This window comes from Sphingomonas phyllosphaerae 5.2 (genome assembly GCF_000419605.1).
GTDB lineage: Bacteria > Pseudomonadota > Alphaproteobacteria > Sphingomonadales > Sphingomonadaceae > Sphingomonas > Sphingomonas phyllosphaerae_B.
Map to the genome: position 1 here is coordinate 657501 of NZ_ATTI01000001.1, position 56578 is coordinate 714078.

The 56578-nt window shown below is 66.4% G+C and carries 48 protein-coding genes, 2 tRNA genes, 2 rRNA genes and 1 pseudogene (2 of these 53 only partly in view); 33 read left to right on the forward strand and 20 right to left on the reverse strand.

The genetic code is table 11. The features are described from left to right. The 3 genes from SPHPHY_RS0103165 to SPHPHY_RS0103175 all read left to right on the forward strand — a co-directional run. Positions 1-2013 (forward strand): 23S ribosomal RNA (locus tag SPHPHY_RS0103165); it begins 768 nt to the left of the window's first position. Between the two features lie 122 nt (positions 2014-2135). Then, a 5S ribosomal RNA gene (gene rrf / locus SPHPHY_RS0103170) occupies positions 2136-2250 on the forward strand. Between the two features lie 50 nt (positions 2251-2300). After that, a tRNA-Met gene (locus tag SPHPHY_RS0103175) sits at positions 2301-2377 on the forward strand. Between the two features lie 940 nt (positions 2378-3317). Here SPHPHY_RS0103175 and SPHPHY_RS0103185 read toward each other — a convergent pair. Together SPHPHY_RS0103185 and SPHPHY_RS0103190 are read right to left on the reverse strand one after the other, a co-directional pair. Further along, positions 3318-7946 carry an NAD-glutamate dehydrogenase gene (locus SPHPHY_RS0103185; protein WP_022685263.1) on the reverse strand — a complete coding sequence of 1543 codons (4629 nt, stop codon included), beginning with the start codon at positions 7944-7946 and terminating at the stop codon, positions 3318-3320. A gap of 63 nt (positions 7947-8009) precedes the next feature. After that, the gene (locus SPHPHY_RS0103190; RefSeq protein ID WP_022685264.1) at positions 8010-9233 is read right to left on the reverse strand and encodes a hypothetical protein; all 1224 of its coding nucleotides are present in this window, start codon (positions 9231-9233) and stop codon (positions 8010-8012) included. 158 nt (positions 9234-9391) lie between these two features. On the opposite strand from SPHPHY_RS0103190, the gene SPHPHY_RS0103195 reads away from it, so the two are divergent. Beyond that, positions 9392-9467: transfer RNA gene (locus SPHPHY_RS0103195), tRNA-Thr, on the forward strand. A 369-nt stretch (positions 9468-9836) separates the two neighbouring features. On the opposite strand, the gene SPHPHY_RS0103200 is transcribed toward SPHPHY_RS0103195, so the two are convergent. From SPHPHY_RS0103200 to SPHPHY_RS21160, 4 genes and pseudogenes are all read right to left on the reverse strand, one after another. Continuing rightward, complete coding sequence (locus SPHPHY_RS0103200) at positions 9837-11303, reverse strand: serine hydrolase domain-containing protein (RefSeq protein ID WP_022685265.1); 1467 nt, start codon at positions 11301-11303, stop codon at positions 9837-9839. Between the two features lie 827 nt (positions 11304-12130). Continuing rightward, positions 12131-12460, reverse strand: a pseudogene (locus SPHPHY_RS19060) (ATP-binding protein); the annotation flags it as partial. 95 nt (positions 12461-12555) lie between these two features. After that, positions 12556-14595: an Eco57I restriction-modification methylase domain-containing protein gene (locus SPHPHY_RS21705; protein ID WP_419554964.1), complete on the reverse strand. Its 2040-nt coding sequence runs from the start codon at positions 14593-14595 to the stop codon at positions 12556-12558. Positions 14596-14605: 10 nt separating this feature from the next. Next, a protein-coding gene (locus SPHPHY_RS21160; RefSeq protein WP_156024961.1) for an IS5 family transposase occupies positions 14606-15363 on the reverse strand; the annotation gives its coding sequence in 2 pieces (ribosomal slippage) (positions 14606-15030 and positions 15030-15363; 759 coding nt in all). A gap of 613 nt (positions 15364-15976) precedes the next feature. Here SPHPHY_RS21160 and SPHPHY_RS0103220 point away from each other — a divergent pair. From SPHPHY_RS0103220 to SPHPHY_RS19065, 3 genes are all read left to right on the forward strand, one after another. Beyond that, positions 15977-17359 (forward strand): methyl-accepting chemotaxis protein, encoded by a 1383-nt coding sequence (locus tag SPHPHY_RS0103220; RefSeq protein WP_022685266.1) that lies wholly within the window; start codon positions 15977-15979, stop codon positions 17357-17359. Between the two features lie 262 nt (positions 17360-17621). After that, positions 17622-17948, forward strand: coding sequence for a hypothetical protein (locus SPHPHY_RS0103225; RefSeq protein ID WP_022685267.1), 327 nt, complete (start codon positions 17622-17624; stop codon positions 17946-17948). A 462-nt stretch (positions 17949-18410) separates the two neighbouring features. Further along, complete coding sequence (locus SPHPHY_RS19065; RefSeq protein WP_231370327.1) at positions 18411-19781, forward strand: methyl-accepting chemotaxis protein; 1371 nt, start codon at positions 18411-18413, stop codon at positions 19779-19781. A 146-nt stretch (positions 19782-19927) separates the two neighbouring features. On the opposite strand, the gene SPHPHY_RS0103250 is transcribed toward SPHPHY_RS19065, so the two are convergent. Further along, positions 19928-20431: a PEPxxWA-CTERM sorting domain-containing protein gene (locus SPHPHY_RS0103250; RefSeq protein ID WP_022685270.1), complete on the reverse strand. Its 504-nt coding sequence runs from the start codon at positions 20429-20431 to the stop codon at positions 19928-19930. A 365-nt stretch (positions 20432-20796) separates the two neighbouring features. Here SPHPHY_RS0103250 and SPHPHY_RS0103255 point away from each other — a divergent pair, with 365 nt between their 5' ends. After that, positions 20797-20982 carry a hypothetical protein gene (locus SPHPHY_RS0103255; RefSeq protein WP_156024980.1) on the forward strand — a complete coding sequence of 62 codons (186 nt, stop codon included), beginning with the start codon at positions 20797-20799 and terminating at the stop codon, positions 20980-20982. A 146-nt stretch (positions 20983-21128) separates the two neighbouring features. Here the strand turns inward: SPHPHY_RS0103255 and SPHPHY_RS21710 are convergent, their stop codons facing one another. The 3 genes from SPHPHY_RS21710 to SPHPHY_RS0103270 form a co-directional block, all read right to left on the reverse strand. After that, positions 21129-21275, reverse strand: a complete 147-nt coding sequence (locus tag SPHPHY_RS21710; protein ID WP_022685272.1) for a lmo0937 family membrane protein — start codon at positions 21273-21275, stop codon at positions 21129-21131. A gap of 101 nt (positions 21276-21376) precedes the next feature. Beyond that, positions 21377-21529 carry a hypothetical protein gene (locus tag SPHPHY_RS21715; RefSeq protein WP_022685273.1) on the reverse strand — a complete coding sequence of 51 codons (153 nt, stop codon included), beginning with the start codon at positions 21527-21529 and terminating at the stop codon, positions 21377-21379. Between the two features lie 113 nt (positions 21530-21642). After that, positions 21643-21912 carry a hypothetical protein gene (locus SPHPHY_RS0103270; protein ID WP_022685274.1) on the reverse strand — a complete coding sequence of 90 codons (270 nt, stop codon included), beginning with the start codon at positions 21910-21912 and terminating at the stop codon, positions 21643-21645. A gap of 944 nt (positions 21913-22856) precedes the next feature. Between SPHPHY_RS0103270 and SPHPHY_RS22200 the strand changes: the two genes are divergently transcribed. After that, entirely contained in the window at positions 22857-23510 is a 654-nt protein-coding gene (locus tag SPHPHY_RS22200) for a hypothetical protein (RefSeq protein ID WP_022685276.1), read from the forward strand. Beyond that, entirely contained in the window at positions 23507-23821 is a 315-nt protein-coding gene (locus SPHPHY_RS0103285) for a hypothetical protein (protein ID WP_022685277.1), read from the forward strand. Before SPHPHY_RS22200 ends, SPHPHY_RS0103285 begins: the two co-directional genes overlap by 4 nt. Positions 23822-24232: 411 nt before the next feature. On the opposite strand, the gene SPHPHY_RS0103290 is transcribed toward SPHPHY_RS0103285, so the two are convergent. Together SPHPHY_RS0103290 and ppk2 are read right to left on the reverse strand one after the other, a co-directional pair. After that, positions 24233-24991 carry a ZIP family metal transporter gene (locus SPHPHY_RS0103290; RefSeq protein ID WP_028056435.1) on the reverse strand — a complete coding sequence of 253 codons (759 nt, stop codon included), beginning with the start codon at positions 24989-24991 and terminating at the stop codon, positions 24233-24235. 193 nt (positions 24992-25184) lie between these two features. Beyond that, positions 25185-25943: a polyphosphate kinase 2 gene (gene ppk2 / locus SPHPHY_RS0103295; protein WP_022685279.1), complete on the reverse strand. Its 759-nt coding sequence runs from the start codon at positions 25941-25943 to the stop codon at positions 25185-25187. Positions 25944-26124: 181 nt separating this feature from the next. Between ppk2 and SPHPHY_RS0103300 the strand changes: the two genes are divergently transcribed. Both SPHPHY_RS0103300 and SPHPHY_RS0103305 read left to right on the forward strand, forming a co-directional pair. Beyond that, the gene (locus SPHPHY_RS0103300) at positions 26125-28668 is read left to right on the forward strand and encodes a TonB-dependent receptor (RefSeq protein ID WP_022685280.1); all 2544 of its coding nucleotides are present in this window, start codon (positions 26125-26127) and stop codon (positions 28666-28668) included. After that, a complete protein-coding gene (locus tag SPHPHY_RS0103305; protein WP_051148365.1) occupies positions 28665-29750 on the forward strand; it encodes a YdcF family protein in 1086 nt (361 codons plus the stop codon). Before SPHPHY_RS0103300 ends, SPHPHY_RS0103305 begins: the two co-directional genes overlap by 4 nt. A 129-nt stretch (positions 29751-29879) precedes the next feature. Here the strand turns inward: SPHPHY_RS0103305 and SPHPHY_RS0103310 are convergent, their stop codons facing one another. Beyond that, positions 29880-31016, reverse strand: coding sequence for a cellulase family glycosylhydrolase (locus SPHPHY_RS0103310; RefSeq protein ID WP_022685282.1), 1137 nt, complete (start codon positions 31014-31016; stop codon positions 29880-29882). Between the two features lie 98 nt (positions 31017-31114). Here SPHPHY_RS0103310 and SPHPHY_RS0103315 point away from each other — a divergent pair, with 98 nt between their 5' ends. Beyond that, positions 31115-32083, forward strand: coding sequence for a family 43 glycosylhydrolase (locus tag SPHPHY_RS0103315; protein WP_022685283.1), 969 nt, complete (start codon positions 31115-31117; stop codon positions 32081-32083). Between the two features lie 2 nt (positions 32084-32085). Here the strand turns inward: SPHPHY_RS0103315 and SPHPHY_RS0103320 are convergent, their stop codons facing one another. From SPHPHY_RS0103320 to aroQ, 4 genes are all read right to left on the reverse strand, one after another. Then, complete coding sequence (locus SPHPHY_RS0103320) at positions 32086-33624, reverse strand: MFS transporter (RefSeq protein WP_231370329.1); 1539 nt, start codon at positions 33622-33624, stop codon at positions 32086-32088. 512 nt (positions 33625-34136) lie between these two features. After that, positions 34137-35486: an acetyl-CoA carboxylase biotin carboxylase subunit gene (gene accC, locus SPHPHY_RS0103330; RefSeq protein WP_022685286.1), complete on the reverse strand. Its 1350-nt coding sequence runs from the start codon at positions 35484-35486 to the stop codon at positions 34137-34139. 1 nt (position 35487) lies between these two features. Continuing rightward, positions 35488-35979 (reverse strand): acetyl-CoA carboxylase biotin carboxyl carrier protein, encoded by a 492-nt coding sequence (accB, locus tag SPHPHY_RS0103335; RefSeq protein WP_028056439.1) that lies wholly within the window; start codon positions 35977-35979, stop codon positions 35488-35490. A 37-nt stretch (positions 35980-36016) separates the two neighbouring features. Continuing rightward, the gene (gene aroQ, locus SPHPHY_RS0103340; protein ID WP_022685288.1) at positions 36017-36451 is read right to left on the reverse strand and encodes a type II 3-dehydroquinate dehydratase; all 435 of its coding nucleotides are present in this window, start codon (positions 36449-36451) and stop codon (positions 36017-36019) included. Positions 36452-36524: 73 nt separating this feature from the next. Between aroQ and thiS the strand changes: the two genes are divergently transcribed. Both thiS and SPHPHY_RS0103350 read left to right on the forward strand, forming a co-directional pair. Next, the gene (gene thiS, locus SPHPHY_RS0103345) at positions 36525-37550 is read left to right on the forward strand and encodes a sulfur carrier protein ThiS (protein WP_022685289.1); all 1026 of its coding nucleotides are present in this window, start codon (positions 36525-36527) and stop codon (positions 37548-37550) included. An 83-nt stretch (positions 37551-37633) separates the two neighbouring features. Then, positions 37634-37816, forward strand: coding sequence for a CsbD family protein (locus tag SPHPHY_RS0103350; RefSeq protein ID WP_022685290.1), 183 nt, complete (start codon positions 37634-37636; stop codon positions 37814-37816). A 301-nt stretch (positions 37817-38117) separates the two neighbouring features. On the opposite strand, the gene SPHPHY_RS0103355 is transcribed toward SPHPHY_RS0103350, so the two are convergent. Together SPHPHY_RS0103355 and SPHPHY_RS0103360 are read right to left on the reverse strand one after the other, a co-directional pair. Continuing rightward, positions 38118-38708, reverse strand: coding sequence for an exopolysaccharide biosynthesis protein (locus tag SPHPHY_RS0103355; RefSeq protein WP_022685291.1), 591 nt, complete (start codon positions 38706-38708; stop codon positions 38118-38120). Between the two features lie 25 nt (positions 38709-38733). Beyond that, entirely contained in the window at positions 38734-40380 is a 1647-nt protein-coding gene (locus SPHPHY_RS0103360) for a thiamine pyrophosphate-binding protein (RefSeq protein WP_022685292.1), read from the reverse strand. A 198-nt stretch (positions 40381-40578) separates the two neighbouring features. Between SPHPHY_RS0103360 and SPHPHY_RS0103365 the strand changes: the two genes are divergently transcribed. The 12 genes from SPHPHY_RS0103365 (at position 40579) to grxD (ending at position 48999) form a co-directional block, all read left to right on the forward strand. Continuing rightward, positions 40579-41280, forward strand: coding sequence for a peptidoglycan-binding protein (locus tag SPHPHY_RS0103365; protein ID WP_022685293.1), 702 nt, complete (start codon positions 40579-40581; stop codon positions 41278-41280). A 181-nt stretch (positions 41281-41461) separates the two neighbouring features. Then, positions 41462-42172 carry a CoA transferase subunit A gene (locus tag SPHPHY_RS0103370; RefSeq protein WP_022685294.1) on the forward strand — a complete coding sequence of 237 codons (711 nt, stop codon included), beginning with the start codon at positions 41462-41464 and terminating at the stop codon, positions 42170-42172. Continuing rightward, complete coding sequence (locus tag SPHPHY_RS0103375; protein WP_022685295.1) at positions 42169-43116, forward strand: HAD family acid phosphatase; 948 nt, start codon at positions 42169-42171, stop codon at positions 43114-43116. Before SPHPHY_RS0103370 ends, SPHPHY_RS0103375 begins: the two co-directional genes overlap by 4 nt. After that, positions 43113-43424 carry a DUF5076 domain-containing protein gene (locus tag SPHPHY_RS19070; RefSeq protein WP_022685296.1) on the forward strand — a complete coding sequence of 104 codons (312 nt, stop codon included), beginning with the start codon at positions 43113-43115 and terminating at the stop codon, positions 43422-43424. The genes SPHPHY_RS0103375 and SPHPHY_RS19070 overlap by 4 nt, the downstream gene beginning before the upstream one ends. Further along, positions 43424-44074 carry a 3-oxoacid CoA-transferase subunit B gene (locus SPHPHY_RS0103385; protein WP_022685297.1) on the forward strand — a complete coding sequence of 217 codons (651 nt, stop codon included), beginning with the start codon at positions 43424-43426 and terminating at the stop codon, positions 44072-44074. The genes SPHPHY_RS19070 and SPHPHY_RS0103385 overlap by 1 nt, the downstream gene beginning before the upstream one ends. A gap of 5 nt (positions 44075-44079) precedes the next feature. Beyond that, positions 44080-44766, forward strand: coding sequence for a glutathione S-transferase family protein (locus SPHPHY_RS0103390; protein ID WP_022685298.1), 687 nt, complete (start codon positions 44080-44082; stop codon positions 44764-44766). 67 nt (positions 44767-44833) lie between these two features. Continuing rightward, positions 44834-46264: a 3-isopropylmalate dehydratase large subunit gene (leuC, locus tag SPHPHY_RS0103395; RefSeq protein WP_022685299.1), complete on the forward strand. Its 1431-nt coding sequence runs from the start codon at positions 44834-44836 to the stop codon at positions 46262-46264. Positions 46265-46387: 123 nt separating this feature from the next. Beyond that, positions 46388-47017 carry a 3-isopropylmalate dehydratase small subunit gene (leuD, locus tag SPHPHY_RS0103405; protein ID WP_022685301.1) on the forward strand — a complete coding sequence of 210 codons (630 nt, stop codon included), beginning with the start codon at positions 46388-46390 and terminating at the stop codon, positions 47015-47017. Next, on the forward strand, positions 46980-47981 hold the full coding sequence (locus tag SPHPHY_RS0103410) for an NADPH:quinone oxidoreductase family protein (protein WP_028056441.1): 1002 nt from the start codon (positions 46980-46982) through the stop codon (positions 47979-47981). The genes leuD and SPHPHY_RS0103410 overlap by 38 nt, the downstream gene beginning before the upstream one ends. A gap of 62 nt (positions 47982-48043) precedes the next feature. After that, a complete protein-coding gene (locus SPHPHY_RS0103415) occupies positions 48044-48367 on the forward strand; it encodes a DUF1476 domain-containing protein (RefSeq protein WP_022685303.1) in 324 nt (107 codons plus the stop codon). Positions 48368-48372: 5 nt separating this feature from the next. Continuing rightward, a complete protein-coding gene (locus SPHPHY_RS0103420) occupies positions 48373-48606 on the forward strand; it encodes a BolA/IbaG family iron-sulfur metabolism protein (protein ID WP_022685304.1) in 234 nt (77 codons plus the stop codon). A 45-nt stretch (positions 48607-48651) separates the two neighbouring features. Next, complete coding sequence (grxD, locus tag SPHPHY_RS0103425) at positions 48652-48999, forward strand: Grx4 family monothiol glutaredoxin (protein ID WP_028056442.1); 348 nt, start codon at positions 48652-48654, stop codon at positions 48997-48999. A 247-nt stretch (positions 49000-49246) separates the two neighbouring features. On the opposite strand, the gene bla is transcribed toward grxD, so the two are convergent. Then, positions 49247-50143, reverse strand: a complete 897-nt coding sequence (gene bla, locus SPHPHY_RS0103430; RefSeq protein WP_022685306.1) for a class A beta-lactamase — start codon at positions 50141-50143, stop codon at positions 49247-49249. A gap of 165 nt (positions 50144-50308) precedes the next feature. Here bla and SPHPHY_RS0103440 point away from each other — a divergent pair, with 165 nt between their 5' ends. From SPHPHY_RS0103440 to SPHPHY_RS0103465, 6 genes are all read left to right on the forward strand, one after another. Next, the gene (locus SPHPHY_RS0103440) at positions 50309-50677 is read left to right on the forward strand and encodes a BlaI/MecI/CopY family transcriptional regulator (protein WP_022685308.1); all 369 of its coding nucleotides are present in this window, start codon (positions 50309-50311) and stop codon (positions 50675-50677) included. Further along, positions 50674-52380 carry a M56 family metallopeptidase gene (locus tag SPHPHY_RS0103445; protein WP_022685309.1) on the forward strand — a complete coding sequence of 569 codons (1707 nt, stop codon included), beginning with the start codon at positions 50674-50676 and terminating at the stop codon, positions 52378-52380. Before SPHPHY_RS0103440 ends, SPHPHY_RS0103445 begins: the two co-directional genes overlap by 4 nt. A 64-nt stretch (positions 52381-52444) precedes the next feature. Then, positions 52445-53305 (forward strand): MBL fold metallo-hydrolase, encoded by an 861-nt coding sequence (locus SPHPHY_RS0103450; protein ID WP_022685310.1) that lies wholly within the window; start codon positions 52445-52447, stop codon positions 53303-53305. Next, positions 53287-53997, forward strand: a complete 711-nt coding sequence (locus tag SPHPHY_RS0103455) for a DUF4230 domain-containing protein (protein WP_022685311.1) — start codon at positions 53287-53289, stop codon at positions 53995-53997. Before SPHPHY_RS0103450 ends, SPHPHY_RS0103455 begins: the two co-directional genes overlap by 19 nt. A 55-nt stretch (positions 53998-54052) precedes the next feature. Continuing rightward, complete coding sequence (nadA, locus tag SPHPHY_RS0103460; RefSeq protein WP_022685312.1) at positions 54053-55051, forward strand: quinolinate synthase NadA; 999 nt, start codon at positions 54053-54055, stop codon at positions 55049-55051. A 220-nt stretch (positions 55052-55271) separates the two neighbouring features. After that, positions 55272-56578: the 5' portion of a prolyl oligopeptidase family serine peptidase gene (locus tag SPHPHY_RS0103465; RefSeq protein ID WP_028056445.1), read on the forward strand. The gene runs 778 nt beyond the window's last position; the window shows 1307 of its 2085 coding nt (coding positions 1-1307); it begins with the start codon at positions 55272-55274; its stop codon lies beyond the right edge, outside the window.

The following is a 56578-nucleotide window of genomic DNA, read 5'->3' on the forward strand; positions in this document are numbered from 1 at the left end:
AAAAGTTACCGGATGAGTTGTGTTTAGGGGTGAAAGGCCAATCAAGCCGGGAAATAGCTGGTTCTCCGCGAAAACTATTGAGGTAGTGCCTCGAGCGAATACCGTGGGGGGTAGAGCACTGGATGGGCTAGGGGGTCGCGAGATCTACCAAACCTAACCAAACTCCGAATACCCATGAGTACTACTCGGGAGACAGACGGCGGGTGCTAAGGTCCGTCGTCAAAAGGGAAACAGCCCTGACCTACAGCTAAGGTCCCCAAGTCACGTCTAAGTGGGAAAGCATGTGGGAATCCCAAAACAACCAGGAGGTTGGCTTAGAAGCAGCCATCCTTTAAAGAAAGCGTAACAGCTCACTGGTCTAAATAAGGGTTCCTGCGGCGAAGATGTAACGGGGCTCAAGACGTGCACCGAAGCTTAGGGTGTGATCATTGATCACGCGGTAGCGGAGCGTTCCGTAAGCCTGCGAAGCGATCTGGTAATGGGTCGTGGAGGTATCGGAAGTGCGAATGCAGACATGAGTAGCGATAAAGAGGGTGAGATGCCCTCTCGCCGAAAGACCAAGGGTTCCTGCGCAAGGCTAATCCGCGCAGGGTGAGCCGGCCCCTAAGACGAGCCCGAAGGGGGTAGTCGATGGGAACCACGTTAATATTCGTGGGCCTGGTGGTGTGTGACGGATGGTGTGTGTTGTACGTCCTTAACGGATTGGACGTGCTTCGAAACTGTCCCGGGAAATAGCCCCACCGTATAGACCGTACCCGAAACCGACACAGGTGGTCAGGTAGAGTATACCAAGGCGCTTGAGAGAAGTGTCCTGAAGGAACTCGGCAAATTGCCTCCGTACCTTCGGAAGAAGGAGGCCCCATGTAGGCGCAAGCCATCATGGGGGGCACAGGCCAGGGGGTAGCGACTGTTTAGCAAAAACACAGGGCTCTGCTAAGTCGGCTTCAAGACGACGTATAGGGCCTGACGCCTGCCCGGTGCCTGAAGGTTAAGTGGAGGGGTGCAAGCTCTGAAATGAAGCCCAGGTAAACGGCGGCCGTAACTATAACGGTCCTAAGGTAGCGAAATTCCTTGTCGGGTAAGTTCCGACCTGCACGAATGGCGTAACGACTTCCCCACTGTCTCCAGGACATGCTCAGCGAAATTGAATTCTCCGTGAAGATGCGGAGTACCCGCGGTTAGACGGAAAGACCCCGTGCACCTTTACTGCAGCTTCAGAGTGGCAGTGGACAAGAACTGTGTAGCATAGGTGGGAGGCTTTGAAGCATCGGCGCCAGCCGGTGTGGAGCCAAAGGTGAAATACCACCCTGTTGTTGTCTATTGTCTAACCTCGTACCGTGAAACCGGTACAGGGACCCTCTGTGGCGGGTAGTTTGACTGGGGCGGTCGCCTCCTAAAGAGTAACGGAGGCGCGCGAAGGTGGGCTCAGGCCGGTTGGAAACCGGCTGTTAGAGTGCAATGGCATAAGCCCGCCTGACTGCGAGACTGACAAGTCGAGCAGAGACGAAAGTCGGTCATAGTGATCCGGTGGTCCCTCGTGGAAGGGCCATCGCTCAACGGATAAAAGGTACGCCGGGGATAACAGGCTGATAACCCCCAAGAGCTCATATCGACGGGGTTGTTTGGCACCTCGATGTCGGCTCATCACATCCTGGGGCTGGAGCAGGTCCCAAGGGTTTGGCTGTTCGCCAATTAAAGTGGTACGTGAGCTGGGTTCAGAACGTCGCGAGACAGTTTGGTCCCTATCTGCCGTGGGCGTCGAAATTTGAGAGGAGTTGACCCTAGTACGAGAGGACCGGGTTGAACGTACCTCTGGTGTACCTGTCGTCGTGCCAACGGCGCAGCAGGGTAGCTATGTACGGACGGGATAACCGCTGAAAGCATCTAAGCGGGAAGCCTCCCTCGAGATAAGATTTCTCAGGACGGTCGGAGACCACGACCTTGATAGATCGGATGTGGAAGCGCGGTAACGCGTGAAGCTAACCGATACTAATCGTCCTATTCGCGCTTGAGAGCACACACCCCCAACATCAACGTTGGATGTGGGTGACTTCCAGACAAATCATAATGTGCATCGATTTTGAACCTCCCTGGCCTCAACAACCAGGGAAAACCCCCGTATGCTGGCCCCATTGCCTGGTGGCCATAGCGTCGGTGTCCCACCCGATCCCATCCCGAACTCGGACGTGAAACCCGACCGCGCCAATGGTACTATCGCTCAAGCGATGGAAGAGTAGGTCGCCGCCAGGCATTGAAGCCAGCACACGCAAAGAACCCATCACAATCTCCAAAACACCCGGCGCGGGGTGGAGCAGCCCGGTAGCTCGTCAGGCTCATAACCTGAAGGTCACAGGTTCAAATCCTGTCCCCGCAACCAACGCTATAGAACTCGCCACGCCGCCCTTCGGGGCGGCATTGTCGTTTGTGGCTCAGACCAACAAGTCCGACACCTTCGCCACCACCTCCGCCTCGGGGCCGTGATCACCGTTCGGGTAGATCGTCACGGTCGCGATGAGCGTCGACAGGAACCCTGCGGCTCGGCCGCGGACAGTCTCGTCGTTCAGCGGTTTGCCAAGCCTGCCAACTTATTGACGTGCTTTCCATTTTCAGGCCGCTGATAAATGGCGTCACCGGGAGCATGGTCGTCGTCGCGGTCGGCATGTGCCGCCGCACGATTGTGCTTCGCGGGGCGACCTCTCCAAGGTTCAGGACGTATTCCATTCCCGTGTGGGTGTCGGATGCAACGAGCGTCGCGGAGTGGGTGGGCCTACGTCCCGGCAGGACGTCTCGCTGCGCCCTGCAACGCCGACAGCTCGGTACCAGGCTGTGGCGTGTGCCTCCTTGAGCGGCTCGCCAGTGATCAGCATTCCGTACTACATACCGCCTCGGCAGCCTCAACAAGCCCAAGGTCATGGTCGACCGTCGCAGTCAGTGGCCGGATCATGGTGCAAGGCCTGTCCCGCTACAGCTTTCGGAGCATCTGCAACCCGGCCACCAGCAGCCTCGCCGGTTCTAGTCTAGACACCAGCATCCGATAGATCGCGTCGTACAATCCGGTGGATGGCGCCGGCGTCCGGACGAACCGGTTCGCGCCATATCCTTGTCGATACCCGGGAGGGGCCTTCTCACCGCCTACGGCGTTGCGAGCCGAGGCGCGCTGAGTGCGCAGAAGTTCGCCAATGGTCACGGCCGAAGCGGCTCTATACCGGGACCGCCGACGTCTTGTCGGTCAGCACTCAAGGTATCTTAACCCCCGATTGTCGCGCGTGCGGGAGGCGGAGCGTGGCGGCAGGCGTTATGCGCCGCCACGCTCCGCATCAGCGGCCGAGCAGCACGCGCGCTTGGCCGGCGATCTGCGCCAGCATCGCGGCGTTGGGCGCCTGCGCGTTGCGCGCACGATCGATGACTGCGCGGAACTGCCCGACACGTGCCGCATTGCGCGCGAGCCATTCGTCGACGAGCGTGACGGGATCGCCGCCGCCGCCGCGGCCCAGGAAGTCGAGACGGAGCTGTTGGAAATCGCGGGCTAGGCCGGCGATCAGCAGCCGTTCCCACGGATCGCTGGGGCTGATGCGCGTCGCGGTCCCCTGCGCCCAGTCGAGGCCGAGGCCTTCGCCGAGCCGGGTGAAGGCGCGTGCCAATTGCGTCTCGTCGATCTTCGCGCGCTCCCCGAGGTCGGCGAGACCGACGGCGCCATCCAGCTCGAACAGGCGTACGACGCGGATCGCGAGGTCGTGCGGGGCGCCGGCGGCTTCGAGCGTGTCGGCGATGCGGCGCGAATGAGCACGGGTCTCGTCGAGCAGTAGCTCGGGAGTCGCTGCCTCAAGCCGATCGATCCCGCCCGACAGGCGCGCGAGCACGGTCGAAGGCATTGTTCCAGGTGCGGTGGCGCGCAACAGGTCGGCGATCTGCGAGCGTACCGCGACCGCGACCTCGTCGAAAAGCGCAAGCCGTCCGCTCTCCGGCATCGCGGTGGTCTCGATGGCGTGCCACAAGGCGGCAAGATCGAACTGGCGTTCGACGACGACGAACATCGCCGCGATGTCCGACAATGTCGCGCCTTCCTCCTCGGCGAGCTCGAACGGGTGGAGGATGCCGATGCGGTTGATGATGCGGTTGGCAAGCTTGGTCGCGATGATCTCGCCACGCAGGCGGTGCGCGTCGATCGCGGTGGCGAACCGCTCCTGCATCGCGCGCGGGAAAGCGGCGTGGAGGTCGGGGAGCAAGGCCGTATCGTCGCCGAGCGGCGAATGCTCGATCGCGTCCTGCAGCGACAGCTTGGCCGTGGCGAGCAGCACCGCGAGTTCGGGACGGGTCAGCCCGCGGCCCTCGCCGGTGCGGCGCAGCAGATCGGTGTTACCGGCCAGTCCCTCGACCTGCCGGTCGAGCCGCCCGGCTTCCTCGAACACCTCGATCAGGCGGACGTAGCTGGGCAGCGCCTGCGCGCCGCCGCCCTCGGCGATCGAAAGTCCGAGCGTCTGGAGGCGGTTGTCCTCCAGCACGAGGTGCGCGACGTCGTCGGTCATGCTGCCGAGCAGCGTGTTGCGGTCCTCGAACGACAGGCGGCCCTCGATCATCTCGCGGTTGAGCGCGATCTTGATGTTGACCTCGTTGTCCGAGCAGTCGACGCCCGCGGAATTATCAATGAAATCAGTATTGATCCGCCCGCCGCGCGCGGCGAACGCGATGCGGGCGGCCTGGGTGACGCCGAGGTTCGCGCCTTCGCCGATCGCGATGGCGCGCAGTTCCTCGGCATCCACGCGGAGGCGGTCGTTGGCGGGATCGCCGACCGTGGCGTTGTTCTCGGCCGCGGCTTTCACGTAAGTGCCGATACCACCGAACCAAATCAGGTCGGCCGGGCTCTTCAGGATCGCCGAGATCAGCGCGGTCGGCTCCAGCCGGTCGGCGACGATGCCGAGCGCGGCCTGCACCTGCGGGGTGAGCGGGATCGATTTGGTGTCGCGTGGGAACACGCCGCCGCCCGTCGAAATCACGCTGGTGTCGTAATCGGCCCAACTGGAGCGCGGCAGGGCGAACATCCGTGCGCGTTCGTCCCAGCTTTTCGCGGGATCGGGATCGGGATCGAGGAAGATGTGGCGGTGGTCGAACGCCGCGACCAGCTTGACCGCCTTCGACAGTAGCAGGCCGTTGCCGAACACGTCGCCCGACATGTCGCCGCAGCCGACGACGCGGATCGATTCCGACTGCACGTCCAGCCCGCGTTCGGCGAAGTGGCGCTGGACCGAGACCCACGCCCCCTTGGCGGTGATCCCCATCGCCTTGTGGTCGTAGCCCTGCGACCCGCCGCTGGCGAACGCATCGCCCAGCCAGAAGTCACGATCGAGCGCGAGCCGATTCGCGACGTCGCTGAACGTCGCGGTGCCCTTGTCGGCGGCGACCACGAAATAGGGATCCTCGCCGTCGAGGATCGTCACGCCCTCGGGATGGACGACCGAGGTGCCGACGATGTTGTCGGTGATCGACAGCAACGTGCGGATGAAGATGCGATACGCCTCGGTGCCTTCCGCCAGCCACGCGTCGCGGTTCGACGGAGCGGGGAGTTGCTTGGCGTAGAAACCGCCCTTCGCGCCGGTCGGCACGATGACGGCGTTCTTGACGCGCTGCGCCTTCATCAGCCCGAGGATCTCGGTGCGGAAATCGTCGCGGCGATCGGACCAGCGCAGCCCGCCGCGTGCGACCGGGCCGGCGCGCAGGTGGATGCCCTCGACACGCGGGGAATAGACCCACACCTCGCGCCACGGCAGCGGGGCGGGAAGGCCGGGGATCAACGCGCTGTCGAGCTTGAAGGCGAGCGCCTCGTTCGCGGCCTCGGTAAAGGCATTCGTGCGCAACGTCGCGTCGATCACGGCGCGGAAGGCGCGCAGGATACGGTCGTCGTCGATCCCGGTCACCGCATCGAGCCCGGCGTCGATCACCGCCTGCGCCGCCTCGGCACCGCCGGTCGCCGCAGGATCGTGGATCGCGGTGAAGCGCGCCACCAGCGCATGCGTCACGTCGCGCACGCGGGTGAGCGTATCGACGACGTTGGCGGGGCCGTAGCTCATGCCGGCCTGCCGCAAGTAGCGATACCAGGCGCGGAAGAGGACCACCGCCGATGGCGACAGCCCGGCCTCCAGCATCAGGCGGTTGAAGCCGTCGTCCTCGGCGTGGCCCTCGAGCACCTGTGCGAGCGCTTCCTGGAGCGTGTCGGCCGCCGCGAGGACCGCGGGAATGTCTGCCTTGGTCTCCAGCGTGAAGTCGTGGATCGAGCTGCGTTCCTCGTCGGTCAGCGCGGTCGGCATCTCCTCGATCACGCGGAAGCCGAAATGCTCCAGCGCCGGAACCGCGTCCGACAACGCCAGCGGTCCACCCTGGCGATAGACCTTGAGGTGGAGGATGCCGTCGCCGCTGGCGGTGAAGCGCACCTCGCGGTCGGCATCGTCGACCAGGTTGGCGATCGAGACGATGTCGCGCGCCGCTTCGTCGGCGGTCGCGCCGGTGCGATAACGCGGCGGGAAGGCGGCGGCGTGACGCAGCGCGAGGCGCGCGGCACGCGCCGGCCCGACCTCGTCCGCGAGCGCGGCCTCGATCGACGGCGCCCAGCCGCGGACCATCTTCTCCAGCTCGGCATCCAGCGTCAGCGCGTCGGGCAGCACGCCCGAACTGCGCAGGTCGACGGTGTAGCGCAGCAACGCGACACGGCCGTCCTCGACGCTGGTCGACCAGTTGAGCACCTGACCATTCGCGGCCTCGGCCAGCATCTCGCCGATCGCGACGCGGCGCGCGGTGGTCAACTCGTCGCGCGGCAGCCAGACGAACGCATAGAGATGACGACCGAGCGGGGAGGGGACCAGCACCAGCTTGGGCCGCGGACGATCCGCGAGGCTCATCGCGGTGAGCGCCAGTTCCTCCATCGACGCGGCATCGACCGCGATCATCAGATCGTGCGGCAGCGTGGCGATGGCATGCGTCAGCGCCTTGCCGGTGTGACCGGCGGGATCGAAGCCGAACTTCGCCTCGCTGGCGGCCAGGCGCTGGCGGAGCACCGGCACGCTGCGCGGCGGTGCGTTGAGCGCCGCCGAGGTCCACAGCCCGGCGTGGATCGACAGGCCGGTGACACGTCCGCCGGTGTGGATCGGCACCACCAGCAGGTCCAGCGGGACGCGGCGATGAACCGGCGAGATCAGGCTGGACTTGAGCAGCAGCGGCGCGGCGTTGCCGGCGCCGAAATAGTCGATCGCCAGCCGCCGCGACCGGTCGGCGAGGATCGGCACCTCATGCTCGTTGGCGATGATGCCGCGCGGGGCAATGGTGTCGGCATGGCCATCGGCGTGCCAGCGCTCGTGCCCGAGCAGCGTGAAGTGGCGGTCGAGGAACCAGCGCAGCAGCGCCGCACCCTCGGGATCGCCGCCGACATCGTCGATCACCCCGGCATCGGCCGCGAGCGTGCCCTGCATCGCGCGCCAATCGCGTACCGCGACGCGGACGTCGGCGAGCAGCCGCTCGATCTCGTCGGTCAGCGCGCGGCGATCGCGCGCATCGACCCGCTCCAGCTCGACGTAGATCATCGATTCGGGGCGGCCGTCGGGATCCTCGATCCCGGTCAGCCGGCCCTCGGCATCGCGCGTGACGCGGACGACGGGGTGGATGACGCGATCGACCGCGATGTCACGGTCGCCGATCGCCGCGGCGACCGAATCGACCAGGAAGGGCATGTCATCGTTGACGATCGCGAGCCGCATCCGCCGCCGTGCGCCATCGCCGGGAAGCTGTTCCAGCGCGAGTGCCGGGGTGCCGGCGGGGCGCACCGCTGCGGTTTGCGCCAGGAAGGCCGCAGCCTCCGCCTGCTTCTCCTCGCCGAACCCGGCGAGCTCGCCGGGCAGCGCGCGATAGGTGAGCCGCGCCGCCAGCGCCGCAGACAGTATCTGAAGAGACTTTTCGGCCATAGGCGCTGCTATGCGCCCCCCCGGCGGCTATCTCAAGGCTTGCCGCACTGCGTCATCGCGCGATCACGACAGGCGGCGCAGCACCTGTTCGACAAGGCGGGTGTCGTCGCCGACCGTGCCGACGACGACGATGCCGTTTGCGGTGGCGCGGCCGAGCAGCACGACCGGCGCGCCTTCGTCCAGCCCGCTGTCGATCGCGAGTTCGGCGAGCACCGCACGGTCGGCGAGCGGCAGCGCCAGGGGGCGATCGCCCGCGTCGGGCTGGCGCGCGGCGCGTTCGGCGGCGACGATGCCCTTCACGCCGCCTTCGGCGCGCTCCAGCGCGTGCGCCAGCGCCCCTTCGCCGATACCGCTGCGCTGTGCCCAGGCGAGCACGGTCGCCGCCTCGGTCAGGCGGGTCTTGTCATGGTCGATGCCGAAGACGAGCTTGGCGATCGCCGTCATCGGCGCGCGCGCCTGCGGGCGGATGCCGGCCTCGACGAGCAGCGTCTCCAGCCGGTCGGGATCGGCAGCGGCAGCGAGCGCGACATCATGTGCACGGCCCAGCGCGCGGTAGAGCGCGGCGTGGCTGCGGGTACGCGCGGCGCGTGCCGAGGCGGCGCTTTCGCGCGCGGCGGCGAGGCGATCGTCGAGCGTCAGCGGAGCCGCTTCTTCGCCGCCGGCGGCGCACGGGCCGTCCGCCCAGACGCCGCCGGGCAGCGGATCGTGGCGCGGCGTGGGCAGGACCGCGGCCAGCTCTGCGTCGAGCCCGCGCTGGTCGGCCACGGCGACCAGTTCCTTCCAGTTGATGACGCCGTAGATATAGTCGATCGTCTGCGCATTCGACGAGAACGGCATCAGGATGCCGCGGTACATCGTGGCGTGGCCGCGCGCGCCGGTGAATTCGGCCTCGAAGCCGATCGGCGCGCGATTGGCGATGATCTGCAGATAATGATCGGTCAGCCGCGACAGCAGCGAGCGCGACGGCACGTCGGCGATGCGCGCGATCGACTGGTCCATCGCGCATTCGTCACGCAGCGCGCGGCCGATGAACTGGATCGACGGGTTCTCGATCCCGGCGGAGAAATCCAGCAGCACGCTATGCGGGCCGAAGTCGGCGATGCCCTCCGGCTCCAGATCGCCGATCGCGGGATACGGACGGTCGCGCAGCAGGGATACCCAGTGATTGTAGGCGCGGACGTGCATCCGGCGCTCGTCGGGGCCGATCGGCGCATGCGGTTCGCCCACCCCGCCCTCGGTGGGGTCGTCGTCCTGGCGAAGATCGTCGTAGCCGCGCGCGGTGTCCATGCTCATCGTCCCGGCGAGCGGCCTGTCATTGGGCCGAATCGCAAGAGTGCTTTTGCGCCGTGGATGGTAAACGCACGGTAAAGCCGCGAAGCGCTTGCCAGCGTCGTTTCACGGTGCTAGGCGGCGCCTCCACGACGCTTCCTGCGGGATGCGCGTAGGCCGCTTTAGCTCAGCTGGTAGAGCATCGCATTCGTAATGCGGGGGTCACAGGTTCGAGTCCTGTAAGCGGCACCACCCCTTCCACAAGCTAGACGGCGGCGGCCATGGTAAACGCGCTTTGGCGTGGGTGCGTCGTGGGTTCCTTGTGGGAACGGCTCTGGCTTGGATGCGGTGAGCCGGCTGGTTCAAGGGCGTGAGCGTTGGGCGCAATCTGCTGGCAAGGCGGACAGGGCGTTCGATAGGGTAGCGAGAAGGACCCAGTTGCGGTCATTCGCGGGCGCTTTTCGGCTCCCCGCCTTCTGCCATTCATTCATGTTGGTAGCGGAGTAGGTGCTGAGCCTCAGCCTTGCTCGCTGCCCCGCCAGCTTTCTCAAAAATGATCGAATTTCGGGAATTTGCTACGCCGGCTTGGGCGAGCCTGAGCCGGATGCGCAGCCCGCCGCGCTACGTGCCTTTACGCAGTTTTGTCAGCATCTCGGCACTATGGTCATTGCCCGGGTTCAGCTTTAGCGCGCGCTCATATTCCGCGATCGCCCGGGTCTTGTCCTCGATCGCTGCCAGCGCATCGGCATAGCTGTCATGGGCGTTCGCGCTGTCCGGGTTCGCCGTGGCGTTATAGGCGAAGATCGCGGCGGCCGCCGGCGCACGTTTGGCGAAGAGCAGGCGATAGCCCCATTCGTTCAACCGGTCCTCGTTCAGGTGCAATTCGGGGTGCTGGCGCCTCGCAGCTGCGACGCTGCCCGGCACATCGGTATAGTCGCTCGCCTCCAGCGTGCGTTCCAGCGAGGCAAACCCGACAAATGGCCCCAGCAAGGCAGCACGGATCACGCCGGCGAGTTGTTCCAACTGATACTGGACATCGCCGCCGCCCCGATTGCTCAGCAGGACGATGCCGTAGCGCGAAGCCGGATAAAAATCGCAATAGCTGGAGCAGCCGAAGCTGCCACCGCTATGGCGATAATAGAGCTGGCTGTCGGCAGCCTTGGCGATGATCCAGTGGAAGCCGATCGCCTGATGGTCCGTTGTTCCCCACAACGGCTGCTGCGTCCGTGCGACGGCAGCATCACGCGCGGCAATTTGCGCTTGGAGATAGCGGGCCATATCCGCCGTACCATAACGCAGACCACCCGCCGGCAGGATGATCGGCAGCGACAGCGCCGGCATCGCCTTCTCATCATAGCCGATTGCGAGCCGCGTGGGCGGGATCGGCCCGGTGCCGCCACGCATGCCGAGCGGCTTCTCGATATAGCGGGCGACCAGGGTCGGATAGGGCTGGCCGTAGATCCGCGACAACAGGATGCCGAGCAGTTCGGACGCGGTGTTGGAATGGCGCGTCTCCCGGGCAGGCGTATCGATCAGCTCCACCTTGGCGAGATCGCGGAGGAAGTCCGACGGCGTGTAATTCTGATAGAATTGCGTGACGCGTAGCGGGAGTTCGGCAGGCGTCGAGTTGCCCAGCCCCCCACCCCAATCGGGGATATTGTTCGGCAGGGCAGATGTGGTGGTGACGATGTCGGCAAAGGTGATCGGACGCCCGTCCTTGGCCAGATTGTCGAAGCTGGACGGCAGATAACGGCGGATATCGTCGTTCAGCCCGACACGCTTCTCCTGGATCGCGTGCGCCAGGATCAGTCCGGTAAAGGTCTTGGTGATCGACCCGATTTCATAGACGCTATCTCTACTGGCGAGCGCGCCGTCGCGTACCGCGAAACCCGCATCGTGATATTGCGTCACCCCATCGCGCACGATCGCGACGGAGATGCCATCAGCTTTCGCATCATTCAGGAACGAGGCAAGCAGGGGGGCGATCGGGTCGGCCGGCACTGCGGCGCGAAGCCCCATGGACGTCGTAGAGAAAGCCAACGCGGGCACTGTTTTCAACAGATCACGCCGTAGCCATTCTCGCTTCATCGCTCGCTTCCCTTCAATACCAGATCATAATCGAGGCCTCATTGCGGCGTCGAGGTCAGGCTTTCTCGATTGGGGAACGGGACGTGGGAAAGAGGCCGCGCCGATCGTACCCACAGGCGTTCGAGACACCCACTTTCCCGAAATCTGTTCCCGATTGCACTTTCCCGGAACGGCTCGGTGGAGACGGAGAAATGGGAAAGCCCCGAGCTTCCCAAAGCAGCAAGTTTCGGGAAAGCGACAGCACTGGGAAAGGCCACAATGGGCCATGCGGCCGTCAGCCGCTCCGGGGCTGAGGAGACCCATAATCCGCCGTTCAGCGCCGCTCAGCCGCTTCCCGCAGTCGGACGCTCGTTCATCGGCTGCGAAAAGGAGGCACACCCTACCCGGTGTAACCGCAGAAAATGAGGAACAGACCGCAGAAATCAGCCATCTTCCAGACACCGGACAGCCCACCGTTGACGCCTGCGGAATGCTGCACGGTAGCCCCGAAAGGCGGCTTACCGGACCCGTTCGGAGCGTGTTCGCTGGCCTGCGGGACGGGCGAGCGCGCGACCGTGGACGGCAACCTTGCCCGGCGCAGCAACTTAGCACCGGGCGTCTACTGAGACCAGAAACTAACCGGCTTCGGCCTTCGCGTCCGCGACAGCGGACACAAGTGTAAATAGGCGTCCAACCGGGACCCCTTATCGGCGTCGAACAGGGACCCCTTCGAGAAGCGTTACGATGGCGGCGGGCACTCCGTTCACGCTGGTTGTGGCGTAGGGCGGGCGTAGCCCGTCCGGAGGCGCAACCAGCGCGAGGTGTCCTTCATCGGGTATCCCCCGGCGTCAGCGGCGGTGCTTGAGGCGCCAGCTGTCGTTACCGGTCTCGACGATGTCGCAGTGGTGCGTCAGCCGGTCGAGAATGGCAGTCGTCATCTTTGGGTCACCGAACACGCTCGGCCACTCTCCAAACGCGAGGTTGGTGGTGATGATGACCGAAGTGCGCTCGTAGAGCTTGCTGACGAGATGGAACAGCAGTTGCCCGCCAGAGCGGGCGAACGGCAGATAGCCGAGCTCGTCGAGTACCACGACGTCGAGCCGAGAGAGCTGGGCAGCCAGGGTCCGGGCCTTGCCGATTCGGGCTTCTTCCTCGAACCGGTTCACAAGCAAGACCGTTACCACAGCCCGGTACGCTCACCTCGATGATCAAACGTCACTCGAGACAAGCGACCGTAGCTCCCGTAAATAAAGGCCGATATGGGCTCCTAACATTACATTTTTGCGAGCTCTTTGACTACAGTTCCGGCCTCATCTGCCGACAGTCCTAGCAGTTCTGCAGCTATAAAGGATAGTTCGTTCTCTTCCTCAACCGTCAAGTTCCCTAACCGAGCTCTTTTCCCAAGCAATGCAAGCTGCTTGTGCAACTTATTCCGGGCAGAAAACCGTGGGACTGCTACTCGATCCAAGATATGCGTCGAAATACCTGTCGCAACAGCGTAGGACCTCACGATTAAGTTGGTGACGTTCGAGTTTAGAAAACCCGCAAGGTAGTCCGCTTCCGCCTCGGAATCGCAAGGGATAATCGCGAGCTTGTGATCAGGCATGACGACCTTCTCTGCTCCAAGCGGCAATCGATGTGAAGCGACGGCGGCTGCTATCACGCCCGAGCCAGCAGCCATCTCGCGCCAAACAACCTTATAGGGGCTAAACGTCGCCGTGAGGACGCTGTACAAACCATGCCACTCATTTCCCGCCGGATCGAAGTTCCTGAACTTCTTCCGATTACTTAGAATGGGCTTGAACTCAGACAGGAACTCGCGAGTTAGCTTCGGAAGATCTGCAAAAACAACTGGCGATGTTGGGCTGGACGCCGAATGTGGTATAAGAACGTATTCCTTAGGTGAAGCTTTGAAGCGCGAGACATCTTCTCCGCGCAGTAGCGGATAGATGTAACTGTCTTCTATCGGCAGCGTTGTCTCCTGAACGCGTTCATTCCTTCCCTCGCGCGCCAAGTTGGTGACCATGAGACGACCGGCTAACAGGCTAGCTTGCAAGAAATAGACACCATTCGCACCGCGCGTGTTGAGACCCTCGCGGACGACCGCGGCGTATGGTGATTTACCGAGCGCATCTCTCAGGAGCGAGAGCGTTGCCTTCGTGCCGACGATCCAAGGTGATTGCAGTTCAGTAGCACTGATCGGCTCAGCCAGCAGCTTTCGGATCGTGCTCGCCTTTTTGACACGTTCCAGCGTCAGCTCCTGAGCTTGTCTAGCTTGCCGGGGACGCCATTGCCTCCATTCAACAGGGTATTTGTTCGTACCGCCGCTTTTGAATACGGCCACGCAAGACGTGTTGGTGGCCTGCCCCCTGAACGGCTTCAGGGCGTCGATATCCTCGACAAGCTCTACAGCGAGTTTCTTTCCGCCCGGCAGAACGAACCTGCGGAAATGCCATCCGCCGGTCTCCGACTGGAAGATAGTCCTTGGCAGGACAAACCCAACGCGCCCACCTTTGCTGAGATACTTATCCGCAGCGACGTACGTCATAAGAATGCAAACGTCGGTTTTAGAGGCGGAGCTGCTTTGGCGGCGCTTTCCCGGCAATGGCCCGGTGAGCGCGTAATGCTCCCAAGCGGCAGCACTTACCTTTCTATATTCAGGAGCCAAGCTTTCCCAGTTTACCCAAGGGGGATTGCCAACCACGATGTCGAACTGCCCAACAAACAGTGGCGCAAAGGAGTTTTTGATTATTCGAGCCCATATACTGTCCCGCCCCTCATCTCGAAGATTCGCCATCGTCTCGTAAAGTTCGACGTAATGTTTCCGATCCCTAATGCTTACGCTTGTTTGCGACAGGTCAGTCAGAAACTCGTCGGCCGAGAGGCCCACTTTCAGAGCGTGCTCGATGAGCTGGGTAAATTCGTTAACTGTCGCTGCACTAGCGCCAACCTCCCGCGGAACGAGCAAAAAAGGCGGCTTCGTCGCTGCACATGGTACTCGCGCAACCGGCGACGCGCTTGTGAAGAGGTCCTCGTACTCGGACGGAGTGGACACAGAGTCGGCAAGGTAGATAGGAAGCTCAATCTCGCCGACGTGACGGATAAGGTCGCGTATAGCGATGAGGAAATTGGTACGACTCGCGAGGACGGCGAGCGGATTGATATCGAATCCTACGACGTTCCTCAGAATCGCCTCGATGAGGCCTTTTTCCGCCCCCGGAAACGCCTCCGGCTTTTGCGCAAAGTTCTGGCGAATACGCGCAATCGCCTTTACGAGGAACGTGCCGGACCCACAGGCAGGATCTAGGGTCAGGACTCATTGGTCATAGCCAGAAGATGACTGTGGCCGCGAGGGCGACGGCGGAGAGGAAGACCGTTGGGCATCGGTCGTAGCGTGTGGCGACGCGGCGCCAATCTTTCAGGCGGCCGAACATGATCTCGATGCGGCTGCGGCGCCGGTAGCGCCGCTTGTCGTACCTGACCGGCTCGTTGCGCGATCTACGGCCCGGGATGCAGGGCTGGATGCCCTTGGCTTCCAGGGCGTCCCTGAACCAATCCGCATCATAACCGCGATCACCAAGCAGCCATTGCGCCTTTGGCAGATCGTCGAGCAGAGCTGCCGCGCCGGTGTAGTCGCTGACCTGCCCGGCGGTCATGAAGAAGCTCAAGGGCCGCCCATCCGCATCGCTGACGGCATGCAACTTGGTGTTCATACCGCCTTTCGTGCGGCCGATCAGGCGGCCGAGATCCCCTTTTTAACCCGCAGGCTCGATGCCGTGCGGTGTGCCTTCAGGTAAGTCGCGTCGATCATGACTGTTTTCGGCACGGCCTCCGCTGACGCCAGACCCTCCATCATGCGCAGGAAAACGCCCCGTTCACCCCAGCGCTTCCACCGGTTGTACAGCGTCTTGTGCGGACCATACGCGCTCGGTGCATCACACCAGCGCAGTCCGTTGCGATTGACGAAGACGATGCCACTCAGCACCCGTCGGTCATCGACCCGCGGCTTGCCATGGCTCTTGGGGAAGTACGGCTGCAGGCGCGCCATCTGCTCATCCGTCAACCAGTACAGGTCGCTCATCCACGCTCTCCTCACGGGGCCTGAATCAGATCGCGGCGCTCACATCAATGGGTCCTGACCGTAGCGTACGGATTTGGGGCAATTGCGGACATCCGCGCAGGGGCGAGGTTTGACTGGCCGGTGCCGTGGGGCATCGTTCGCCGGACACAGTTCCTGTCCCAAATTGCTCTGTCAGCACAGGCGACGAGAATAGGTATAGCGCAGGTCGCAAATCGAGATCTGGCCTAGCCAAAGCGCTTTCACAAGGGAGTGGGGTTGTCCGCGCCACGAGCCGGTTTGGGTAGTCCGTGGGTCGTGGGCTTCACCCTTGTCATTGCGCGCATAAAGGTACGGTTTTCCTTGGCTTTCGCGCGACCGTAACTAGCCTTCGTAATGCGGGGGTCACAGGTTCGAGTCCTGTAAGCGGCACCACCTTTTTTCCAGATAAAAGCAGGCACGCCCGCCGCGTTGGCCGGCATGTGCGCTTGTCGTAGCGCACGGGCGTTCGCTCGTTTCCCCGCGGCTGGTGGCGCGCCTGGGCGGATGGGTGGGAATGGTATCGGCCGATGCGCTACGGCATTGATAGCGCTTCATTAATCATGAGGGCGTACCGACGTTTCCGAAAGGAGACGCCGTGGAACTCGATCGAACGATCACCGAAGCAGCGCGCCGGTCGGGTGAGCTCGGGATCAGGACGCTCGATCTGCAAGCCGACATCTCGGAGCTGGCCAGCCGCGTTACTGCGCAGGCGAATACGATCGAGAATGTCGGCCTGCAGACGAACGGGCTGGCGAACGATGCCGGGAACGTGGCGGATGCGGCGCAGGAGGCGCTCGGGGCCACGACCGGCGCTCGCGGCTTGCTGGCCAGTTCTCAAGTTCAGATCGAAACGGCGATGGGCAACGTCGTCGATCTGATCGACCAGGTCAGCCTGATCCACGGCAGCCTGGACGCCTTCACCGCGGCCCTGGAGGACGTCGGGCGGGTGACAGCCCTGATCGATGCCATCGCCAAGCAGACCAATCTCCTTGCCCTCAATGCCACGATCGAGGCGGCGCGGGCCGGCAACGCCGGCCGCGGCTTCGCCGTGGTGGCGGGCGAGGTGAAGAAGCTGGCATCGGAAACGGCGTCGGCGACGTCGCGGATCAACATGTCCATCGGCACGCTCACCGCCCAGGCGGAAGCGATGCTGGGCCGCGTGGACCTTGGCGTCTCCAAGGCGAGGTCCACCCATCAAGGCACGCAGGACGTGAAGGCACTGGTCGCGCAGATCCGAAGCCTCATGGATGGCCTGGAGTACAATAGCGGGACCGTCGCCAATCGCACCGCCTCGATGGTGTCCGCCGTGGGCGAGGTGAGGACAGGCCTCAGCCGCCTGGCGGAAACCTCGGCGGACAACGCGGGCGGCCTGCAGCGTTTGTCCAAGCGGGTCACCTCGGTGAGCGACGATACCAACGACCTGCTGCAGATGCTGGCGGAGAGCGACGCGGACACGCCGGACCGGCCGTACATCCGCTTCGCGGTCGAAGCGGCGCGGCAAGTGTCTGCCGGACTGGCGGATGTGGTTCGCGACGGGCAATTGGATCAAGCGACGATCCTGCGCGAGGCTTACAGCCCGGTGCAGGGCTCGGACCCGCCGCTCTTCACCCACCCCGCGATGGCGGCGATCACGGCATTGGCGCGCCCGCATCAGGAAGCCGCCCGGGAGCTTGCCGGCTTCTTCGGCATGAGCTTCACCGACCGGAGGTGCTTCGGGGCGGTCGCCATGCCGGAGCGATCCTTGCCGCAGCGCGCCGGCGACAAGGCCTGGAACGAAGAACATTCGCGTGCCGGCCTGTTCTTCCACCTCCCGGAGACTGCCGAGCAGGTAAAGATCACCAAACCCTTCTGCCTTAAAGCGTATCGCAGGCCCCTGGCGGATGGTGGCGTCGTGTTGCTGAAGCAGGTCATTGCCTCGATCAACGTCAACGGCGCGCACTGGGGCGTCCTCCAGCTTGCCTACAAGGATCAAGGATAGCGCGCCCGGTTGATCCGGGGAGGTCGCGGCGTTCAACGACCGGGGTGGCGTAAGATCCATGCTGGTCTGCGCAGCGTGCGTCACCACGGGCATGCCACGGTACTTGTGGTTCGTTGATGCTGGTTTGCTGGCACGCGAGCACGCTGACTCGCTCGGGATGGCTTCTGTTCGTCGGCTGGCGGGGACTTGGATCGCCAGCCCGGCCTCCCATTTTTAGATCAGGCGCGCGCGATCGCTCGCCTCGCTCACCAATGGAGCCGCCATGATCCTGGCCTACTTGATTGCGGCCGCCGCGCCGATGCAGTGCACACCGGCGGATTACCTCTGCACCCTGGGGCGCTCGCCCACGTACAGCGAGCAGGAACCGGGCCGGATGGCTGCCCAGCGCCTGGAAGCCGAGCGCGCGCTGATCGATCGGCAGGCGGCCAGCGTGCGCGCCGCGTCGAACAGCCAGGCGGAAGCAACACGTGCACTGCCGAGGCGGGTCGAGGATCTATCCGCCGCGGGCCGGTGCAGCGAAGCGGCGGACGTGGCGCTGAACGGCGGGGACATCAATCTCGCGCAACAGACCCGCACATATTGCCGCTGATACCTGCCAAGCCGGCCGGTTTCCATAAAAGGGCAGGGCGCTCCGATACTTATCGGGCGAACGGGCGGATCGATGATCGCAATGCATGGTTATGGGCAGGCACGCCTCATCCGGGCGAGGAGAAACCATGTACGCTCGCACCGTCGTAAGCACCCGCCGCGTCAACAGGCTCGCCGGCGCCGCCTATCTCGTGATCGTGGCCGTGGTGAGCGTGTCGATCGCTGCCGGAGCCGGGCTGGTCGGCTGACACAGGAACGGCGCCGGCCGCGCGGACAAGCGGGCTGGATCGTCCATTTCCATCGTGTCGCGCGTGCGCCGATGCGCAATAATCCGGCGGGCGGTGCCCCTTACCCTTAGACTTTAGTCGAGCCCGAACGGCTCGGCAGTTCATCTTAAGCGGTCTTTTACCGAGTGGCGTCAATCATTTGGCATCCTGTCGCTATGCCGGAAGCTGAGCATGCCATGCTGAAATGGTTCAAAGAGATCGCGCCGATCCGCCTTAAATTCAAGGTGCTGCTGTTTGTGTATGGAGGCCTGTCGGGCGCGCTGGCGGTGATCGCTTGCTATGCCGCGGCTCACGCCCCCGCTACTCAATCCACGCCGCTCATCGGTGCCGCGGTGACGCTGTTCGCCGCGGTCGTCGCCGTCACGTTGATGGCGTCCCACCTGATCTGCACGCCGTACGTGAGCACGGTCCTGCGCATGGAGGCGCTTGCCGCGGGAGATCTGGACAGTCCGGTGGCGTACACGCAGCACCGCGACTGTGTCGGCCGCATGACGAAGGCCATGGAGAGTTTCCGCGAAAGCTCCCTGGCGGCGGCAGAGTGCAATACGCAGCGGGCGATGGCGTTGGCGATGGGGACCGGGCTGAACGAGATCGCCGGCGGAAACCTGTCGCATCGCATCACCGAGGAGCTCAGCGGGCCGTTTGCTGCGCTGAAGGAGGACTTCAACACGGCGGCGGACGCCCTGTCGGCGGCGTTGTCCGTGGTAAACTCCAGCGCAGCGGGTATCGCGAGCGGAGCGCACGACATCCACCAGGCCGCCGACGATCTCTCTCGGCGGACCGAACAGCAGGCCGCGTCGCTGGAGCAGGCTGCCGCAGCCATGCATCAGATTACCACGACGGTGCAGGAGACCGCGGTCAGCGCCGCCCGTGCGAACGATGCCGTTAATCAGGCGCGGGAGGACGCGGGTCAGTCCGGCGAAGTCGTGCTGCGCGCGGTGGAGGCGATGAACGGGATCGAGCGATCGTCCGTCGAAATCAGCGATATCATCGCAGTGATCGACGGCATCGCTTTCCAGACCAACCTGCTCGCGCTCAACGCCGGTGTCGAAGCCGCGCGCGCGGGAGATGCCGGCAAGGGCTTTGCCGTGGTGGCGAGCGAAGTGCGCGCGCTGGCGCAGCGCTCCGCAGATGCCGCGAAGGACGTGAAAGCCAAGATCAACGCCTCGGGCCAGCAAGTCGAAGTGGGGGTGAAGCTGGTCGCCGAAGCGGGCGCTTCGCTGGACCGCATCTCCAGCCGGATCGGCAACATCAGCACGCTCGTCTCTGGCATCGCCTCGGCAGCGGACCAGCAGGCAACCGGCCTCCAGCAGGTAAACCTGGCTGTGGCAGAAATGGACAGCGTAACCCAGCAGAACGCCGCGATGGTGGAAGAGACGATGGCGGCGACGGCGAGCCTGACCGAACAGACCGATCGGATGTCCGCGGAGGCCCGGCGCTTCCGGCTCGCCAAGGATGCAGTCGTGCCATTCCCCGGGGCCACGACCGGCGACCATAGTGCATCGGCGGGGATCCGCTCATCGCGCGCGCACGCCCGGCGCGCATGAGCCCAACGGCATGTGCCAGACTGCCGGTGTCGTGCGTCAGGTAGACGGCATCCGCGGCTGCTTTGCATAACGGAGGTCGGCTTTGCCGGCCTGCACAAAGGCCGCGGGCTTGCCCCCGCGGCCTTCGTCGAGTCGGGGCGAGATCGTCAGACGAAGCGCAGGGCCGTTTTCCGCCGCAACGAATATCCCACGATACCGAAGCCGAACATCATCATCGCCCACGTGGCGGGCTCCGGAACGGCCGCGACGCGGCTCACGGTCAGCACAGCGTTGCTGAAGGAACCTTTGTACGTCCCTTCCTTCGCGAATGCGCCAGCTTCGAAGATCACGCCGTGCGACGTCGTGGATGAGCAACTACCGCCGCATTCCACCCGCCTGATGCCGAAATCCACGCGATCGTGCGAGCCCAACGAGCTGCTAAAGCCTGGCCAAAGCGTCGCGTCGGAACAGGTGCCTCCGCCCGCATCTGCGTTGCAGTCGGACAGTATCGCATCCTGCGCGGTGAGCCAGTCAGTCGCAAAGTCGGAGGTGGTCAAGGTGAAGCCGCCAAGGCTCGGATCGTCGAAGCGATACGTCACGGCGGCGTCGGCCGAAGCCGACGTCATTGCCGATGCGACAGCAAGTGCTGCCACGAAAAGGAATTTCTTCATTGTGCCCCCCAATTCTATGGGCGGCCATATCAAACCATTCCGGGCGGAGCCATGACGGGCTTTTTTACAGTTCCGCAGCTGTGCCGTTCTGAGGCACGATCTGGTCGTCGCTCGCGATGCGTTTGGGAAGCTAAATGAATTGGCCGGTACCTACCGGTAGATACGACGGTGCACGTGAGGCGAAATGTGCCCGCGTGAAGACGTAGGGCCGTCATTCGAGGCAGAGATCGGCGACCGCATGGGTAGAGCTGCCGCTACCACATCGTGGCTAACATCCTCGCCAACATTGCGCAGGACCGAACACCCTCATCCAGCGTTGACTCTCCGGCGGCTGCTGATTCAGCTTGCAGGAAGAGGATAGCCTTATGTCGAAGAGCCCCTTCATCGACGATCCTCGCGAGGTGATGCGGCAGCAGATTGCGCTCGCTGTCGCTTCTCCCATCGAAGAGGTGCGCGCCATCCACATCCGGGAAGCCGAACATCAGGCCGCGTTGGCGAAGGCAAGCGGGTTGTCGCTAAATCTGGACGATGACACCCGGAAGAGGCGGTAACAGACAGCAGCGGCGACGCGACGTTTCACTGGCGCCGCGATCGTCCGCCGCGTGGATCATTTCAGGGGTAGATACGGCGGCGCGACCGCGCGGCATCATTGCCGCCCACACGTCCGATCACGCCGCTACATCACGTCGGCGTGATGCTAAACCGAGCGACGCCCGGAAAACAGCTGGATCAACCCGACGACGACGGCGATCACCAACAGGATGTGGATCAGGCCGCCTGCCACATGCAACGAGAAGCCGAGCAGCCACAACACCAGCAAAATCACCGCGATGGTCCAGAGCATGACTGCTTTCCTCTCAATGGGGCCGCCGGGCTTGGCAGACACATTCAGAAAAGAATCTCGGCGCAAAAGCGTTCCATCTGCGCGCGGCGCGCCCTGCGGTCTCAGGAGTCCAGCCCGCGGCGCTCCATCTCGGCGGCCAAGGCGCCGAGCTGTGGCTCGCCCTCGTCCCACGTCGTCCTCGACCATTCGGTGATAAGCTCCTGGTTCGTCCAGGTCGCCAGAAGGTCGGGAGTAAGCGGGAGCGCGTCGGTCATTGCGACCGCGTATGCCGCGAACGGGGAAAGTGGAACGCAAAAGGGGCGCCCATAATGGGACGCCCCTCCAGTCCGAACCGCGCTTGGGAGCAGCCCGTTCTGTCCGCTGTGGCCTAGATGCCGTTGCCGAGGTTGGTGTCCGCATCATGCGTCCGCATGTCGTCCGCCTTCTTGTCGCCTGTGTCGCGAACCGCGTCGGCCTTGTTCTCGAGCCGATCTTCGGCCGTGTCGTTATCGACGTTGTCCGCCGCATCCTCGAGATTGTCTGCGACCGCATCCGCATTCGCTTCGATGTTGTCCGCCGCCTGTTCGCGCGGGCTCGAGTTGCAGGCGCTCAGAGACGCCACGCCGGCCAACAGCGCGATCGCAAAAAACTTCTTCATGATAATCCCCTTCGTTGGAGGTTACACCTCAGGCGGGTAAAAGTGCGGGCCGCAACGAATTGTTCCGGCTGCGTGACTGTATGTGCGGCGGCGCGCCTGTCCTGAATTTGCCAGCAGCCAGCCAGCCAGCCAGCCAGCTCGGCTCGCGCGCCTGACGCTCGTGGCGCTGCTGCGGGTGCTGCCGCCGGATTTTCGCTCCGGTCGCGCGGCTCCTGCGGGAGACGGCGCAGAAGAGCGGTTCCGGTAGCGACCCTCCACGGCTCGCCTAGACGCAACGGGGCGTGCCGATGGATGCGGCATATCGATGTAAAGTCGCACGCAATACCTTAATCGATAGAGCGCTCATAGTAGCCACAATCAAGAGGTTAAGCAGCGTCATCGACAGTGACCGGTCATTTTCACGCTCTTGCCGATCGCGCGATCGTTGCCTTCCTGTCGCAAATTCCGGCTTCTATACTTGACTCTGCAAGGCATGTTCCTCATACGTTCTAGTCGTAACTTCTAGCGGGGGCTGTATGGCGAGAACATCTGGCGATAGGGATTCCAGCGCTTTTTCATCGTGGCTTCGAAAAGGTCGGCTGCCACCGGTGCTCGGTCCCGCCGGTCTCGAACTCAAGTTCAATCCATGGCACGATCCGGCGGACGGTCGCTTCACCTTTGCCGGCGCCGGTCAGCATTACGGCGCCGGCAGTAGCCCGCCGAGTCCCGGCGATCGTCCGCATGCACCGGGCGATCCTGGCAGGTCGCGGATCGCGACGTCGGCGAGGGTGGAAGCGTCGCGAGGTGGACTTCCGGCGGGAGACGGGCAGAATGCGGGGAGCAATCGGCCATCGAGGGCGAAACCCAGTCACGCTGCGGGAACCCGGCCTGTCGACGCGCCGGATCCTGTAAGCGAATTCTTCGGTGGTGTCGGCGAAGGGCTGTACGATGTCGGGAAAGATGGCGTGGCAGGTGTCCGTGCCGCGCTGACGTCAAACCCGGCGACCACCATCAGCAACGCCGGTCGCGGAATAGCCGGCATGATCGATGCCGCGATCGCAGCCGAGGATACGCCTGCCCGGATCCAGGTTTCGCGCGCGGCGAGCGCCGTCGCCAATGCCTCCGCGCGCGATATCGGTCGAGGTACGGGAACGGTCGTCGGGAATGTCGCGCTGGCGACGGCGCCAGGCGCAGCGCTCTCCAGGGTTGCGACGTTGCGCCGACTTCGCAAGGCGACGCCACGCACGACTTTCGATCCGCCACAGATCGTCTGGGTAAAGGAGGCGCAGAGGCCCGGAAAGCACTGGCAAGCGTATAACGATTCGGCTGCGGGCGCGCGTCCCGGTCAGGCGCCGACGTTGACGCGGACGATGCCGAACGGTTCGAAGCGGCCGGTCAAGTTCGACGGCATCCGCGGCGACTACGTAATCGATCGCAAATTGAAAGTGGTCAATTCCGCGCGTGGACGGGCGCAGGTTTTGCGGCAGTCACAAGCGTTGTCGGAACACCGCCTGATCGGGTTGTGGGAGGTGCCTTCTTCTGTTCAGAAGGCTGCGGCCCTGAAGATGTTCAAGAGGGTGAATGCTTCCAATATTCATGTGGGGATAGTAAAGCCATGATTGCTTTGCAGGTTGCCGGACTCATCGCGGACTTTTATCTTTTTCTTGAACTTACTGGAGATGACGACCTCGATCCCGACACCGCCGTGAAGATGACGGAGTCGCTTGCCTATCATCTCGGGGAGATGGATCACGCATTTCTTCGAGAGCTGGTAGATGCGTTTGCGGTAGTTGCAGAGAACTATACCGGCGACGAGGTACGGGAGACGGTGCGCAACATAGCGTCCGACCTGTATCTCGAAGAGACTTTGGCAGGCGATGATCCCGTCAAGCTGGCCGAACTGGAGGCGTTGCGGGATGCGAGAGCTTAACGGCAGGGCCGGGGCGTGAAGTGTAAGAGACGCTTGGTTGCCAGGATCCATGCGTCTGCCGGCGGTGACCGATTGCAATCCTTCCGCGATCCGATCGCACGTCCTGCCGCTGTGGTGCGCCGTCTTTCTCGAAGCCGATGAGAGGCCCGGGACTCCAATCGGCATCGACGGCGGCCGGAGGGATTTCCGAAGCAAGCTTCAGCCTTTGCCGGGCGATGGCAGCCCTCTTAAATCCTGTCTATTGTCCTATACTTGCCTCCTCGTTGCGGTTGCCCTGGCAATCGCAACGAGGAACCAGCCCATTCAGAACGCCCAAGTGGCGGTCGAAGCGCTCGGTAAGACTCGCAGCCCTAATGGAGACAAGAAGTCGTCGCCGATTTCTCCGGCTGCGCCGGCGTACCGGATGTCGCGTCACCCGCTTTTCGTCAGCACGAACGCGATGAGGAAGCCGACGACGGCGATCAGCCCGGAATAATCGTGGGTGGCTTCGGTCGCCTCCGGAATCATCGTGTCGACCAGCATGGCGAGGATCGCCCCGGCGGCGACTGCGGTGACACCTGCGATAAGGTCCGGGCTGCTGCCCGCCAGAGCCACGTTGCCGATCATCGCCGCGATCGCCGATGCGCCAGCGATCCCGCCCCATACGCCGAACACATAGGCCGGCGATCGACCGGCCGCCTTCATGCCTGCTGCACTCGACAGGCCTTCGGGCACGTTCGACAGGAAGACGGCAGCGACCGTCACCGCGCTTACGCCGGTTCCGCTCAGCAGGCTGACCCCGATCACGACCGATTCCGGTATGCCGTCGAGCAACGCGCCGATCGCGATCGCCGCACCGGAATCGCCCTGCGCAGGTGGCTGGCTTTCGTGCGGGTTGGATCCCGATCGCTTGCGGTGACGCGCACCGCGGCGCGACACGATGATGTTCGCCGCGGTGTAGACGATCGCGCCACCGAGGAACCCGGTCGCGGTGGAGTCGAAGCCGCCCCGGTGGAAGGCTTCGTCCATCAGATCGAAGGCGACTGCGGAGATCAGCACACCGGCACCGATCGCCATGATCGAGGCGATCAGGCGCTGCGGCAACGTCGCGAACCACGCGACGGCGGCACCGAGGACCAGCGCCGATCCGCCCACCAGACCCCAGAAGCCGGCCGCCCACATCCCAGACATGGCATCTCCCATCGCGCCAGAGCGGCTTCCGACCACGTTGCACCACCGTCGGCGCCCCTTGGGCGCCCGCTACGCGGCGGGGTGATGGCGCAACATGATCGGAAACCGCGCTAGCCGCTGAACGTCACGCGCCGGCAAACGCTCCGGTCGATCGCCGGCAGGAGCGTTGGCGGGGCGGTTCAGCCGCGCGGCATCACGGTGCCAGCCGGCCGTCGTCGATGGCGGCGGACTCGAACGAGAAGATCACGTCCGGATCGGCCACCGGCACCTCCTGCGCGACCGCAGCGGGGGCGATGCGGTGCACGAGGTGACGGATGATCGCGAGGCGCGCGACCTTCTTGTGGTCCGCGCGGACGCAATACCACGGTGCGAGCGGTATGTGCGTGCGCATCAGCATCGTGTCGCGCGCGCTCGAATAATCGGACCAGCGCCCCTGCGCGACGGCGTCCATGTCAGAGACCTTGAGTTGCTTGAGCGGATTGGTCTCGCGCGCCTTCAGCCGCTTGGCCTGCTCATCCTTGTCGATGTCGAGCCAAAGCTTGATCAGGCGGATGCCGCTTTCGACCAGCATCCGCTCGAAATCCGGGGCATCGCGCAGGAACTCGGCCTGTTCCGCCTCGGTCGAGAAGCCCATCACGACCTCGACGCCCGCGCGGTTGTACCAGGATCGGTTGAAGATCACGATCTCGCCCGCCGCGGGGAGATGCGCGACATAGCGCTGGAAATACCATTGCGTCCGCTCGCGGTCCGACGGCTTGGGCAGCGCGACGACGCGCGTCAGCCGTACCGAGAGATGTTCGACGATCCGCTTGATCGCGCCGTCCTTGCCGGCGCTGTCGCGACCCTCGAGGACGATGACGACGCGCTCGCCCGACGCGGCGGCGGCCAGCTGCGCCTCGACGAGCGCCAGTTGCGCCTGTTCCAGATCGTGGTCGTAATCGTCATGCGACATGCGGGACTCCTTAGCCCCGGAGAAGGGGTGGGCGGGGGTTTCGTTCCCTTCCGACAGCGCGGCCGATCGGCAACACCCCGCGGCCTTTCGGTAGCACGAAGTTAATAAGTGCTTCAGTTTTCACAAATCTGTCGTCTTTCCTGCGCAACGGCCTCCTCAAACCAAGCCTATCGGGGACAAAATGAACGCTTGCACCAAGAGCACGCTGCTGCGCGCCACGTACCTGACGCTGCTGGCGAGCATCGTCGCGCCGGCCGCTTCGGCGCAGACCGCACCGGCACCCGCGACCGAGGCGACGGCCGAAGCGTCGGCGACCGCGGCTCCCGTCGCGGATGAGACGCCGTCCGACATCATCGTCACCGGCAGCGCGCGGCGGCAACGGCGCTTCGACGTGTCTTACGCGATCAACTCGCTGGGGCAGGACGACGTCAAGCGCCTGGCCCCGCTCAACTTCGCCGACCTGCTCGGCAAGCTGCCCGGCATCCAGGTCGAGGCGACCGGCGGCGAGGTGCAGAACGTGACCCGTATCCGCGGTATTCCGACCGATGACGGCTATGCGGTGTTCCAGCAGGACGGCCTGCCGCTGTTCCACGACATCAACGGCAACTTCTTCCGCGGCGACAGTCTCAACCGTTTCGACCTGATGACCGAGCGGGTCGAGGTGGTGCGCGGCGGCCCGGCGCCGATCTTCGCGAGCCAGGCGGCGGCGATCGTCAACAACATCACCGTCACCGGCACGGAGACGACGCGCGGCAAGGTGCAGCTGACCGCGGGCACGACCGACCTGTACCGCATCGACGCCATGCAGTCCGGCCCGCTGGGCGAGCGTACCTATTATGCGATCGGCGGGTTCCTGCGCCGCGACGGCGGACAGCGCGACAACGGCTTCCCCAACGATCGCGGCGGACAGATCCGCGCCAACATCAAGCATGACCTGGACAATGGATCGGTGCGGTTGAGCGTCAACTACCTCAACGACCACAACACCTTCTACCTGCCGATCCCGGTTGCCGACCCGCGCAACCCGTCGGTGTCGCTCGACCCGTTCATCGACTTCTTCCATGGCACGCTCAACTCGCCGGCGTTCCGCGGCGTGACCCTGAAGTACCGCGACGCGGCTGGCGTGACGCAGAGCGAGACGCGCGATCTCGCCGACGGGCGGCACATGGAATACGGCAACGTCGGCCTGCAATATGACGGCGAGTTCGGCGGCTGGCAGCTGGCGGTGCGCGCCGGCTACACCAAAGGACGGCTGAACTTCGACGCACTGTATTCGACGTCGAACCCGGTCGACGCCAACGTCTTCGCCAGCGGGTTCCGCAGCGCCGCCAATACCGCGTTCGGTACGACGGCGACGCCGGTCGCGCGGCTCGGCTATGCGCTGTCGGGTACCAACGGCGCGACCGCCTACGATCCGTACGGTGCGTCCGGGCTGGTGGTGCAGGCGCAATACCGCGGCGTCGGTTCCAGCTTCTATTCGGGGCAGGGCGACGTCAGTGTCACACGCAAGTTCGAAACCGGCATCGGCACGCACGACCTGCGCATCGGCGGTTACGCTTCGGCCTACGGGTTGACCAACAAGGCGGTCTACCAGGACTATCTGATGGAAGTGCGAGGACAGCCGCGTACGCTGGACCTCGTCGCCTATGATGCGGCCGGCAAGGTGTTGGGCTCCGTCACCGACAAGGGCGTGCTGCGCTACGGCACGACGCTGAACCAGGGCGACGTCGATTCGACGGTCTACTCGCTCTACGCCAACGACACCTGGGAAGTGGTGCCCGGCCTGCGCATCGACGGCGGCATCCGCCACGAATGGTACCACATCGACGGTTATGGCCTGACCTCGACCTCGGTCAATCTCGGTGACGCCACGACGCTGGCCGACAATAGCGTGCGCAGCTTCGACGGAGCGCGGCAGAGCCGGAAGGACAGCCCGACCGCGACCAACTGGACGATCGGTGCGAACTACGATGCCAGCGAGCATTTCGGCGGCTATGTGCGCGCGTCGCACCTCGAAGTGCCGCCGCAGTCGAGCAGCTATTACAACATCAATCCGGTGCTGGTGAAGACGCAGGCCGACCAGTACGAGGCCGGGCTGAAGGCGTCGTTCGGGCGCAATTACCTGTATCTGACTGGCTTTTACACGAAGTTCGATCCGTTCAACGCCTCGTTCGTCGCGTTCAACCCGGAAACCGGCCGCAACGACCAGCCAGTACCCTTCATCGGGCAGGCCGAGGTGAAGGGCGTCGAGGTGGACGGGACGCTGGCGCCGGTGCGCTGGTTCTTCGTCTCCGGGTCGTTCACCTATCAGGATCCGCAGTACAAGAACCTGCAGAACAGCTCGGGTGCCGATCCGTCGAGGGTGAACGGCAACCAGATCATCCGCGAGCCCAAGGTGTTCGGCAACGTCCGGCCAACCTTCTCGTTCGATGCGGGCGGTGACCAGGTCGAGGTGTACGGCCGCTATGAGTATACCGGCCGGCGCTATGTCGATCTGTTCAACAACACGCGACTGCCGTCCTACAACACCTTCGGGCTGGGCGGCACGCTGACCCATAACGGGTTCCAGTTCCAGGTGGTCGGCGACAACATCTTCAACAACAAGGGGCTGACCGAAGGCAATCCGCGCACCGACCAGCTCGATGGGCAGACCTCGGCGGACGCGATCTACGGTCGCCCTGTCTTCGGACGCAGCGTTCGCTTTATCGTGAGCAAGGCGTGGTGACGCACGCGGCGTGGGCGGTCGCGGCGGCGGTGGTGCTCGCCGCCTCGCCGGCGGCCGCCGCGCCGGTGCGCGATGCGCGGGTCGCGGCAATGGCGGCGCGACTGTTTCCGACACTGCACGGGCGCGGGCTGGCCGGGCCGGCGCGGGTGCAGCGGATCGCGGCGTGCGCGCAGGCGGCAGCGTGCATCGCGGAAGCCGCGATCCTGCGCGACGATGAGCGCGAGGCGCTGGTGCAGGCAGCGGGCGCGCGGGCCGCGGACGTGCGCCGCGAGGTCGACGGGCTGAACGAAGTGCTGCGCGTCTACGGCGTCGGCAAGCTGCCGCGTTACCCGTTGATCGACGGATCGGACGATGCGTTCGGCAGCGATGGTTTCGCCGCGAAGGTCGCGGATGCGGTGATGCTGGCCACCGCGCAGCGGGACGATCCCGCGATCGGCGGTGACGCCAGCCTGTCGCTCGCGCTTGCCTTGCTCGACGTCAACGACAAGGACGCGGCGGTCGCGTTCGAGCCGCTCGACGCACGCTATAACGCCGCGGCGGTCGCGCGGGCGCGACGGCTGGACTGGACGCGATTTCGCTACACGGCGATCCTCGCGCTGGGCGTCGGGCCCGACGACTTGGCGACGCCGCTCAGCCCGCGTGGGAAGGTGAACGTGCGGCGGGCGGCCGAGCTTTATGCGCAAGGTCTTGCGCCGTTCATCATCGTCAGCGGCAGCGCGGTGCACCCGCGCGATACGCCGCATGTCGAAGCGATCGAGATGCGGCGCGCGCTGATCGAGCGTTTCGCGGTGCCCGCCGAGGCGATCGTCGTCGAGCCGTATGCGCGGCATACGACCACCAACCTGCGCAACGCGACGCGGCGGTTGATCGCGCTGGGCGCGCCGCTGGAGCGCGACATGCTCGTTGTCAGCAATCCCGGCCATATCGACGCGGTGGCGAGCGCGGCGTTCGTGCAGCGCAACGCCCGCGAGCTGGGCTACCAGCCTGCGACCGTCGGCACGCGCGTGGCGCCCACCGCGATCGCGGCGCGGCCGTCGCGTGACTCGCTGCGCATCGATCCCGCCGACCCGCTCGACCCCTGATCGCACGGCTCCGACGCGCCGCGGCACCGCGTCGTCGATCGCCTTCCCGGACCCGACCTGGGACGAGGAGCGCGCTCGGCAAAAGGGCGCGGCGGTGGTTTCGCCTGAATGCTGGCGGGCTGACCTGTCTTATCGCGCGGCAGGGACGGCGCCGCGCGGCGCGGCGGCGAGCCGACGTATCAGGTCGGTCTCCGCGGGGCGATACGGCGTGCCGTCACCGCGGAAGACCTCGTGGAACCAGATCGTCGGCTCCTCGAGCACATACGGCTTCTTCCAGCTGTCCCATGGCAGCCGCGTCTGCGTCTTGCCGTCGACGAAGCCCCAGTTGATCATCGCGACGTCGTAGCGCTTGCCGATCGGCAGCGATCCGTCGAAGGTCGATCCGTTGCCGCGCGCCATATATTCGGTGCACAGGATCGGGCGACCATAAGGCAGCAACTGCTTCACGCGCGCCTCGAACGTCTCCGGCCAGCTATAGTCGTGGAACGAGATCACGTCCGACTGGCGCAACTGCAGCGTCTCCATTGCGGTCAGCTTGCCGCCGGTCGGCGTCCAGTCGTCATGCTGCCACACGCCCGACGTCAGCGGCTGCGACGGGTCCGCGTCGCGTGCCCAAGTGAAGACCTGAGTCAGCAGCGCGCGGACGAGCGGCTCCTTGCCTTCCTGACCCCTATATTGGTCTGCGCCATTGTCGGGTTCGTTCCATACGTCCCAGCCGAGCACGCGCGGATCGTCCTTGAAGGCGCCCACGACGCCTTGCACATACGCCTTGTAGGCGGGGTAGCGGCGCTTGTCGCGCAGGCCGGGGAGGCCTGGCCCCTGCACCCAGCCGGAATTGTGGACGCCGGGGATCGGCGGGTGCTGTGGTCCGAGCTTCGGGTCCGGATCCCAGCAGCTGTCGAACAGCACGAACAGCGGCTTGATCCTGTGGCGCGCGGCGATCGTCAGGAATTCGTCGATGCGGCGGCGGAAGCCCGCCGGGTCCTGCTGCCATAACTGGTCGTGCAGGAAGACGCGCATCGTGTTCATGCCGATGCCCTGTGCCCAGCCGAGCTCGCGATCGATGCGCTGCGGGTCCCAGCTTTCGGCCTGCCACATCTCCAGCTGGTTGATCGCCGAGGCGGGCGCGTAGTTCGCGCCGACCAGCCACGGCTGCGCGCGATACCATGCCTTCGCCTGTGCCTCGCTCCAGCGTGCCCGCGCATCGGCGGGCAGCGCGGTCATCGCCGTCGCCGCGGCGAGCGCCGCCAGTAGCCGCTTGTTCATCCCATCCTCCGTGTTCGTTGCGGCGGATTATGGCCACCGCGGCATGCTTTGCAAACTCAACTCTCGGCAAAATGAAGAAATTGTCGTATCATTCCCGTATGATCCGCTTCCGCTTCCTTTCCGCCGCCCTGCTGCTCGCCGTCGGCACCGTACCGGCGCTGGCCGACAATCCGCAGTTCCAGGGCGCCGACCCGCACGCGATGATGGTCGATGGCGAGATGTGGGTATTCCCGACCGGCGGACCGGGCGGCAGCTGGGCGGCGGATCGGTTCGGCGCCTTCTCGTCGCGCGATCTGAAGACGTGGCGACCGCGCGGCGAACTGATCCGGCGTGACCAGATCGCGTGGATCGGTGCGGACGGCGCGCCGGAGCATTTCCTGTGGGCACCCGGGGCGGTGACGCGCGGGGGCAAATGGTATCTCTATTACTCGGTCGGGCCGCAGAACCCGACACCGAGCCGGATCGGCGTGGCGGTCGCGGATCGCCCCGGCGGGCCGTATCGCGATAGCGGGCGCCCGCTGGTGGTGGGTGGCAGCGGCTTCGAGGCGATCGACCCGATGGTCTATGTCGATCCGCGCAGCGACAAGGCGTATCTCTACGCCGGCGGCAGCGCGGGCGCGAAGCTGCGGGTATGGGAACTCACCCCCGACATGGTCGGGCTGGCGCGCGAAGTGCCGGTGGCGACGCCGCGCAATTTTACCGAGGGCGCGTTCATGCACCAGCGCAACGGCGTCTATTATCTCTCCTACAGCCATGGGCGCTTCAACGGCCCCGATTATTCCGTGCATTATGCGACCGGGACGTCGCCGACCGGGCCGTGGACGTATCGCGGCGCGATCCTGACCAGCGATGCGCGGCACAAGGGGCCGGGGCACCACAGCTTCGTGCGGACGCCGGGCGGCAAGTGGTTGATCGTCTATCATCGTTGGGAGCGCCCGCGGGGGCCGGCGCCGTTCGAGGGCGAGCGCCAGGTCGCGATCGACCGGGTGCGCTATGCCCGCGACGGGCGGATCCTGCCGGTACGGATGACCGATGGCGCGGCTGCGCCGACGCTGGCGGGCCGCTGAACTCAGTCCAGATCGCGCAGGTCGCGGCCGCGCGTCTCGCGGCCGAACCACGCGACCAGGATCAGCGCCAGCGCCGTCGGCAGCATCACCAGCAATGCCGCGCGTCCCATCGACAGCGCAATCCCGCCGATCGTGAGCGCCTGTGCCAGCAACCCGCCGCCTTTGGTGCACGCAGCGACCCACCCGGTCGCGCGCGCGCGGACGCGCAGCGGGAAGCTCTCCGCCGCGTAGGGCAGGACGATCGCGATGATGCCGTTGGTGCCGACGATCAGCAATGCGACCGGCAGCACCGGGCTGCCGCTGCCGGCCAGTTCCAGGCGCAGCACCAGCAGCAGCCCGGCGAGCGTCAGTGCGATCATCGTCGCCAGCGCCCCTTTGGTGCTCCAGCGGCTGTAGAGCAGCGCCGCGACGAACACCGTCGGGAAGGCGATCAGGGCGCTCTCCGCCAGCAAGCGGCTCGACACGCCGACCGAATGACCCTTCGCGACGAGATCGGCGGGCAGCCAGAGCAGCAACCCGAAATTGATGAGCCCCCACGACAGCGCGCACATGCTGAGCGCGGCGAGCTTGCCGTACAGCGCGACACCGGTCAGCGCGTGCGATCCGGTGCGCCGGGGCGGCGGGGGAGCGCTGCACACGGCGGTGGCGCCGAAGCGCCGCATCACCGCCTCGGCTTCCTCGACACGGCCGCGCGCGAGCAGGAACTTGGCCGATTCGGGGATCAGCGCGCCGAGCAGTACGAGGCTCAGCCCGGTCGGCAGGTTGGCGAGCCAGAGGATCCGCCAACCGAAGATGGGTTGCAGCACCGCCGAAAGGCCGCTCGCCGCGAAATAGCCGCCGACTGCCCCCAGCCCGCCGACGAGGACGAGGCTCCAGCCACGGTGGCGGCTGGGCATCATCTCGGCGAGCAGCGCGTAGGTGACGGGCAACATGCCGCCCGCCGCCGCGCCCATCATGAAGCACATCGCGATGTTCCACGCGAGGCTGGGCATCGCGCCGCAGATCGACGTACCCACGAACATCACCGCCGACAGGAGGATCGATGCCTTGCGTCCATAGACGTCGGCGATCCAGCCCCACAGCACCGAGCCGGTCACCGTGCCTGCCAATGCGAAGAACGGCACCAGCGAGACCGTTTTCTTCGGTACGCCGTATTCGGAGATCATGCCGGGGACGGTGAAGCCCAGCGAGGCGGGCTTCATCACGTCGATGACCAGCGCGACCACCAGCACCGCCATCAGCCCCCAGTGCGCAGGCCCCAGCGCGGCATCTTCCGGCGCGGCGACGACGATGTCCGCGGCGGCCGCGCGCTGCGCCGCGACGTTGCGCGGGAGCAGGCCGTAAGCGGCGACGAGCGTACCCAGAACGATCAGCGCCATTCCGACGATCATCCCGGTATCCATCGGCATACCCGCCAGCCGGTAGTGCATGGCGCGCGCCATCGCGAACATCGGAAGGTGCGCGCACACCCCGATCGTCACCGCGATACAGCCGGCGACGAACGCCCAAACTGCCTGCCGGTCCGACAATGTGCTGTTCATCATCCCCATCGTCGCACGGCTCCCCCTGCGACAACGATAGCAGCATCGCGCGGCGGGGTGGAAGCGTCGCAAGGCGGCGCGTCGGGTCGACGGATACAGGGGGCCAGCTAGCGGGGAAGGGAGCGATCGACCCCGTCAGGATCGCAGAGGGGTAGCGAAATCCGCGGCAGGCGAGGGCCGCAGCGACGGGATCAGCTTATGATCCGCCAGTAACGCACGCACGAGGCGGACCGATCGCCAGCTTTATACTGCGCCACGCGTCTGATCAGGTCCGCGGACACGCCGACCTTCACTCGTGCCCGATAAGGGCTATCCGAGATGTGGCGCCAGCGGCCCGTCCCGCCTGTGGAGAGCAAAAGCGATACTGAAGGTCACGTTCTGGAGGCGCCGTTCGAACGGTCTAACGCGCTGATGCAAGTCGCCCGCGGCCATCCCGAGGAGGAGGACTTTCTCGCCCTCCGCCTTGCAGGGTCGCTGGCTGCGCAGGCGGTGCATATCGCCGGACATGCACCTCAATCCTGCCGGGCGAGCCACTCCTCCAGCCACTTGATCGTGTACGTCCCCTCGCGGAACTCAGGGTCGTCGAGCAGTGCCTGATGCAGCGGGATCGTGGTCTTCATCCCCTCGATCACGAACTCTTCCAACGCGCGGCGCAGGCGGCGCAGCGCGCCTTCGCGGGTGGTGCCGTAGACGATCAGCTTGGCGATCATGCTGTCGTAATAAGGCGGCACCCTGTAGCCGGCATATAGCCCCGAATCGACGCGCACGTGCATCCCGCCCGGCGCATGATATTGCTTCACCAGCCCCGGCGACGGCATGAAGGTGCGCGGATCCTCGGCGTTGATGCGGCACTCGATGGCGTGGCCACGGAAGACCACGTCCTCCTGACGCAACGTCAGCGCATGGCCCTCGGCGATCCGGATCTGCTCGCGCACCAGGTCCAGCCCGGTGATCGCTTCGGTTACCGGGTGTTCCACCTGCAGACGGGTGTTCATCTCGATGAAGTAGAACTCACCGTTCTCCCACAGGAACTCGATCGTCCCCGCTCCACGATAGCCCATGTCGGCCATCGCCCTGGCGACGATGCCGCCCATGCGGTCGCGCTCCTCCGGCGTGATGACCGGGGAGGGTGCTTCCTCCAGCACCTTCTGATGGCGGCGCTGGAGCGAGCAGTCGCGCTCGCCAAGATGGATCGCCTGCCCCTCGCCGTCGCCGAACACCTGGAATTCGATGTGGCGCGGGTTGCCGAGGTATTTTTCCATGTAGACGGTGGCGTCGCCGAACGCCGCCTTCGCCTCGGTACCGGCCTGCGCGATCAGCGTCTCGAGCTGGTCGGGGGAGTGGCACACTTTCATGCCGCGCCCGCCGCCGCCGCTCGCGGCCTTGATGATCACGGGATAGCCGATCGACTCGGCCAGTGCCTTTGCCTCGTCGATGTCGTGCACCGCGCCGTCCGAGCCGGGGACGAGCGGCAGACCGAGCGCGCCGGCGGTGCGCTTGGCCTCCACCTTGTCGCCCATGATGCGGATGTGCTCGGGCTTCGGCCCGACGAAGATCAGGTTGTGCAGCTCCACGATCTCGGCGAACTTGGCGTTCTCGCTAAGGAAGCCGTAGCCGGGATGGATCGCGTCGGCGCCGCTGATCTCGGCAGCCGAGATGATGTTGGGGATGTTGAGATAGCTGTCGGCGGCGGCCGGCGGCCCGATGCAGATCGCCTCGTCCGCGAGCCGGACGTGCATCGCGTCGGCGTCGGCAGTCGAATGCACCGCCACCGTCTTGATGCCCATTTCGTGGCAAGCGCGGTGAATGCGCAGCGCGATCTCGCCGCGATTGGCGATCAACAGCTTCCTGATTTGCGGCATGTTATTCGACGACCACCAGCGGCTGGTCGAACTCGACCGGCTGGCCGTTATCGACCAGGATCGCCTTCACGACGCCAGCGGAGGGGGCGATGATCGGGTTCATGACCTTCATCGCCTCGACGATCAGCAGCGTGTCGCCGGCGGCGACGCTTTGCCCGATGGTCGAGAATGGCTTCGCACCGGGCTCGGCGGCGAGATAGACGGTGCCGACCATCGGCGAGCGTACCGCGTTCGCGTCCGACGCGGCGGACGGGCCGGCGACGTCGACCTGCGGCGGCGCAGCTGTAGCGGGCGCGGCGGCGAGCGGCGCGGGCGCGTAATGCATCGCCGGCGCGGCGTTGATCGCGGCGGCCTTGCGCGCGACGCGGATCTTGCGATCGCCGTCCTCGACCTCGATTTCGGTCAGCTGCGTGGTATCGAGCAGCTCGGCCAGCTGGCGGACCAGCTCGACGTCGACCTGCATCGCGCCGCTGTTGTGAGAGATGTCAGCCATGCAACCCCAATTTCCCTGACTTAGGGCGCGCCTCCTGTCAGAAGCGGGCCGCGGCTTCAAGCGCGAGCTGGTACGACAGAGCGCCGAACCCGGCGATCGTGCCTTTTGCAGCACGCCCGACGAACGAGACGTGACGGAATTCCTCGCGCAGGTGCGGGTTGGACAGATGCACCTCGATCACCGGCGTGCGGATCGCCTTGATCGCGTCGTGCACCGCCACCGACGTGTGCGTGAAGGCGGCGGCGTTCAGGATCACGGCGCGCGCGTCGTGTGCCTGCGCCTCGTGCAGCCAGTCGACCAGATGTCCTTCGTGGTTGGACTGACGCATGTCGATGGACAGACCCAGTTCGCGCGCCCGATCCTCCAGGGCCCCGGCGATATCGTCGAGCGTGTCATGGCCATAGATCTCCGGCTCGCGCGTGCCGAGCAGGTTGAGGTTCGGGCCGTTCAGGACGTAGACGGTGTCGGTCATTGTGGGCACCATCGCACCCTGCGCCGTCCTGCGCAACGTTGCCCCGTCGCGCCTACGCGCCTAAATGGCAGGCATGGCACATACCGACGGCACCATCACCATTTCCGTGAACGGCGAGCACAAGCGCGTGACCGCCGGGATCACCATCGCCGAACTGGCGCAATCGTTGGGGCTGGTTCCCGAGAAGGTAGCGGTGGAACGCAACCTTGAGGTCGTGCCGCGCTCCACGCTGGCGCAGGTGACGGTGGAGGACGGCGACGAACTGGAGATCGTCCACTTCGTCGGCGGCGGCGACCATCCGGTCGCGGCGGATCCGATGGCCTCGACCGCGGACGATAGCTGGACGGTCGCGGGCCGCACCTTCCGCTCAAGGTTGATCGTCGGGACCGGCAAGTACAAGGATTTCGCGCAGAACGCGGCGGCAGTCGCGGCATCGGGGGCCGAGATCGTCACCGTGGCGGTGCGCCGCGTGAACGTCAGCGACCCGAACGCGCCGATGCTGACCGACTATATCGACCCGAAGAAGGTGACGTATCTGCCCAATACGGCAGGTTGTTTCACCGCCGAGGACGCGATCCGCACGCTGCGGCTGGCGCGCGAGGCGGGCGGCTGGGACCTGGTGAAGCTGGAGGTGCTGGGCGAGGCGCGGACGCTGTACCCCAACATGCGCGAGACGCTGACCGCAACCGAGGTGCTCGTGCGTGAGGGATTCAAGCCGATGGTCTATTGCGTCGACGATCCGATCGCGGCGAAGCAGCTGGAAGAGGCGGGCGCAGTGGCGATCATGCCGCTGGGCGCGCCGATCGGATCGGGGCTGGGCATCCAGAACCAGGTGACGATCCGGCTCATCGTCGAGGGGGCGGGCGTGCCCGTGCTGGTCGATGCCGGCGTTGGCCAGGCGAGCGACGCGGCGGTGGCGATGGAGCTGGGCTGCGACGGCGTGCTGATGAACACCGCCATCGCCGAGGCGAAGGACCCGGTGCTGATGGCGGCGGCGATGAAGGCCGCGGTCGAGGGCGGACGGATGAGTTACCGCGCCGGCCGGATGGGCAAGCGCCGCTATGCCGATCCGTCCAGCCCGCTGTCCGGATTGATCTGAGGCAAGAGAATCGACGTGGCGGCGGAACCGCGTTGTTGCAGCACCGTTCTGTCATCACAGGGTTTTACTTGAGGAGATCGACGATGGGCGAGCTGACCGACAAGATCAAGGGCAATGTCAACGAAGCTATCGGCAAGGCCAAGGAGGCCCTCGGCACCCATACCGATAATGCCGATCTTGCTGCCGAGGGCAAGGCCCAGCAGGTCGAAGGCAAGGGCGAGCAGGTAAAGGGTAAGGTCAAGGGCGCGCTCGGCGACGACATCTGATCGACTGTACCTGACGAAGAATTGGGACTGCCCCGGTGCGCCGGGGTGGTCCCTTTCTTCATTTGGTAGGTAATCTCCTCAGGCCGAGCAGCGGCGGGCAACTCCGCTTTTAATATTCCACTCTACATGTGTGGGCGGGGATAGTCGTGGTTGCGGGCGCAGCGACACAAATCACGGCGCCCTGATCCTGCTCGCGATTGTGTCGTTTCGCGGACATGACGTAACGCTGCACAACCGGGCGGACGACGGTCGCCCACTTTCGATCGGACCGCGGCGTACGGCGATCGGGAAGCCGGCGCGTCTAACGTCCGCTCCACAACCCCGCGCCCACGGCGATCGCCGTCGCAGCCAGCACCATCGCGGCGATCATCAGTGCGCCGTCACGGACCGTGATCGCCAACCCGAACGCCGCGATCGCCAGCATCGGTGCGGTCGTGGCGAGCGGCAGCAATTCCAGCGGCGGCACCGCGCACGCCAGCAGTATCACCCCGATGGCTGCGGCGCGCACGAACGGCGGGTTGGTGAGAACCGGCAGCCGGCCATGGAAGCAACGATCCATGAACCGTGCGACGCCGCGCGTCTTCGCGACCGCCTTCCGTGCCTTGTCCGCGCCGATCGCGCGGCGTCTCACGAAGCCGGGCAGCCACAGATGCTCGCGCCCGAGCGCCATCTGGACCGCGACCAGTGCGATCACCAGCGCCATCGCGGTCGGCAGGCCGGGGATGCTGCCGATCGGCGAGATGTCGATCAGCGGCATGACGATCAGGAACGGTCCGAAACCGCGACTGCCGAGCGCCTCCACGACGTCACCCACCGCGACCTCGTCGTTCGTCTTCGCAAGTTCCTCAATCGCGTCGAGGATGTCGCCGACACTATGTGGTTCGTCCGCCATCGATATGGTGAACCCGTGTGCGCGCCTAGCGGTTGCGTAGCGCCGACAACGTCGTGGCGGGGGTGATCTGCTCGATATCGGTCCGGCAGTGGAGCAGGCGTACGCCCGACCCGGCCAGTAGTCGATCGAGCGCGGGTGCGAAGTCGGCGGTGTGCTCGACCGTCTCGGCGGTGGCGCCATAGGCCCGTGCGAGCGCGGCGAAGTCGGGATTGCGGAGCCGAGTCGCGGCCGGGCGGCCGGGATATTCGCGTTCCTGATGCATGCGGATCGTGCCGTAGGTGCCATTGTCGACCACCACGACCAACAGGTCCACCTCGTGCTGGAGCGCGGTCGCGAGTTCCTGCCCGTTCATCAGGAAATCGCCGTCTCCGGCCACCGCGACGACGCTGCGGCCGGGGCGGCGCAGCGCGGCGGCGATCGCGGCGGGCAGGCCGTAGCCCATCGCGCCAGCGGTCGGCGCGAGCTGCGTCCCCGGTCCGGCATACTGCCAGTAACGGTGCCACCAGCCCGAGAAATTCCCCGCGCCGTTGCAGATGATCGTGTCGGCGGGCAGCGCGGCCTGCATCGCGGCGACGCACGGCGCGAGATCGAGTGCGACGCCGTCGCGTGGGCGCGGCGTACGCCACGCCTCGAAAGCGGCGCGCGCCTCCTCGGCATGCGGATGTGCGGGCCCGTCGAGTGGGACGAGCGCCTCGGCGAACTCGGCCATCCCGGCGCAGATCGCGAGATCGGTGGCGTAGACGCGGTGCAGCTCTTCGGGATCGGGATGTACGTGCACCAGCCGCTGCCCCGGATGGTCGGGACGGACCAGCGCATAGCCATCGGTCGTTGCCTCGCCGAGTCGCGCGCCCACGACCAGCAGCAGGTCGGCGGTGCGGACCCGTTCGAGAAGCGCGGGGTTGGGACCGTAGCCGAGGTTGCCGGCATAGGCCGGGCAGTCGTTGGCGATCGCGTCCTGCCGACGGAACGCGGCGGCCACCGGCACCCCCGCGCGCGTCGCCCAGTCGGCAAAGGCGGTGGCGGCAGTCACGTCCCAGCCGGCGCCGCCAACGATCGCGAGTGGATTTTCGGCGGTGGCGAGCAGATCACGCAGGCGGTCGAGCGTGTCGGAGTCGACGTCCTGGCGCGCGCGCTCGATCCGCGGCCGGTCGACCGCTTCGACGGTGTCGAGCAGCATGTCCTCGGGCAGTGCGAGCACCACCGGGCCGGGGCGGCCGTTCATCGCGGTGGCATAGGCGCGGGCGACATATTCGGGGATGCGTCGCGCATCGTCGATCCGTGCCGCCCATTTGCACAGCGGCCCGAACATCGCCGCGAAATCGACCTCCTGAAACGCCTCGCGATCGCGCGTGCCGCGATCGACGTCGCCGATGAACAGGATCATCGGTTGCGAATCCTGCATCGCGACATGCACGCCGATCGATGCGTTGGTGGCGCCCGGCCCGCGCGTGACGAACGCCACGCCGGGGCGGTGGGTCAGCGTGCCGTCGGCGCAGGCCATAAACGCCGCGCCGCCCTCCTGCCGGCACGTAACCACCTGGATCGCCGGCGTGTCGTGCAGCGCATCGAGCACGGCGAGGAAGCTTTCCCCCGGCACGGTGAACACCCGGTCGCAGCCTTGTGCGACGAGCTGGTCTACGAGCAGGCGGCCGCCGGTGCGTGGGTTGGTCATGGCCCATTGATATGACGCATGGCCGACGCGGTCGACCCGAAAAGCACGCGTTCCCCGGGGGGGGGGGCGACCGATCCAGTCCGGACCTACCTGAACGCCGCGCAGCCCGCTTTGTCGATAGCATTCCGCCCGACGAGAGGCGCGCCGGCTCCGACCGATCCGGCCGGGGGGTTCGTTGCCGTCACGGGGGAAGACAGGATGTACGTCGGACAGGATCTGGTCGATCGCGCCATGACGCGCGACGGGCAACGATACGTGCTGGGCGCGCGGGTTCATCTGGCCAATCCGGACTGGTCAGGGCCATGGGATTGCGCGGAGTTCGCGGCGTGGTGCGTCTATCACACGTACCTGACGGTGATGGCGGTGCGTCCGCCGAACATCCAATCCGGCGAGTCGTATTCGGGTTGGTGGTATGAAGATGCGGCCGCCGGCGATCTGCTGATCCCGGTCGAGCAGGCGATCGCCACGCCGGGCGCGATCCTGATCCGCAAACCCGGTGCGTTCGGGATGAAGGTCGGGCATGTCGCGATCTCGCGCGGAGACGGCACGACGATCGAGGCACGATGCGCGAAGGACGGTGTGCTGGTCGTGAAGGATGCGGCGTCGCGCCTGTGGACCACCGGCGCCGTCGTCCCCGGTATCGCTTACGTCAGCGACGCCGGCATGGTGGTCGTGCTCGCGCCGCCCGGTGACCTGTTGCACCTCGGATCGCCGTTCATGCGCGGCGATGCGGTGCTCGCGGTGCAGCAGGCGCTGAAGCAGGCCGGGATCGATCCGGGTCCGCAGGATGGCGTCTATGGCCCGTCCACGGCCGACGCCGTCGCCGCCTTCCAGGCGCTGCACGGGCTGGCCGTCGATGGCGTGGTCGGGGCGGAGACGCGCGCGGCGCTGCCTCTCTGAAGCGCGTATCTCCGGCGCCGCGTCCCCGTATTCGTACGGGGGCGCGGCATCGCGACCGTTGCCTTGGCCGTGCCCGACGCTAAGGAACGGACGTTCGCGATACCGCGTCCCCGCCCGGCAGTTCCGCTGTCCGCCTGGCGGGTGAAGCGGCGCGGCCGATTGACGAGGGAGAGCGCAAGCCGTGGTCAACAAGGTGTACGACGATGCCGCCGCCGCGCTGGACGGGCTGCTGTTCGATGGCATGACGATCTGCGCCGGCGGGTTCGGGCTGTGCGGCATCCCGGAACGGCTGATCGACGCGATCCGCGATGCCGGGACGACCGGGCTGACGATCGCCAGCAACAATGCCGGCATCGATGGCGAGGGGCTGGGCAAGCTGCTGCGCACGCGGCAGGTCAGGAAGATGATCTCCAGCTACGTCGGCGAGAACAAGGAATTCGAGCGCCAATTCCTGGCTGGCGAACTCGAGGTCGAATTTTGCCCGCAGGGCACGCTGGCCGAACGCTGCCGCGCGGGCGGGGCGGGTATTCCGGGCTTCTACACCAAGACCGGCGTCGGCACGCAGGTGGCCGAGGGCAAGGAGGTCAAGGAGTTCGACGGGGAGGAATATATCCTCGAGCGCGGGATCCGTGCCGACCTGTCGATCATCAAGGGCTGGAAAGCCGACGAGAGCGGCAATCTGATCTTCCGGAAGACCGCGCGCAACTTCAACCAGCCGATGGCGACGGCCGGCAAGGTCTGCGTCGCCGAGGTCGAGGAAGTGGTGCCGGTCGGCAGCCTGGACCCCGATCACATCCATTTGCCCGGTATCTACGTGAAGCGGATGATCGTCGGCAGCCCGTATGAAAAGAAGATCGAGTTCCGCACCGTGCGTGAGCGCGCCGCGGCGTGAGGCGGGCGGGCGTCCTGCTGGCGCTCGCCGTGACGCTGGGCGGGTGCACGGTGCAGCGTCAGGCGTTGCTCGGGCGGCCGGGAACGCCGCCCGTCGCGGCCGATCCGCCGCCGCCGCTCGCCGTGCCGCCCGGGATGGCGTGGCTTTATGGATCGGGCGAAGCCGCGGCACTGTCGGAACAGGCCTATAACGGCATGGTGCGCTACGTCGGCGGCGTGCTGAGCGCCGCGCGCGACCGGCGCGGGCGGCTGCCATCGCAACGCAAGGAGGGTACGCTGCCGCGTTGGCCGGCGTCCGCGGTGCTGGCGCCGGGCGCCACCGCGGCGACGGCCGAAACGCTGCCGTGCGGCGTGCTGCCGCCGGCCGTGGTGCTCGACATGGACGAGACCGCGGTGCTCAACCTCGGCTATGAATATGACGACGGGCAGCACCCGCGCGAATTCGACCAGAAGCGGTGGGAGCGCTGGGAGCAGGGCGGCGCCGACAAGGTGGTCGCCGTGCCCGGCGCGGTGGCGGCGTTCCGTGCGCTGCGCAGCATGGGGGTGACGATGGTCATCAACACCAACCGCTCCGCCGCCAACGCCGCGCAGACCGCGCTCGCGCTCTCCAACGCCGGGCTCGGTGCGTTCACGCACGGCGACACGCTGTTCCTGAAGGGCGACGTCGATGGGCGGTCGGGGAAGGACGGGCGGCGCGCGGCGATTGCGGCGAGATATTGCGTGCTGGCGCTGGCCGGCGACCAACTGGGCGACTTCGCCGACCTGTTCAATCCGCCCGGCCCGGCGCCGGCGATCGGGCGGCGGATGCTGACCGCGGTCGCGCCGATCGAGGGGCGCTGGGGCAACGGCTGGTTCATGCTGCCCAACCCGATCTACGGCACCGGGCTCGGCACCGGGTGGGACGAGACCTTCCCGCAGGACAAGCGCTGGAGCGACACGCCATGAGCGAGCAACCGGCCGGCGCGATCGCGGTGGATGCCGACGTATCGGGCGCGCGCTCTGCCGAGATCGCGCGGGCGTGGATCACCGACCGCGCGGGGAGCACGGCGTGGATCGATGCGCGCATCCTTGAGGATCCGCACGTGTTCGCGCATCTGATCGCGGACACCGTGCGCCATGCCGCGCGTGCGTATGCCGGGACGTGGGACATGCCCGAGGACACTGCCTTGCAAGCTATCGTCGGCGGCCTGACTGCGCATCTGCGCGAACAGGCGACCGACCTCACCACCATCCAGGACGGGAGCCTGAACTGATGTCGCAGGAAGCAAAAGGCTGGGACCGCAACGGTATGGCGGCACGTGCGGCGCGGGAGCTGAAGGACGGCTATTACGTCAACCTCGGCATCGGCATCCCGACTTTGGTCGCCAACAACATTCCGGCGGGGATGACGGTGACGCTGCAGTCCGAGAACGGGATGCTCGGGATAGGGCCGTTCCCCTATGACGACGAGGTCGACCCGGATCTGATCAACGCCGGCAAGCAGACGATCAGCGAGCTGCCGTCTTCGGCCTATTTCGGAAGCGAGCAGAGCTTCGCGATGATCCGCGGCGGCCATATCGACCTGACCGTATTGGGCGCGATGGAGGTCAGCGAAGGGGGAGACATCGCCAACTGGATGATCCCCGGCAAGATGATCAAGGGCATGGGCGGTGCGATGGATCTCGTCGCGGGCGTCAAGAAGATCATCGTGGTGATGGAACACGTGTCGAAGGACGGCACGCCGAAGTTCCTGCCGCAATGCTCGCTGCCGCTGACCGGCCGCAATGTGGTGGACATGGTCGTGACCGACCTCGCGGTGTTCCAGCGTCCCGACCATGACGCGCCGTTCCGGCTGGTCGAGCTCGCGCCGGGCGTGACGGCGGACGAGGTCGCGGCGAAGACGACGGCGCGGTACGAGGTGTAGCGCGCATGGCGTACACGCTTGTCACCGCGAACCGCAATTATTCGAGCTGGTCGCTGCGCCCGTGGGTGCTGATGACCACGCTCGGGATACCCTTCGCCGACCGGATCGAGCCGTTCGCGAGCATGAACAATCATGCCGCCTTCCGCGCCTTTTCGCCGACCGGGCAGGTGCCGGTGCTGATCGACGGCGACCGGACAATATGGGACTCGCTGGGCATCGTTTTGTACCTGGCCGAGCGGCATGACGGCGTGTGGCCCGCTGATCCGGCGGCACGCGCCTGGGCGATGTGCGCAGTGACCGAGATGCATGGCGGGTTCGGCGCGCTCCGCAACGAGCGTACGATGACCGTCGGACAGCGCGTGGCACCCACTGCCGGTTCGGACGCGCTGTCGCGCGACGTCGCCCGGCTGGCCGAGTTGTGGAGCGAAGGGCTGGAGCGGTTCGGCGGGCCGTGGCTTGCCGGACCGGCGTTCACGGTCGTCGACGCCTTCTACGCGCCGGTGGCGTTCCGGGTGCGCAGTTACGGCATCGACGTCGGCGCGGCCGGCGCGCGCTGGGTGGCGTGGATGCTGGAGCAACCGGCGATGCGCGAGTGGGAGCGGCAGGCGCTGGCCGAGACGTTTCGCGAGCGTGCGCACGAAGCGGAGGTCGCTGCGGTCGGCGAGGTGATCGAGGATCGCCGCGCCCGCTAAGCCAGCGCGACATTTCCTGTCGTGCGAACTTGGAGCGACGATGCTTTTCGTTTAACAGCCGCCCATCATGTCCACCGCCCCCCGCACATTGTACGAGAAGGTCTGGGACGCTCACGTTGTCGAGCGTCGCGACGATGGTTCCTGCCTGATCTATATCGACCGTCACCTCGTCCACGAAGTGACCAGCCCGCAGGCGTTCGAGGGGCTTCGCGCCGCCGGCCGGCGGGTGCGACGGCCCGAGCTGACGCTGGCGGTGCCGGACCATAATCTGCCGACGACCGCGCGCGTCGACGCGGCGGGCGACGAGTTGCCGATTGCGGACCGCGAGAGCGCGGAGCAGCTCGGTGCGCTGCGCCGCAACGTCGCCGAGTTCGGCGTGCCCTATATCGATGCGCTGTCGGCGCGGCAGGGCATCGTGCACGTCGTCGGGCCGGAGCAGGGCTTCACGCTGCCGGGCACGACCATGGTGTGCGGTGACAGCCATACCTCCGCGCATGGCGCTCTGGGTGCGCTGGCGTTCGGGATCGGCACCAGCGAGGTCGAGCACGTGCTCGCGACGCAGACGCTGATCCTGTCGCCGTCCAGGACGATGGAAGTGCGCGTCGACGGTACGCTCGGCTACGGCGTCAGCGCCAAGGACGTGGTGCTGGCGATCATCGGGCAGATCGGCGCGGCGGGCGGCACCGGCCATGTGATCGAGTTCACCGGCGACGTGATCCGCAACCTGTCGGTCGAGGGGCGGCTGACGATTGCCAACATGTCGATCGAGGGCGGCGCGCGCGCCGGAATGATCGCGCCGGACGAAACGACCTTCGCGTATCTGAAGGGGCGCCCGCTGGCGCCGCAGGGCGCGGACTGGGACAAGGCGGTTGCGTGGTGGCGGACGCTGCCGAGCGACGCCGGTGCGCGCTACGATCGGACAGTGCTGCTGGATGGCAGCGCGATCGCACCGGTACTGACCTGGGGCACGAGCCCGGAGGACGTGGTGCCGATCACCGGGGTGGTTCCGGCGCCGGAGAGCTTCGCGGACCCGTCGAAGCAGGAAGCGGCGCGCAAGTCGCTCGACTATATGGGGCTGGCGCCGGGGATGCGAATGCAGGACGTGCCGGTCCAGCACGTCTTCATCGGCAGCTGCACCAACAGTCGCATCGAGGATCTGCGCGCCGCCGCCGGCGTGGCGAGCGGGCGGCACGTCGCCGATGGCGTGCGCGCGATGGTCGTTCCCGGATCGGGGCTGGTCAAGCGGCAGGCCGAGGCTGAGGGGCTGGACCGCGTCTTTACCGAGGCCGGGTTCGAATGGCGCGAGCCGGGCTGTTCGATGTGCCTGGCGATGAACCCCGACAAGGTGCCGCCGGGCGAGCGTTGCGCCTCGACCAGCAACAGGAATTTCGTGGGACGTCAGGGACCTGGCGCCCGCACTCACTTGTTGTCGCCGGCAATGGCAGCGGCGGCGGCGGTCACCGGACGGCTGGCCGACGTACGCGAGCTGATGGGCTGAGACGGAAGGACGTGAGATGAAGAAGGTGCTGATGTTCCTGATCGCCGGTTCGGTGCTGAGCGGTGTCGCTGCCTATGCCGCGATCGCGCGCCCTGCGATCCCGGCCAGCCGCCCGACCCGCTGATGGACCCGGTCGCGCTCGTTTCGGGCACCGCCTATCCGTGGGGCGCCAAGAACGTCGACACCGACGTCATCATTCCGGCGCACTGGCTGAAGACGATCACGCGCTCCGGGCTGGGGCGCGGTGCGTTCGAGACGGTGCGCAGCGTGCCCGGCAACATCTTCGACGACCCGCGCTATGCCGGGGCGCCGGTGCTGATCGCCGGCGACAATTTCGGATGCGGGTCGAGCCGCGAGCACGCCGCCTGGGCGCTGCGCGATATGGGCGTGCGTGCCGTGATCGCGCCGAGCTTCTCCGACATCTTCTCGGGCAATGCTTTCAAGAACGGCATCGTGGCCGTCGTGCTACCGCAGGCGGCGATCGACCGGCTCGTCGAGGTCGCCAAGGACAGCCCGGTCACCGTCGACCTTGAGACGATGACCGTCACCACGCCCTATCAGGATCGTTTCCCGTTCGAGCTCGACGCCTTCCGGCGCCGCTGTCTGATGGAAGGGCTAGACGAAGTCGGGCTGACGCTGGCAAAGGATACCGCGATTTCGAAATTCGAGGAGCGGCTCGACGACGAGCGGCCCTGGATCAGGAGAGATGCGGCACATGCGAGCATTGCTGTCGAGGGCGCCGGGCGGACCTGAAACTCTGGAGATCGGCGAACTGCCCGATCCGGCCGCCGGTCCCGGCGAGGTGCTGGTCGCGATCAAGGCGTGCTCGATCAACTATCCCGACGTGCTGGTGATCGAGGATCGCTACCAGTTCCAGCCACCCCGTCCCTTCGCGCCGGGTGGTGACATAGCGGGCGTCGTGGCCGCGGTCGGCGACGGCGTGACGCGCTGGCAGGTCGGCGACCGCGTAATGGGTACCGTGTTGATGGGCGGACTGGCCGAGCGGCGCGCGGTCGCCGCCGACGCGCTCTACCCGCTGCCCGAAAACCGCGGCTTCGAGGAAGGCGCGGCGCTGTTGCTCACTTATGCCACCAGCATCCATGCGCTGGTCGATCGCGGGCGGATCGCCGACGGCGACCGGCTGCTGGTGCTGGGCGCGTCCGGCGGGGTCGGGCTGGCAGCGGTAGAGCTGGGCAAGGCGTTCGGGGCCTATGTCGTCGGTGCGGTGTCGAGCGAGGAGAAGGCGCAGGCAGTGCGCGATGCGGGTGCCGACGACGTGGTCGTCTACGATCGTGCGCCGTTCGACAAGCCGGCATCGAAGGCGCTGGCGGACCGGTTCAAGGCCGCTGGCGGCGCTGGCGGCTTCCAGGTGATCTACGATGCGGTCGGCGGCGATTACGCCGAGCCGGCGTTGCGTTCGATCGGCTGGGAGGGCCGCTATCTCGTCGTCGGCTTCCCGGCCGGCATACCGAAGCTGCCGCTCAACCTGACCTTGCTGAAGAGCTGCGACGTGTGCGGGGTGTTCTGGGGGGCGTTTGCGGGACGCGACCCGGCGGCGAACCGCGCGCATATCGAGCGACTGCTGGCGTTATGGGGCGCAGGGCGGATCAGCCCGCGCGTCACCCAGGTCTTCCCGCTGGAGCAGGGCGGGGCGGCGATCGCGCGGCTGGGCGCGCGCACCGCGATCGGCAAGCTGGTGGTGCGTGTCGCGGATTGAGCGCCCGTTGCGCGCGGCCCCTGCGCGCACTATCCATCGGTGATGTACCGACGGGAGCCAACATGACCCTTTTCGACGATCGTGAACGCGCAGAGGAGGCGAAATACGCCCGTGACGAGGAGGTGGCGTTCCGGATCATCGCACGGCGCAATCGGCTGGTCGGACAATGGGCCGCGCAGCTGATGCAGCTGACTCCCGCCGAAACCGATGCCTATGCCAAGGCGGTGGTGCAGGCCGATTTCGAGGAAGCCGGTGACGACGACGTCGTGCGCAAGATCTATGGCGACCTGACCGCGGCGAACGTCGATGTCGAGGAAGCGGTGGTGCGCCGCGCGCTGGATGAGCAACTGGTCGAGGCGCGCCGTCAATTGATGCAGCCGGAGTAACGCGGATGCCGATGGAAGGAAGCGAGATCGTCGCGCTCATCAAGGCGGGGATCCCCGATGCGGAGGTCGAGATGACCGACCTGGCCGGCGACAACGACCATTGGGCAGCGCGCGTCACCGCGGCGTCGTTCGCCGGGATGCCACGGGTCAAGCAGCATCAGGCGGTCTATGCCGCGCTGGGCGGGCGCATGGGCGGGGTGCTGCACGCCTTGCAGTTGACCACCGCCGTCCCGAAGTAAGCCGCAGCATTGCTGCGCGACCCCGCGCCAAGAAGGATGATCGAAATGACCGACGACGCCAACGCCCGCATCGACACGCTGGTGAAGAGCAACCCGGTGGTGCTGTTCATGAAGGGCTCGCCGCTGTTCCCGCAGTGTGGCTTCTCCAGCCGTGCGATCGCGATCCTGGAGCGGCTGGGCGTCGATTTCGAGAGCGTCGACGTGTTGCAGGACCAGGCGATCCGGCAGGGCATCAAGAGCTATTCGGACTGGCCGACGATCCCGCAGCTTTACGTCGGCGGCGAGTTCGTCGGCGGATCGGACATCATGATGGAGATGTACGAGGCTGGCGAGTTGGGTGAGCTGTTCCAGAAGGCCGGCGCTGCCAAGGCAGCGGAAGCGCCGCAGGCGTAGTGACGCGCACGGGCGGGATCGGGGTGCGTTGCGCCCCGATCGCCGCCTACGGTGGTTGTCGAGCGACGATCGGGGCGCAACCGCTCGAGCATCGCCGGATGCGCGAGACCGGAGTCCGACTCGTCACCCGGTGTACCATCCGGACTACCGTCTTGAGCTTTTCCCGAAGAAGCTGACCGCGCTTCGAGGCGGGCGTTGACGCTGGAGCCTGCTCACCGCTGCTTCCGTCCGGGCGTGGTAAATACGACTAACCCCGCCACTCGATCGCAAGCCTGCCGAGCGCCTTGAGCGCCGCCTCGTCTTGCGGCCGGACGTCCGCGGAAAACGACGGGGTTTCGAAATAGCCGGTCACGATCAGCGGCGCCCGCCCACCCGGCGGAAGCAGCACCGCCAGATCGTTGGTCTTGTTGCCGATCGATGGACGCATTCCGGTGCCGGTCTTGTCGAGACCGCGCCAGCCCGCCGGTATACCCGCACGGATGCGACCCAGCCCGCTGCGCGTCGCCGCCATCCACCCGCGAAGCCGCTCGCGACTGTCCGTGGCGAGCACGTCACCCAGTACGATCCGTCGCACTGTTTCGGCCATCGCCCGCGGCGTGGTGCTGTTCTGCGTCGTGCCGGGCGGGATTTCGTTGATGGTCGGCTCGTAGCCGTCGAGCCGGCTGATTTCATCGCCGATCTCACGCCAGAAGCGCGTCACCGCCGCCGACCCGCCCAGCCGGCGCATGAGCACGTTCGCGGCGGCGTTGTCGCTCGTCACCTGCACCGCCTCGGCGAGCGCTAGCACCGGGAGGCGGCCCGCGGCGAGATGCGCTTCCACCACGGGAGAATGGTCCACGAGATCGGCTTGTCCGAACGCCAGCATCGCTGCGGGATCGAGGCGGCCGGCATCGCCCTCGCGCAGTGCGAGCGCGGCCAGCGACAATTTGAACGTCGAGCAATGGCAGAAGCGCTCGTCGGCGCGCCAGCCGAAGTGGCGCCCGCTGCCGGTGTCGAGTACGAACGCGCCCAGCCGGCCGCCGGCGGAGCGCTCCAGCGCACGCAGGCGCGCGGCGGGATCGACCCGCGCCGCGCGGGCGGCGGTCGGGCCGGAAAGCAGTGCGCTCGCACCGAGGCCGAAGGCGAACGCACGACGATCGATCATGCGATGCCGATAACGCGCGCGGCCTCGCTTCGCCAGGACCGGACGCCGCGACGCCGCTGGAGGAACTTGTAAGAAACACCATCGGCGTGCCGCGCGATCCGCATTGACTACAAACGTAATCGATGATTACATGTGTAATCGAAGCTGAAAACGAGGGAGCGAATCGTGGTCGAACGGATCAGCGATGCCGAACATGCGGTCATGGAGGTGCTGTGGGACGAAAGCCCGCTCACCGCTCAGGATGTCGCCGAGCGGGTGGACCCGGAGCGTGGCTGGAGCGCGGCGACCGTCAAGACGCTGCTCGGGCGGCTGCTTGGCAAGGAGGCGGTGCGCCATGACATCGACGGGCGTCGTTACCTCTACAGCCCGGCGGTCAAGCGCGAGGATTATGTCGCGCGCGAATCCGACCGGCTGATCGATCGGCTGTTCGGCGGGCGGCTGACCCCGCTGGTCGCGCACCTTGCCGAGCGCGACGCGCTGAGCGCGCAGGACATCAACGAGATCGAGGCGCTGCTGAAGGCGTTGAAGCAATGACCGGCTGGGCGATCGAGGCGATGCTGGCGTCGGCGCTGCTGATGCTGGCCGTCATCGTGCTGCGCGGACCGGTGCGGCGCGCGTTCGGGGCGCGCGTGGCCTATGCGTTGTGGGCGATGCCGGCGCTGCGGCTGCTGCTGCCGCCGCTGCCCGCGGGCTGGCGTGGCGAGGCGCTGCCGACGCTGCCGCTGGCCGAGCCGATCATCATTTCGCTGGGGCGGCCGGTAGCGACGCTGCCGGTGGAGACCAGCGCCCATGCGATCGGCTGGCCGCCGGTCGCGCTGGCGATATGGCTGGGCGGCGCGGCGCTGCTGCTGGCGTGGCAGGCGGTCGGTTACCTGCGCTTCCGCTACGAGGTGCTGCGCCACGGGATCGCGGTCGACCGCGTCGGGTCGATCACGGTCGTGCAGAGCGCCGCGACCGATGGGCCGCTGGCATTCGGGGTGTTCGACCGTGTCGTGGCGTTTCCGCGCGACTTCGCAGCACGCTTCGATGCCGAGGAGCGGGCGCTCGCGCTGGAGCACGAGCTGGGCCACCATGCGCGTGGTGATCTGATCGCGAACTGGGTCGCGCTGGTCGTGCTGGCGCTGCACTGGTTCAATCCGCTGGCGTGGGTCGCCTTTCGCAAGTTCCGCGCCGACCAGGAGATGGCCAACGACGCGCGGGTGCTGGCCCGCACCGGCGGCGCGGCGCGCCACGCCTATGGCTGTGCGATCGTGAAGGCGGCGCACGGGCGCGCGATGTCGCCGGCGTGCCATCTGAATACCGTGAAGGATCTGAAAGGGAGGCTGAAGATGCTGAGCAAAAAGAAGGCGTCGCGGACGCAGGTGGCGATGGGCAGCGCGGCGATCGCAATGCTCGCGGTCGGCGGGCTGGCATTCACCGCCTCGGGCACGCAGGCGGCGGAGCGCGTGCGTGCGGGCGTCGAGGATGCCACAGGGGTCGAAATGTCATCTTCCGAGTTGATGTCCGAGACGACGCCCGAGCCGATGCTGGGCACGCGGCACGTGGTCGCGGATCGGCAGCGCGGGCGCGAGACGATCGTAACGGTGACCACCGACGGGCGCACCACGACCTACACCGGGAAAGCGGCGGAAGCCTATCTTGCCGCACATCCGGCACCGCCTGCACCCCCGGTGCCGCCGATGCCGGACTTGCCTCCGGTCGGCGCGGTGCCACCGCCGCCGCCGTTGCCTCCAGTCGGTCCCGTCCCCCCGGCGCCCCCGGTGCCGCCGATGCCGGGAACGAGCGCACGCGCGATGACCGTGGATTGCGCGGCGGGCGGCAAGCGATCGTCGCTGGTGGCGCAAGGGAGCCGCATCACGGTGACCTGCAACGATCGGCACAGCGCCGCGATGAGTGCCGAAGGTGCCGAGTTGCAGCGCCACGCCGCCGCACTCCAGCGCGATGCGGAGCACCTCGCGACGGTCGACGCGGCGCGGTTGCAGCGCCAGGCCGCCGAACTGCAACGGCAGGTGGCGCGGATCGACGCCGCGCAGCTGCGCCGCGATGCGCTGGCGATGGAACGGCAGTCGGGACAGATCGAGCGCCAGTCGCTGCGCGCAGCGCTGACCGGCCTGCAGAGTGCGCGCGCCGGGATGCTGACCAATGCGGACCTGCCGGATGCGCATCGCAGCCGCGCCTTGGCCGGCATCGACAAGGCGATCGCGAACCTGCGCGCGCGGATGGCGACGCGCGACTGACCGGACGCCGTGCCGCCCGCGCGGGACTTGCACCCGCCGGGCGGCACGGCCATGTGAGGGGGAGATGGCCAACGACCTCCCCACCGGCGCGGGCGTGACGCTGGAACCGCTGGTGACGCGCGTGCTGGCCCCCAATGCCTCGGCCTACACCCACACCGGCACGCAGACGCATATCGTCGGCGCCGACGACGTGGCGGTGATCGATCCCGGTCCCGCCGACCCCGCGCACCACGACGCGCTGCTGAGGATCATCGCCGGGCGGCCGGTGCGCGCGATCCTGATCACGCATCATCACCGCGATCACTCGCCGGGCGCGATCCGGCTGGCGCGCGACGCCGCTGCGCCGATCGTCGGCTGCGCGCCGATCGTGGTGCGCGAGGAAGGCGAGCAGGCCGATGCTGCGTTCGACGCCGGTTACGCACCCGATCGCGTGCTGGCGGAGGGCGAGCAAGTGACCGGGGCGGGCTGGACGCTGGAGGCGGTGGCGACGCCCGGCCACACCGCCAATCATCTCGCTTTCGCGCTTCCCGAGACGAAGGCGCTGTTTTCCGGGGACCATGTGATGGGGTGGGCGACCAGCGTCGTCTCGCCGCCGGACGGCGACATGGGCGACTATATGGCGAGCCTCGAAAAACTGCTGCTGCGCGACGACCGCGTCTATTATCCCGGCCACGGCGACGCGGTGGCGCGGCCGCAGCGGCTGGTGCGCGGGATGCTGGGGCACCGCAAGCAGCGCGAGGGGCAGATCCTGCGCCTGCTGGCGGGTGCACCGCACGCGGTGTCGGGGCTGGTCGAGCGCATGTACGTCGGGATCGATCCGCGGCTGGCGGGTGCGGCGGGGCGATCGGTGCTGGCGCACCTGCTCGATCTCGCACGGCGCGGGTTGGTGATGCAGGAGGGGGACACATGGCGACGGATCGTCTGACCGGGCTCGGACGGCTGTTGGTGTCGCTGGCGATCGCTGGGGCGATCGTGGTCGCTACCTTCGCCGGCTATCGCTACTTCACGGAAAGATATGCCATCGCCACCGACGACAATGGCGTCGCGGTGGCGCGCGTCGTCGCGGGGCGGCTGTATGGCAGCAACGAACTGCGCGTCAGCCATCTTTCGGGCACCGTCCAGTCGACCGCTGCCACGACGCGGATGTGGGGCTGGCTGAAATACGTGCGGCTCATCAAGGCGCCGTACGACGTCGACTATTTCGTCCCGCTCGGCGCGCTGCGTCCGCGCGACTTCCGCTACGATGAACGGCGGCGGACGTTGCTGGTCGAGGTGCCCGACGTCACGCTGGGCGCACCCAATATCGACGAGAGCCGCGTCACCGTCGATACCACGTCGGGCTTCATGCCGTCGCGCACCGCGATGGCGGAGTTGCAGAAGCGCGTGTCGGCGAAGGCGACGACCGTCGTCGCGGCGAAGGCGCGCGAGCCCGAGAACATGCGCAAGGCGCGCGAGAACGGCCGCACCGCGCTGGAGCGACTGTTCGAAGGGACGCTGGAGGCGGCCAACCTGCCGGTGCGCGTCGAGGTACGCTTCGCGGGCGAGCCGCGCCCCGACAATCGCGACCGTTGGGACATGACGCGCTCGCTGGAGGAGGTGCTCGGCAACGCACATTGACGGGCGTACACTGAACCGCTTGATTGCGCGCCGCGGGCGGGCCATCTGCTCAGCCATGGAACAGCCGACGAACCTCGCGGGCCTCGACCTGCGCGCCGAGATCGACCGCCTCCGCAAGGAGCGCAACGCCGTGATCCTCGCGCATTATTATCAGAAGCCCGAGATCCAGGATCTGGCGGACTTCGTCGGCGACAGCCTCGACCTCAGCCGCAAGGCGCAGGCGACCGATGCCGACGTGATCGCGTTCTGCGGCGTGCGGTTCATGGCCGAGACCGCCAAGATCCTGTCCCCGCAGAAGACCGTGATCCTGCCCGACATGGACGCAGGGTGCAGCCTGGAGGACAGCTGTCCGCCCGATCAATTCGCGGCGTTCCGCGCGCAGCATCCCGATGCGATCGCGCTCACCTACATCAACTGCTCGGCGGCGGTGAAGGCGCTGAGCGACGTGATCGTCACCTCGTCGTCGGCCGAGGCGATCCTCGCGAAGATTCCGGTCGACCAGAAGATCATCTTCGGGCCGGATCGCAACCTCGGCGGCTATCTGGCGCGCAAGACCGGGCGCGACCTGATCCTGTGGCCCGGCGTATGCATCGTCCACGAGGCGTTCAGCGAAACCGAGCTGCTCAAGCTGCGCGTGCAGCATCCGGACGCGCCGATCGCGGCGCACCCGGAATGCCCGGCGGTGATCCTCGACCACGCCGATTATGTCGGCTCGACGCGCGGCATTCTCGAATACGCGTATGCCATGCCGGGCGACACGCTGATCGTCGCGACCGAGCCGCACATCATTCACCAGATGGAAAAGGCTTTGCCGGGCAAGACCTTCATCGGCGCGCCGGGGGCGGACGGGAACTGCAACTGCAACATCTGCCCGTACATGGCGCTCAACACGATGGAGAAGCTGTACGTCGCGCTGCGTGACCTGAGCCCGCGGATCGAAATGGAAGAATCATTGCGGCTGCAGGCCAAGAAGAGCCTCGACGCAATGCTGGCGATGGCGAGCGCCACCGTCGGGCAGGGCGACCTCGGACCGGCGAAGGTGACGGGCGACTGAAGCTTCGCCGTCCGTGATCGCGATGGCGCCGGTCTGCGGGCCGGCATCGCGGCGGGAGTGGGGCTGCCGCGGTACGCGATCTTTCGCGGCGCTACGCCTTCAATGCCGAGGCTCTTCATAGCGGGCGTATGGTGTGAACGGCTGGAAGTCAGCGCGGCCGCATTCAATCGTGCTGACCGCACCCCTTCCGCTCGATCGTGGCAGTGGTTACCACATCACCATGCACCGCCTGATCCCGCTCGCGCTCGCCCCCGTCGTCCTCGCCGCTGCGCCGGCCGCGGACCCGTATCTGTGGCTGGAGGACATCGAGGGCACCCGTGCGCTGACGCAGGTGAAGGCGTGGAACGCCGAGACCGAGGCGCTGCTGACCAAGGACCGGCGATACGAACAGGACCGCGCGCGTGCCAAGGCGATCCTGGATGATAAGGCGCAGATCGCGGATGCCGATGCGGTGCTGGGCGACCGGGTCACCAACCTGTGGCGCGATGCGAAGAATCCGCGCGGGCTGTGGCGTATCGCGGCGCTGGATGGCTATGCCGCGGGCAAGCCGCGCTGGCGGACGCTGATCGATGTCGACGCGCTCGGCAAGGCGGAGGGCAAGAGCTGGGTCTGGCACGGCGCGAGCTGCCTGGAGCCCGATTACGCGCGCTGCCTGGTACGGCTGAGCCCGGGCGGCACCGACGCGCAGGTGGTGCGCGAGTTCGATATGACGACGGGGCGCTTCGTCGATGACGGCTTCGTGCTGCCCGCCGCGAAGAGCGATGTGGCGTGGGTGGATCGTGACACGTTGCTGGTCACGACCGATTGGGGGCCGGGCTCGCTGACCACCTCGGGCTATCCGCGGATCGCCAAGCTCTGGAAGCGCGGCACCCCGTTGGCCACCGCGACGACCGTCCACGAATCGCCGGCCACCGCGGTGGAGGTGAGTGCGGCGTCGTTCGTCGATGCCGATCGGCGCTGGCCGGTGGTGAGCGTCGGGCACACCTTCTTCGAACGCGAGTTGCTGGTGCAAGATACGAGGGGCAGGTTCGTGCCGTTGGGGCTGCCGAAGGGCGCGGACGTGGTCGACGTGATCGGCGGGCGCGCGGTGGCGAAGCTGAACGAGGCGGCGGATGGCTTCCCGGCCGGCGCGCTGGTCGCATGGTCGCTGCCGGAGATCGTCGCAGGACGCCATCCCAAGGGCGAACTGGTGATGGTGCCGGGCGAGCGGCAGGCGATCGAGGAAGTCTCGGCGAGCGACGGCGTGCTGTGGGTCAAGCTGCTCGACGACGTGTCGGGGCGACTGGTCGGCTTGCGGCGGCAGGCCGACGGGCGCTGGGCGCCCACGCCCGTCGCGCTGCCCGACAACAGCACGCTGCATCTCGGCGCGACGGCGGGCCAGCGCAACGCGGCGTTCGTGACCGTCGAGGGGATGCTGACGCCGCCGACGCTGTTCCTGGTGCGCGCGGACGAGGCGCCGCGCGCGGTGCAGGCATTGCCGGCGCGCTTCGATGCGACGAAATACCAAGTGGTGCAGCGCTTCGCGAC

What these genes read in the sequence shown, in the direction of transcription:
- SPHPHY_RS0103185 (WP_022685263.1), bottom strand. Translation starts at nt 7,946, where the DNA reads ATGGCCGAAAAGTCTCTTCAGATACTGTCTGCGGCGCTGGCGGCGCGG.
- SPHPHY_RS0103190 (WP_022685264.1), bottom strand. Translation starts at nt 9,233, where the DNA reads ATGGACACCGCGCGCGGCTACGACGATCTTCGCCAGGACGACGACCCC.
- SPHPHY_RS0103200 (WP_022685265.1), bottom strand. Translation starts at nt 11,303, where the DNA reads ATGAAGCGAGAATGGCTACGGCGTGATCTGTTGAAAACAGTGCCCGCG.
- SPHPHY_RS0103225 (WP_022685267.1), top strand. Translation starts at nt 17,622, where the DNA reads ATGATCCTGGCCTACTTGATTGCGGCCGCCGCGCCGATGCAGTGCACA.
- SPHPHY_RS19065 (WP_231370327.1), top strand. Translation starts at nt 18,411, where the DNA reads ATGCTGAAATGGTTCAAAGAGATCGCGCCGATCCGCCTTAAATTCAAG.
- SPHPHY_RS0103250 (WP_022685270.1), bottom strand. Translation starts at nt 20,431, where the DNA reads ATGAAGAAATTCCTTTTCGTGGCAGCACTTGCTGTCGCATCGGCAATG.
- SPHPHY_RS0103255 (WP_156024980.1), top strand. Translation starts at nt 20,797, where the DNA reads ATGTCGAAGAGCCCCTTCATCGACGATCCTCGCGAGGTGATGCGGCAG.
- SPHPHY_RS21710 (WP_022685272.1), bottom strand. Translation starts at nt 21,275, where the DNA reads ATGCTCTGGACCATCGCGGTGATTTTGCTGGTGTTGTGGCTGCTCGGC.
- SPHPHY_RS21715 (WP_022685273.1), bottom strand. Translation starts at nt 21,529, where the DNA reads ATGACCGACGCGCTCCCGCTTACTCCCGACCTTCTGGCGACCTGGACG.
- SPHPHY_RS0103270 (WP_022685274.1), bottom strand. Translation starts at nt 21,912, where the DNA reads ATGAAGAAGTTTTTTGCGATCGCGCTGTTGGCCGGCGTGGCGTCTCTG.
- SPHPHY_RS0103285 (WP_022685277.1), top strand. Translation starts at nt 23,507, where the DNA reads ATGATTGCTTTGCAGGTTGCCGGACTCATCGCGGACTTTTATCTTTTT.
- SPHPHY_RS0103290 (WP_028056435.1), bottom strand. Translation starts at nt 24,991, where the DNA reads ATGTCTGGGATGTGGGCGGCCGGCTTCTGGGGTCTGGTGGGCGGATCG.
- ppk2 (WP_022685279.1), bottom strand. Translation starts at nt 25,943, where the DNA reads ATGTCGCATGACGATTACGACCACGATCTGGAACAGGCGCAACTGGCG.
- SPHPHY_RS0103300 (WP_022685280.1), top strand. Translation starts at nt 26,125, where the DNA reads ATGAACGCTTGCACCAAGAGCACGCTGCTGCGCGCCACGTACCTGACG.
- SPHPHY_RS0103310 (WP_022685282.1), bottom strand. Translation starts at nt 31,016, where the DNA reads ATGAACAAGCGGCTACTGGCGGCGCTCGCCGCGGCGACGGCGATGACC.
- SPHPHY_RS0103315 (WP_022685283.1), top strand. Translation starts at nt 31,115, where the DNA reads ATGATCCGCTTCCGCTTCCTTTCCGCCGCCCTGCTGCTCGCCGTCGGC.
- SPHPHY_RS0103320 (WP_231370329.1), bottom strand. Translation starts at nt 33,624, where the DNA reads ATGAACAGCACATTGTCGGACCGGCAGGCAGTTTGGGCGTTCGTCGCC.
- accC (WP_022685286.1), bottom strand. Translation starts at nt 35,486, where the DNA reads ATGCCGCAAATCAGGAAGCTGTTGATCGCCAATCGCGGCGAGATCGCG.
- accB (WP_028056439.1), bottom strand. Translation starts at nt 35,979, where the DNA reads ATGGCTGACATCTCTCACAACAGCGGCGCGATGCAGGTCGACGTCGAG.
- aroQ (WP_022685288.1), bottom strand. Translation starts at nt 36,451, where the DNA reads ATGACCGACACCGTCTACGTCCTGAACGGCCCGAACCTCAACCTGCTC.
- thiS (WP_022685289.1), top strand. Translation starts at nt 36,525, where the DNA reads ATGGCACATACCGACGGCACCATCACCATTTCCGTGAACGGCGAGCAC.
- SPHPHY_RS0103350 (WP_022685290.1), top strand. Translation starts at nt 37,634, where the DNA reads ATGGGCGAGCTGACCGACAAGATCAAGGGCAATGTCAACGAAGCTATC.
- SPHPHY_RS0103355 (WP_022685291.1), bottom strand. Translation starts at nt 38,708, where the DNA reads ATGGCGGACGAACCACATAGTGTCGGCGACATCCTCGACGCGATTGAG.
- SPHPHY_RS0103360 (WP_022685292.1), bottom strand. Translation starts at nt 40,380, where the DNA reads ATGACCAACCCACGCACCGGCGGCCGCCTGCTCGTAGACCAGCTCGTC.
- SPHPHY_RS0103365 (WP_022685293.1), top strand. Translation starts at nt 40,579, where the DNA reads ATGTACGTCGGACAGGATCTGGTCGATCGCGCCATGACGCGCGACGGG.
- SPHPHY_RS19070 (WP_022685296.1), top strand. Translation starts at nt 43,113, where the DNA reads ATGAGCGAGCAACCGGCCGGCGCGATCGCGGTGGATGCCGACGTATCG.
- SPHPHY_RS0103385 (WP_022685297.1), top strand. Translation starts at nt 43,424, where the DNA reads ATGTCGCAGGAAGCAAAAGGCTGGGACCGCAACGGTATGGCGGCACGT.
- SPHPHY_RS0103390 (WP_022685298.1), top strand. Translation starts at nt 44,080, where the DNA reads ATGGCGTACACGCTTGTCACCGCGAACCGCAATTATTCGAGCTGGTCG.
- leuC (WP_022685299.1), top strand. Translation starts at nt 44,834, where the DNA reads ATGTCCACCGCCCCCCGCACATTGTACGAGAAGGTCTGGGACGCTCAC.
- leuD (WP_022685301.1), top strand. Translation starts at nt 46,388, where the DNA reads ATGGACCCGGTCGCGCTCGTTTCGGGCACCGCCTATCCGTGGGGCGCC.
- SPHPHY_RS0103410 (WP_028056441.1), top strand. Translation starts at nt 46,980, where the DNA reads ATGCGAGCATTGCTGTCGAGGGCGCCGGGCGGACCTGAAACTCTGGAG.
- SPHPHY_RS0103415 (WP_022685303.1), top strand. Translation starts at nt 48,044, where the DNA reads ATGACCCTTTTCGACGATCGTGAACGCGCAGAGGAGGCGAAATACGCC.
- SPHPHY_RS0103420 (WP_022685304.1), top strand. Translation starts at nt 48,373, where the DNA reads ATGCCGATGGAAGGAAGCGAGATCGTCGCGCTCATCAAGGCGGGGATC.
- grxD (WP_028056442.1), top strand. Translation starts at nt 48,652, where the DNA reads ATGACCGACGACGCCAACGCCCGCATCGACACGCTGGTGAAGAGCAAC.
- bla (WP_022685306.1), bottom strand. Translation starts at nt 50,143, where the DNA reads ATGATCGATCGTCGTGCGTTCGCCTTCGGCCTCGGTGCGAGCGCACTG.
- SPHPHY_RS0103445 (WP_022685309.1), top strand. Translation starts at nt 50,674, where the DNA reads ATGACCGGCTGGGCGATCGAGGCGATGCTGGCGTCGGCGCTGCTGATG.
- SPHPHY_RS0103450 (WP_022685310.1), top strand. Translation starts at nt 52,445, where the DNA reads ATGGCCAACGACCTCCCCACCGGCGCGGGCGTGACGCTGGAACCGCTG.
- SPHPHY_RS0103455 (WP_022685311.1), top strand. Translation starts at nt 53,287, where the DNA reads ATGGCGACGGATCGTCTGACCGGGCTCGGACGGCTGTTGGTGTCGCTG.
- nadA (WP_022685312.1), top strand. Translation starts at nt 54,053, where the DNA reads ATGGAACAGCCGACGAACCTCGCGGGCCTCGACCTGCGCGCCGAGATC.